Below are 56,808 nucleotides of genomic sequence, written 5' to 3'. Positions count from 1 at the left end.
AGGACCGGGTGGGTGCAGGTGGCGTGGTGCGGGATCCCCAACAGCGTGTCGACGCGGTTGTCGGTGTGGCGCGTACCGCCCGCGATCTCGGCCTCGTAACCCGCGGCGTGGTCGCCAGCCCCCTGCCCGGGCCGTCGGGAAACGTCGAGTACTTCCTCTGGTTGCGTCGGGAAGATGCGCAGCGACCCGGAGCTGCCGCAGCGGGCGACCGACCCGACACCCACCGGCCCGGCGCCGACCCGGTGGCTGGCGATAGGGTCGGAGTTCGAACAGACGTGACGCATGGTGCCGACGACGCCATCGTGTCCGGGCCCGACGCCCCAGAGCTCATCGACACCGCACTGATCGAGATGATCACCCGGGCCGTCGCGGACGGGCCGCGCTGACAGACGAAGGGACCACTGTGGCCAACGAGGAGGTCGCCGGCGGAGGGGAGCATCGGGAGTTCCTGGTGGTCGCCCACACCGGTCGCGAGGTCGTCACACAGACGATGGATGCCATCGCGCGACACTGTGCTGCCGCCGATGTGCGGTTGCGGGTCGTCGACTACGACACGCGGCACGCGGCCGATGAACCCGCTCCCACGAAACCCGGCCGCGAACGGCCGACGAGTCATCCGGTCGATCCCGAACATCTGCGTAATCTCGGAGCCGCGGTCCGGGTGACCACACCGGAACCGGCATCGGCCGAGGGGTGTGAGGTGGTGATCGTCCTCGGTGGCGACGGCACCTTCCTGCGTGCTGCCGAACTGGCTTATCCGGCACAGGTTCCGGTGCTGGGTATCAATCTGGGCCACATCGGCTTTCTGGCCGAGGCGGAGGCCAATCGTGTCGATGCCGTCATGCAGCAGCTCATCGCGGGTGACTACCGGGTGGAACCGCGGATGACCCTCGATGTGGCGGTGATAGACCCGACTCAACCCGATGCGCCGGTCGTGCGGACCTGGGCCCTCAACGAGATCGCCATCCTCAACCGAACCAACAACGGCGTGCTGGAACTCGTCACGGAGGTCGACGGGCGTCCGGTTTCCGCGTTCGGTGCCGACGGCGTGCTGGTGGCGACCCCGACCGGGTCGACGGCCTATGCGTTCTCGGCCGGTGGGCCGGTGATGTGGCCGGATCTCGAGGCCATCCTGGTGGTGCCGAGCAACGCTCACGCGCTCTTCGCCCGTCCGTTGGTGACGAGCCCGCGATCGCAGATCGCGGTCGAGATCGACAAACGTGGCCGCGCCGGTGTGGCACTGTGCGACGGGCGACGCCGGATCGACGTCTCCGCGGGCGCTCGCGTCGAGGTGGTCCGCAGCGAGCGGTCGGTGTTGTGGGTGCGCATCGACTCCGACCCGTTCACCGACAGACTGGTGACCAAATTCGATCTGCCCGTAACGGGTTGGCGAGGGAGGCAGGCCTGACGTGCTGGAAGAACTGTCGATCGAAGGCCTCGGCGTCATCGAGCGGGCGTCGGCACAATTCCACCCGGGCTTCACGGCGCTGACCGGCGAGACAGGCGCCGGCAAGACCATGATCGTGACGAGTCTGCACCTGCTTTCGGGCGCGCGGGCCGACGCGTCGCGGGTGCGATCCGGCGATGCGAAGGCCACCGTGGAAGGTCGGTTTCGCCTCGCGACGCCGGATGGTGCCGACGGAGGCGCGACGGTGGATCCGGTGGTCGACGAGATCCTGGAGGCGTCGGGAGCCGATGTGGACGAGGACGGCACGCTGATCGCCATCCGATCGGTTGGCACCGACGGCCGTTCGCGGGCACACCTGGGCGGTCGGTCGGTGCCCGTCGGTGTGATGGGCCGGATGACCAATCAGCTGCTCACCATCCACGGCCAGAACGATCAGCTCCGACTGATGAAGCCCGAACACCAGCGCGCGGCGCTCGACACCTTTGCAGGGTCGCCGGTGCGCAGTGCCGTCGACGCTTATCGAACCGCTCGCCAGGCGTGGATCGGGATTCTCGATGATCTCGACGCCCGCCGCACCGACGAACGTGAACTCGCCCAGGAGGCCGATCGGCTCCGGTTCGGTGTCGATGAGATCGCCGCGGTGGACCCGCAACCCGGTGAAGACGCGGAACTCGCCGCCACGATCCACCGGCTCACCGATCTGGAGAGCATCCGGACCACGGGTGCGCACTCGCACGCGATCGTCGCCGGCGACGACGGCTCCGTTGTCGACGCGCTCGGTCAGGTGCGCAGCCTGCTCGAAGCGGCCGGCGACGAGTCGCTGCGCGGCCTGCTTCCGCGCGTGAGCGAGGCGCTGACCGTGATCACCGATGTCGGCGAGGAGCTGTCGGCGTTCCTGTCCGACCTGCCCGCCGACGCCGAGGAACTCGACAAACTGCTGACCCGGCAGGCAGACCTGAAATCATTGGTCCGGAAGTATGCGCCGGACATCGACGGGGTCATCGCGTGGCGTGACAGTGCCGCCACTCGGCTGGCCGAGATCGACGATCCCCAGCACTCCATCACCGAGCTCGAGTCCGCCGCCGCGGCTGCCCGGGACAAGGTCACCGAGGCCGCTGCCAAACTGGGGCGCCGTCGGCGAACCGCTGCCAAGTCTATGGCCGCCAAGGTCTCCGCGGAACTCGGCGGACTCGCGATGGGTGACGCTGCGCTCGCCGTGGAGGTCGCCCCCGAGCCGGCCGCCGACAACGATCGACTGGCGATCGAGATCGACGGCGTACGAGCGCATGCCGGTGCATCGGGTGCCGACCGCGTCGAGTTCTCCTTACTCGCCCACAAGGGCGCGACGCCGTTACCCATCGCGCGATCTGCATCCGGTGGCGAGCTCTCCCGTCTCATGCTCGCCCTGGAGGTTGTACTCGCTGCCCCGACCAGTGGATCGGTGATGGTCTTCGACGAGGTCGACGCGGGCGTCGGCGGTCGTGCGGCAGTCGAGATCGGGCGTCGGCTGGCGCGCCTCGCCCGAGCGCACCAGGTGATCGTCGTGACCCACCTTCCGCAGGTGGCGGCTTTCGCCGACAATCACCTGGTCATCGGAAAGAACGCGGCCAAGGGCAAGAACCGTCCGCACAGCAGCACAGTGCGCACCCTGGATCGCGACGAGCGTGTTGCCGAACTCGCGCGCATGTTGGCCGGGCTCGGCGACTCCGACACCGGCCGCGCACACGCAGAGGAACTCCTGGCCACCGCGGAGACCGAACGCACGTCGGTCGCCGCGGAGTAGCGATCCACGGCTCCCGACGAGTCGTTGCAGATGTTGCTCGTGTGACAAAAGTTGCAATTGTTGCGGCGCGCCTCCACGATTTCAGCGTCTCGCGTGTCGATCATGAGCGTCATGAAGATGCCTGCACTGCTCGCCCGCACCACCACCGAACTGCCTGGCGTCACCGGAATCGCCAGGATCGACAAGAACACTCGGCGCCTGCTCGACCGTGTCGGTCCGGGCGACATCGCCATCCTCGACGAGATCGATCTCGACCGGGTGACCGCAGACGCGCTCGTGCAGGCGAATGTGGTGGCGGTGGTCAATGCCGCCCCGTCGATCTCGGGTCGGTATCCCAACCTCGGTCCGGAGGTTCTCGTGGCCTCGGGGATCGTATTGCTCGACAACGTCGGCGATGAGGTGTTCAAGCGGGTGAAGGACGGCGCGAAGCTGCGCGTCGACAACAACCGCCTCTATGTCGGTGAGCGCAGGCTTGCGATGGGAACCGAACTGGCCGAGCACGACATCGCCGATATGATGATCGAGGCCAAGACCGGGCTGGTCGATCATCTGGAAGCGTTCTCCGGCAACACGATCGAGTTCATTCGAAGTGAATCGCCGTTGCTGATCGACGGTGTCGGCGTCCCGGATGTGGATGTGAATCTGGCGGGACGGCACGTGGTCGTGGTGGCCGACGGCCCCGACCGCGCCACCGACCTCAAGTCGCTCAAGCCGTTCATCAAGGAGTACTCGCCGGTGCTCGTCGGGGTGGGCGCCGGCGCCGACACCCTGATGAAAGCCGGCTACAAGCCCTCTCTGATCGTCGGCGACCCCGAGGAGATGAAGACCGCGACCCTGAAATCGGGTGCCCAGCTTGTCCTGCCGGCCGACACCGACGGCCACGCCCCGGGCCTTGCCCGCATCCAGGACCTCGGTGTGGGCGCGACGACGTTCCCAGCCGCCGGGGGTGCAGCCGACCTCGCATTGCTGCTCACGGACTACCACGGCGCAGATCTGATCGTGACTGTCGGCTACGGGGGTACGCTCGACGACTTCTTCGACCGTTCACGACGGGAGAGCAATCCGTCGACCTTCCTCACCCGCCTCAAGGTGGGTCCGAAACTGGTTGACGCGAAGGCGGTCGCCACGCTGTATCGCAGCCGGGTGTCCGGTGCGGCCATCGCATGCGTGATCCTAGCCGCGCTGATCGCCGTGATCGCGGCGATCATGTTGTCCAACATGGGTCCTGAGATCATCGACTGGTCGGTAGCGCAATACCACCAGGCCGTGGACTGGGCCCAGGGAGTGTGGAACAGGTAGTCGATGATCTCACTACGCCAGCACGCGATCTCCCTCGCCGCGGTCTTTCTGGCGCTGGCGTTGGGACTGTTCCTGGGATCGGGATTCGTCGGAGACCGGGTGAACTCGTTGACCGGCGCATCCCGGGACCGCATCGGCGATCTCGAGGCCGAACGCGATCACCTGAACGAACAGCTCAACGCCGCCAACAGCTTCGACGCGGCGGTCGCGCCCCGTCTGATCAGCGGTGCGCTCGCCGATCAGTCGGTCCTCGTGGTGACCGCACCGAACGCCGCGGATACCGATGTCGATGCGGTCAAGGAAGCACTGTCGACGGCGGGTGCACGTTTCGCCGGGCAGATCGCATTGACCGACGAACTCGTCACCGATCAGAACGCGGAACAACTGCGCACCATCGTCGATCAGACCATACCCGCCGGCACGACCCTGCGAGCCGAGCTGACGGACTCAGGCGGCCGCGTCGGGGACCTACTCGGTGCACTGCTGTTACATCCCGAGGGACGAACGGCGGCCGACGCCGCCGACATCCGGCTCGGATTGCAGGCGCTACGGGAGGGTGGCTTCATCGCCGCAGCCGACCGGACGATGTCGGGAGCCGACCTTGTCGTGGTGGTGACCGGCGATGCGCTCGGCGACGACGCGGGTGCACAGGGCCAGCTGGTGGCCCGGACCGCGGCGGCCATGGCCGCCCGTGGACAAGGCGGTGTCCTGGTGGGGCGTGCAGGCTCGGCCGAGGGTGGGTCGCCGATCGCGGTCGTGCGCTCGGATCCGGCGTTGGGCAACGCGGTGTCGACCGTGGACAACGTCGACCAGCAGACCGGGCTGATCACGGCGGTGTTGGCGCTGGCCCAGGAGTCCGACGGGCAGACCGGCGCCTACGGCACCGGGGCAGGCGCCCGGGCGATCACCGTCGGGGCGGCCCCGGGCCCGGCCGCGTGAGGGCAGATCGGTGCCGAGCCGGTGTCGTGGCAGTCGAACCGTCCGCGAGGTGTTACCCTGGAGTCCCGTAGGTAATCAGGGTTTTCTGGCCTGGATCGGCCGACGGGAGACGCATTTTGCGACCACTGCGCCACATGCACGATGGCACCAAACACATCTTCGTGACCGGCGGTGTCGCGTCGTCCTTGGGTAAAGGACTGACCGCATCGAGTCTCGGACAACTGCTCACCGCACGTGGCCTGCGCGTCACGATGCAGAAGCTCGACCCGTATCTCAACGTGGATCCGGGCACCATGAATCCGTTTCAGCACGGCGAGGTCTTCGTCACCGAGGACGGAGCCGAGACCGACCTCGACGTCGGCCACTACGAACGATTCCTGGACCGCAACCTGTCACAGTCGGCCAATGTGACGACCGGGCAGGTCTATTCGACCGTCATCGCCAAGGAACGTCGCGGGGAGTATCTCGGCGAGACCGTTCAGGTGATCCCGCACATCACCGACGAGCTCAAGGCCCGGGTGCTCGCGATGCGCGAGCCCGGGGAAGACGGCGAGGCCCCCGACGTCGTCATCACCGAGATCGGCGGCACCGTCGGTGACATCGAGTCGCAGCCGTTCATCGAGGCGGCCCGACAGATCCGTCACGACGTCGGTCGTGACAACGTGTTCTTCCTGCACGTCTCGTTGGTCCCGTATCTGGCGCCGTCCGGCGAACTCAAGACCAAACCCACGCAGCATTCGGTGGCCGCGTTGCGCAATGTCGGTATCCAACCCGACGCGCTGATCCTGCGATGCGATCGGGAGGTCCCTGAGGGGCTCAAGAAGAAGATCGCATTGATGTGCGATGTCGAGATCGAAGGTGTGATCTCCACCCCCGACGCCCCGTCGATCTACGACATCCCCAAGGTGCTGCACCGGGAGCAGCTCGACGCCTATGTGGTCCGCAAACTGGGTTTGCCGTTCCGCGACGTCGACTGGACCGAATGGGGTGAGCTGCTGCGGCGGGTGCACGATCCGCGAGAGACGGTGACGGTCGCCCTGGTCGGCAAGTATGTCGACCTGCCCGACGCCTACCTGTCGGTCACCGAGGCCATCCGCGCCGGCGGTTTCGCATGGAAGGCACGTACCGAGATCAAATGGGTGCCTTCCGATGAGTGCGCGACCCTGGAAGGCGCGCAGGCCGCGCTCGGTGACGTGCACGCAGTGCTGATCCCAGGCGGTTTCGGTATCCGGGGCATCGAGGGCAAGGTCGGTGCGATCGCATATGCCCGCAAGCGCAAGATCCCGCTGCTGGGATTGTGCCTCGGCCTGCAGTGCGTGGTGATCGAGGCCGCACGCAGCGCGGGACTCGATGGTGCCAGCTCCGCCGAGTTCGACCCCGACACGCCCTATCCGGTGATCTCGACGATGGCCGATCAGACCGAGGCGGTCGCCGGCGAGGCAGATCTTGGCGGCACGATGCGGCTCGGTGCCTATCCGGCGCACCTGGAGCGGGGCAGCGTCGTGGCGCGGTCGTACGGTGCCACCGAGGTATCCGAACGTCACCGTCATCGCTACGAGGTGAACAACTCCTATCGGGACAAGATCGCGGCGGCGGGTCTGGTTTTCTCCGGCACCTCACCGGACGGACACCTGGTGGAGTTCGTCGAGTACCCGAAGTCGGTGCATCCGTTCCTCGTGGCCACTCAGGCGCACCCGGAGCTCAAGAGCCGGCCCACCCGGCCGCATCCGCTGTTCCGCTCGTTCATCGAGGCTGCCCTGAAATACAAGGCCGAGGAACGTCTGCCTGTCGATCTCGGCGACTACGACGACCAGTCGGCCGACGATGCTGCTGCGATCGACGAGATATCGGGTACCGAGCTCGCCGGCGCGGACGAAGTCGGTGACCGGGAACCCAGCGCTTGAGCGGCAGGGCTGCGGCCGACGGCCCAGACGCGCCGGGCGGCCACGAGTTCGCCGTGCGGGGCACCCGCACGGTCTACGACGGTGCGATCGTGACCCTGCGCGTCGACGACGTGCAGATGCCGGGAGGCCGTGTCGCCGAACGTGAGGTGGTGGAACACTACGGCGCGGTCGCCGTGGTGGCACGTGACGAACAGGGACGCATCGCGATGGTGCGCCAGTACCGGCATCCGATCGGTCGGCGACTGTTGGAACTTCCGGCCGGTCTGCTCGACGCAGGCCCCGACGAGACGCCCCTGGAGGCCGCGCAGCGCGAACTAGCCGAGGAGGTGGATCTGGCCGCCGACCGTTGGCAGGTGCTCGTCGATCTGGCGCTGTCCCCGGGATTCACCGATGAGGCGTTGCGGCTCTACCTCGCCGAGGGTGTGCGGGTCGTCGATACCGCAGAGCGCCACGACGAGGAGGCCGACATGGCGGTGGAATGGGTAGCGCTCGACGACGCGGTCGACCGTGTGCTCGCCGGAGAGATCGTCAACGCGACGAGTGTCGCCGGGATCCTCGCGGTCGCCGCCGCCGAGGCGCGCGGCGCCACGCTGCGTGCGGTCACCGCGCCGTGGCCGGACGAACCGACGGCGCTGCGCGAGCGCCGGCCCACGCGGTGAGTGCTGCCACCGTGCCCACCGACACCGCCGCCGAGCACGTAACCCGTTATCTGGACCATCTGACGGTGGAGCGCGGGGCGGCGCCCAACACGGTCAACTCCTACCGACGTGATCTCGCGCGCTACGAGCAGTTCCTGAACGCACGCGGGATCGACGGACTCGACGAAGTGGCCACTGATGATGTCCGCGAATTCCTCGTCGAACTGCGGCGCGGTGACCCCGACGCCGGGCTCAGTCCGCTCGCCGACAGCTCCATCGCGCGAACGCTGGTGGCGGTGCGAGGGTTCCACAAGTTCGCGACTGCCGAGGGCATCGTGACCACCGACGTCGCACACGCGGTGCGTCCGCCGCGTCCCGCGCGTCGGCTACCCAAATCACTGCCCGTCGACGACGTGCTGGCGATCCTGGAGTCCGCCGGTGCCGACGATCAGCCGCGCGGACTTCGGGATCGAGCGTTGCTCGAGTTGCTCTACAGCTGCGGCGCGCGCATCTCGGAGGCGACCTCGCTGGACGTCGACGACATCGACACCGACGCCCGGGCGGTGCGGCTGCGCGGCAAGGGGGGCAAGGAACGGGTGGTGCCCGTCGGTGGTCCCGCGGTCGAGGCCCTCGAGGCGTACCTCGTACGTGGCCGTCCCACGTTGGTCCGCCGATCGGAACCGGCACTGTTCCTGAACGTGCGCGGAGGGCGGCTGTCGCGGCAGAGTGCGTGGCAGGTGCTCGTCGACGCGGCGCAACGGGCCGGACTCGACACCGCGGTGTCGCCGCACACGCTGCGCCACAGCTTCGCCACCCATCTGCTCGACGGTGGTGCCGACGTACGTGTGGTCCAGGAGCTCCTCGGTCACGCCTCGGTGACGACCACCCAGGTGTACACATTGGTGACGGTGAACACCATGCGTGAGGTGTACGCCACGGCCCATCCGCGGGCCCGGTGAGCGCCGATCGGCAGGACGCCCTGTTTTCCATCGGCGATGCTCCGCAGGATCAGGCATCCGACCCACTAGGCTGGCAGGAACGCGTTGCGGTCGAGAAAAATGAAGGGAGCTGCGGACACGTGAGCACCCCGGGGGCACCGCGGTCAGCCGCCCACGAGCAGTACCGCATACCGGTCTCGCCGTCGCACGACTCGGACGAGGACGCCGAGCACCACAACGAGATCGGGCCCACCGGCCGCCCGTACCGGGAGATCCCGGATCCGAGACCACTCGACCGGCACGGTCCGGCCACGGTCGTCGCGGTGTGCAACCAGAAGGGCGGCGTCGGCAAGACGACGTCGACGATCAACCTCGGCGCCGCCCTCGCGGAATGCGGGCGACGGGTGCTGCTGGTGGATCTCGACCCGCAGGGCGCGTTGTCGGCCGGGCTCGGCGTGCCACATCACGAACTCGAGCAGACCGTCTACAACCTTCTCGTCCCGCCGCAGGCGGCAACCGACGATGTCCTGATGCGTACGCGTGTCGAGGGCCTGGATCTGTTGCCGAGCAACATCGACCTGTCGGCCGCCGAGATCCAGCTGGTCACCGAGGTGGGCCGCGAGCAGTCATTGGGACGTGCGCTGCATCCGGTGCTCGACCGTTACGATTTCGTCCTCATCGACTGTCAGCCGTCGCTGGGGCTGCTCACGGTCAACGCGCTGGCCTGCGCGGACACCGTCATCATCCCGATGGAATGTGAGTACTTCAGCCTGCGCGGGCTCGCCTTGCTGACCGACACTGTGGACAAGGTGCGCGACCGGCTCAACCCCCGACTGACCTTGGGCGGCATTCTCGTCACCATGTTCGACGCCCGCACGCTGCATTCGCGTGAGGTGATGTCGCGAGTCGTCGAGGTATTCGGCGATGCCGTCTACGACACGGTGATCAGTCGCACTGTGCGGTTCCCGGAGACCAGCGTGGCTGGTGAACCGATCACCTCCTGGGCGCCCAAGTCGGCGGGCGCGAACGCGTATCGTGCGCTGGCGCGCGAGGTCATCGCCCGCGACGACGAATCGGCATGACCGACGGCTCGCCCGGTGCCGACCCGGCCGCGGTCGAGACCATCGCAGCCGACGTCAGCGATCTGGCCGCCGCCGATCGGCTGCCCAGTCGACCGGAAACGGCGCCCAGTCAACCGGATACGGGGGGGCCTGAGGGGTCCGAGGAGAAGCCGACCGGCTTCCAGGTGCGCCTACCCAACTTCGAGGGTCCGTTCGACCTGTTGCTCAACCTGATCAGCCAGCATCGCCTCGACGTCACCGAGGTGGCCCTGCACGAGGTGACCGACGACTTCATCGCCTACACGCGTGACCTGGGCGCCGAGGTGGGACTCGAGCAGACCACCGAATTCCTGGTGGTCGCCGCGACCCTGCTCGACCTCAAGGCCGCTCGGCTGCTGCCGTCCGGAGAGGTCGACGACCCCGAGGATCTGGCGTTGCTCGAAGCGCGCGACCTGCTGTTCGCCCGCCTCCTCCAGTACCGCGCCTACAAGCAGGTGGCCGCTCTGTTCGGCGAGCTGGAAGCAGCAGCGCTGCAACGCTATCCGCGTTCGGTGTCGCTCGAGAAGCAGTTCGAGGAGCTGTTGCCCGAGGTCACGCTCGGGGTGGACGTCCGCGGATTCGCCGGTGTGGCCGCGTCCGCGTTCACACCCCGCCCCACACCGACGGTCGGATTGGATCATCTGCATGACAGCCATCGGGTGTCGGTTCCCGCACAAGCCCGCCGGATCGCCGATCTGCTCACCGCCCACCCCGGTGCATGGCTGACCTTTCACGACCTGACCGTCGAATGTGCCGACGGGCTGGAGGTGGTCGGAAGTTTCCTGGGCCTACTCGAGTTGTACCGCGAGCGGGCCGTCGCGTTCGAGCAACCCGAGGCCCTCGGCGACCTGCGGGTCAGTTGGACAGGGGACCGCACCGTGGAGGAATTGAGTATGGACACCGCAGAGGACTACGGATGACCGACCAGACAGACGCCGCCGCGGACCCGGCGACCGAGCAGGCACTGTTCGCCGAGAACGCCGAACCCGCGCTCACCGATGCTCGTCTGCGATCCGCCCTCGAGGCGGTTCTGCTGGTGGTCGACACCCCGGCGACCGTGGCGGAACTCGCCTCGGCGGTGGATGAGGATCCGGCCCGCGTCCGAACGATGGTGACCCGGATGTCAGAGGAGCTCACCACTGCCAACAGCGGCATGGATCTGCGTTACGCCGGTGACGGTTGGCGCTACTACACGCGAGCCGAGTACGCGCCGTATGTCGAGCGGTTGTTGCTCGACGGGGCCCGGTCGAAGCTCACCCGCGCCGCCCTGGAGACGCTGGCAGTGGTCGCCTACCGGCAGCCGGTGACCCGAGCGCGGGTGAGCGCGATCCGCGGCGTCAACGTCGACGGTGTGATCCGTACCTTGGTTGCCCGCGGCCTCATCAGCGAGGTGGGGGCCGACCCGCAGACCAGTGCGATCACATATGCGACGACCGAATTGTTCCTCGAACGCCTCGGGCTGGCATCGCTGTCCGAGCTCCCGGACCTGGCTCCGCTACTTCCCGACGTCGACGTCATCGACGACCTCGATGACGAGATCTCGTCGGATCCACGATTCGCCAAACTCGGTGCTCACCGGTCAGACTCGACAGAGAACATCTCGTCCGGATCGGACGTCGACGACCGGTCGGCGCCCGATTCGGGCACCGACGATCAGGATCGATGACATGGCATCCGCTAGCCGAGACGGCACACCGGGCCCGCGCAAGAAGTCGGCGCGCGGTCAAAACACGGGCAAGACGACCCGCAAGGCCGGCGCCAAGGGCGCAGGGGCCAAAGGTGCGGCCAAACGAAACCCGCAGGTCGCGGGTGGCTCCACGAAGAAGACCCACCGCAAGGGTTCGTCGAAACCCGACGTGACGTCGGGCAAGGTGCGGCTCAACAACGCCAAACCTGCACGACATCAAAACGTCGACGTCCAGGCCGCCGAATCCGGCGCCACCTACGTCAGCGACGGTGTGCGGTTGCAGAAGGTTCTCGCTGCGGCCGGGGTGGCCTCGCGGCGCGGGGCCGAGGAACTCATCGCCGCCGGGCGCGTGGAGGTCGACGGCGAGATCGTCACCGAACAAGGCCTGCGCATCGACCCGGACACCGCGGTGATCCGGGTGGACGGGGCCCGCGTCATCATCGACGAAGACAAGCAGTACCTGGCCCTCAACAAGCCCAAGGGCTGGCAGTCGACGATGTCCGACGATCAGGGTCGACCCTGCGTCGGCGACATCGTCGCCGAGCGGGTGATGGCCGGGCAACGGCTGTTCCACGTGGGCCGGCTCGACGCGGACACCGAGGGGTTGCTGCTGCTCACCAACGACGGCGAGCTCGCGCACCGACTGATGCATCCCTCTTATGAGATCCCGAAGACGTATCTGGCCACGCTGCGCGGCGAGGTGCCGCGTTCGCTGGGCCGCGTACTCAAGGGCGGCGTCGAACTCGAAGACGGGCCGGTGTCGGTCGACTCGTTCACGCCGGTCGAGGTCCACGAGGGGCAGTCGTTGGTGCGCATCACATTGCATGAGGGACGCAACCGCATCGTGCGTCGGATGATGGAAGAGGTCGGTTTCCCGGTGACCGCGCTGGTACGTACTCACGTCGGCGCTGTCGCGTTGGGGGAGCAGCGCCCGGGCAGTCTGCGTGTGCTCGGGAAGAACGAGGTCGGCGCGTTGTACAAGGCGGTCGGACTGTGAGCGAGGCAACGGTGCGCGGCGGCGCTCCGGGTCACGGCGACGCAGCGGGCACACGTGTGATTGCTCTCGACGGGCCGGCCGGCACCGGCAAGTCGACGGTGTCCAAGGCACTCGCCGATCGGGTGGGTGCGCGAGTCCTCGATACCGGTGCGATGTACCGGGCCGCCACCCTTGCGGTATTGAATGCCGGTGTGTCGCTGCAGGACCTGCCTTCGATCGAGGACGTGGTGCGTGGCGCCGACATCCGTCTCGACATCGCCGACCACGGCTGCGTGAGTTATCTCGACGGTGTCGACGTCTCTGCGGCCATCCGTACCGATCGGGTGACCGACGCCGTGTCTGCGGTATCTGCGGTTCCGGCGGTGCGCACCAAACTCGTCGCGGTCCAACGCCGAGAAGCCCAGGGCGCTTTCGTCGTGGTGGAGGGCCGCGACATCGGCACGGTGGTCTTCCCGGACGCCGATCTGAAGGTGTTCCTCACCGCGACGCCCGAGGCGCGAGCGGTCCGTCGGCACAAGCAGAATGTCGCGGCCGGTCGACCGAGCGATTACGACGAGGTGCTCGTCAGCGTCAATAGGCGTGATCACCTCGACTCGACGCGTGCCGTATCACCGCTGCGGCCCGCAGACGACGCGGTGATCGTGGACACCAGCGACCTGACCCTCGACCAGGTGATCGACACTCTCGGCGGCCTGGTCCGCGACCGGATCGGAGTGCAGTCGTGACCGAACACAGTGGCGTGGGGGAGGAACTCACCCTTCCCGGTGACGGAACCTGGAATGACGAGTCCGATTGGGAGCTCGGCGATCTCGGTGCCGACGGGCAGCTGATCGACGCCACACCGGTGCCGGTGGTGGCCATCGTCGGACGCCCCAACGTGGGCAAATCGACGTTGGTCAACCGTATTCTGGGGCGTCGCGAGGCAGTGGTCGAGGATATCCCCGGCGTGACCCGGGACCGCGTGTCCTATGCCGCGAGCTGGTCGGGTCGACGATTCACCGTGGTCGACACCGGCGGCTGGGAACCCGATGCCAAGGGGCTGCAGCAGGCGGTGGCCACCCAGGCCGAATACGCCATGCAGACTGCCGACGCCATTGTGTTGGTGGTCGACGGAACGGTCGGCGCCACGAGTACCGATGAAGCCGTCGCGCGGGTGCTGCGCCGGTCGAAGACGCCGGTCGTGCTGGTGGCGAATAAGATCGACAGTGAACGTGCCGAAGCCGATGTCGCCACGCTGTGGTCGCTGGGACTGGGCGAGCCGTTTCCGGTGTCGGCGGCACACGGCCGCGGCGCAGGGGATCTGCTCGACGTGATCCTCAACATGTTGCCCTCGACACCACGCGAGGCGCCCGCACTGGGCGGCCCACGCCGTGTCGCGCTGGTCGGAAAACCCAACGTCGGCAAGAGCTCGTTGCTGAACAAGCTCGCCGGCGCCGAACGCTCGGTGGTCGACAACGTCGCCGGCACGACCGTGGATCCGGTGGACGAGTTGATCGAACTCGGCGGTGAGACATGGCAGTTCGTCGATACGGCAGGCTTGCGTCGCAAGGTGCGCACCGCCAGCGGGCACGAGTACTACGCGTCGCTGCGAACACGCGCCGCCCTCGACGCGGCCGAGGTCGCAATCCTGCTCATCGACGCGTCGGAGCCGATCACCGAGCAGGACCTGCGGGTGCTGTCGATGATCATAGAGAGCGGCCGGGCGCTGGTGATCGCATTCAACAAGTGGGATCTCGTCGACGAGGACCGGCGTTACCAGTTGGACAAGGAGATCGACCGCGACTTGGCGCGGGTGCCGTGGGCGCGGCGGGTCAACATCTCGGCCAGCACGGGACGTGCCGTGCAGAAGCTGGTGCCGGCACTCGACGGGGCGTTGGAGTCATGGGACAAGCGGATTCCCACCGGCCGGTTGAACAACTGGCTCAAAGAGGTGATTGCCGCAACACCGCCACCGCTGCGTGGGGGGCGGCAGCCGCGGGTCATGTTCGCCACCCAGGCCGCGACCCGGCCGCCGACGTTCGTGTTGTTCACGACCGGATTTCTGGAGGCCGGCTACCGTCGATTCCTGGAACGTCGACTGCGCGAGGAGTTCAACTTCGACGGTTCGCCGGTGCGGATCAACGTCCGGGTGCGCGACAAGCGCGAGCAACGCCGCAAACGCTGACCGTGCACGGCTACGGCCGGTGGGCATGCGATACTGCCACTCGTGCTCATCATCGGAATCATCCTGTTCGGAATGCTGATCGGCGCGGGTGCGCAACTCATCCTCGGGAAGGGCGCCAAGGGGATCGACTGGGGTCTGGCCATCGTTGCCGGACTCGTTGGCTCCTTTGTCGGTGGCCTGCTCATCAGCCTGCTGTCCGGTGACGGTCTGAACTTCCGGGCCAGCGGAATCATCGGCTCCATCGTCGGCGCCATCCTGATCACGGCCGGCTGGATGTACGCCAAAGGCCGCTCCGCGGCAAACTGATCTGTCCATCCGGTCAGCATCGTTCCGCAGCGCTCTGACCAGGCGATTGGATAGAAACGGTGCTTGTCGGCTAATGTCGTCAAGGCCCCGCTCGCGGGGTAACGGGCTGTGGCGCAGTTTGGTAGCGCACTTGACTGGGGGTCAAGTGGTCGCAGGTTCAAATCCTGTCAGCCCGACCATCAGGAACCCCTTCGACCAGCGTCGGAGGGGTTCCTTTGTATTTGTGTGGCCTTGTCTCTCGGGCCCCTTGTCTCTCGGGCCCCTTGTCTCTCGGGCCACAGCGCGCTGCGGTCAGCCCCGCCAGCCCGGCGTCACACCTGCCGACCCGCAGCCCAGACGGTCGAAGGCCGCGGCCGACTGGTAGTACCGGCCGACGGGGAGGTAGTGCCCCATCGTCGCCTTCTCCTGTCCGGGGGTCGCGCGCTGCACCGAAGCCGGGAAGCTCGGGTCGGGCAACATGTTGCGGAGCAACACCATCGTCTGCTGACGGCCACCGGCCGGTAGCCAGGTGACCCCGCATTCGGTGGTGGCGGTCGACGGGCGGGCGTCGACGGCAGAGATCACGATCGTGTAGTAGCCGAACTCGTCGACGGGGATCTCCTCGTCGTGGGCGCAGCCCAGGTACCCGGTGGTGGGGAGATCCTCGGTGCAGATCGACCAGTATCGGACCTGGCCGGTCCCCATGGTCGGTGTGCCGTCGGCGGTGCGCGGCGCGGTCGGCGCCCGGCCACGCAACACCAGTATCGGACCGAATCCGGCGTCCGCGTTGGAGACGACGTACTTGTTGTCGGGGTTGTCGAAGAAGCCGCCATCCCCGAAGCGGTCGGCGAGGGGGCCGATGACCTGGCCGCCGACGGTGCGTCGGGCCACGCCGTCCGCGACCGCCTGCGCGAGCCCGGTGAACTTTCCCCAGCCCGGCGGATCGTCGCCGTAGGTCCCGGCCGGGTCGGTCACCGCGGCAGTAGGCGCCCGGCCGAGGTCGGAGATGCCGGTGTCCACTGCGGTGGGTGCGGCGCCGGGACACGGTTCGAGGGTGCGGCGCGCGCCGCCGGCCTCCACCGCGACGAGATTCGGGAGCGGGACACCGCCGGCCTGGTCGGCACCGTCGTCCGGCACGTAGACGCGCCAGACCACGATCGCCAATCCCGGCGGTGAGGTACGTAGTCCGTCGGCGCTTGTGGTGTAGAGGGTGTTGTCCGGGCGCCCGGCCCGTGGCGCGGCGCCGTCCACGAGCCGCACGGTGAAGTCGCGGTGCGCCGAGGTACGGTCGGCGCCCGGCAGATACGGGTTGACCCCACCGTCATCGGGGCCGATAGCGGTGTCATACAGCCCGTCCACCGACTGGGTCGTGGCCGAATAGGTGGTGACCGAGAAGTACCGGGCATGCGGATACCGGCCGCTGATCTCCACGTGGCCACCGGTGGGGATGCGGACCACACTGGCCCAGTACGACGCCGCCGAATCCGGGAAGGCGATGTTGTTGGCGTCGGTGGCGAACTTCGTCGGCCACGCACAGCCGACGAGCCGCGGCAGATCCGCCTGGGCGGTGGTCGGCGGCGCGAGGATCGTCGCCACGCCGGCAACCGCGAGTGTGCACAGCCACCGGAGCAGGCCATGGGTCGGTCGGCGGCGGTGGGTGCAACTCACCTTGGTCATCGTAGGGCCCAGCGACTGGCTGCGAGGATCTTCGTCGTGCCGGCCGCCGCAGTGCGGTCGAGGCGTTCGAGCAGCTCGGCGGTGAGGCGATCCGATGACGTCGTGACGGTCGCCATCGGATCGCTTGCTAGGGTCGTCCCTGGTCGGCAGGCGTTCTGCTCGGCCGGTCCAGCCCCAGCCCGGCACTGAGGGCACCTCGTTGCCGCTGCATTCTTCGATGAGGCCATGAAACGCATAGAGCGCCCCGATACCCGGTTCATCTCCGACGACGATCTCGACGTCGCCCCCTGGCGACTGAGGCTGGAGCGGTGGATCGAATCCCCGCGCGTGCAGTGGTTTGTGGTCGGGGTGATCGCGTTCAACGCCGTGGTACTCGGTGCGCTGACGACTTCGTGGGGCCGGGGGAGTGGGCATTGGGTCCTCAGCCTGCTGGACAACGCCTGTCTGGCGATCTTCGTCTGCGAGATCTCCTGCAAGCTGATCGCGGTGGGGCCCAGGTTCTTCCGGTCGGGATGGAACATCTTCGACTTCGTGGTGGTCGCAGTCTCACTGGTCCCCGCCTCCGGTGCGAGCAGTGCGCTGCGCGCCATTCGGGCATTACGGATTCTGCGACTGGTGTCGGCGTTCCCGCAGATGCGTCGGGTGGTGGCCGCGGTGTTCGCCGCAGTACCCGGGATGATCTCGATCATCGCGTTACTGGGTCTGGTCTTCTACATCGCCGCGGTGATGGCCACCAGCATGTTCGGCGAGAAGTTCCCCGAGTGGTTCGGCGATCTGGGTGCCTCGGCGTACACGCTGTTCCAGATCATGACCCTGGAGAGCTGGTCGATGGGTATCGTCCGGCCGGTCATGGAGGTCTACCCGTGGGCGTGGGCGTTCTTCGTCCCGTTCATCGTGCTCAGTGCGTTCACCGTGCTCAATCTCTTCCTGGCCGTCATCGTCGACTCGATGCAGGCCATCCAGCGCAGGGACGATCCCGACGCCGAGTCGAGCGAGGCCGCCGGTACCGCGGCCTCGGCCGCACCGGCCCTATCCGGCGAGGAGACGGCCGAACTACGGCAGGAGATCGCCGACCTCCGGACGACGATCACCCTGCTACACGCCGAACTGCGGGCCGGTGAAGACGACCGCCTCGCAGATCCGCGCTGAGCAGGCGGTGCCGGTGTGGCACGCCCTTGACGAGCGCAGCTGACCCTCGTCCGGCCGGCCAGCCCGGATAGAACGTGAGGCCGGCGGGATTTGCCAGAATGGGCGGGTGCTCACCCCGGACGACATCCGCAACGTCGCATTCGCCAAGCCACCCATAGGCCGACGTGGCTACAACGAAGACCAGGTCGACTCATTCCTCGACGACGTCGAGACCACCATGCGCGAACTCTACGCACGGTTGGCACGCTACGAGGGGGAGCGGCCGACGTGACGTCGACACCCGGGAACTCCCGACCGACCACGTGGCGCGAGATCGTCGCCGCAGATCCCGGCCACTCCCACCGCTATCGCGAGCGATTTCGTGAGCTCGCGGCACGTGGCCAGGACATCGACGGTGAAGCACGTCTGATCGACGCCATGGTACGGCGCGGCGCGCATGTTCTGGACGCCGGGTGCGGCGCCGGACGGCTCGGTGGATACCTCCACGCCGCAGGGCATTCCGTGGTGGGTGTCGACGTGGATCCGGTGCTCATCAACGCTGCCCGCACCGACTACCCGGGCCCGACCTGGCTAGTCGGTGACCTCGCCGAACTCGGTCTGCCCGCAGCCGGGATCGACACCGCGTTCGACATGATCGTCAGTGCGGGAAACGTCGTCACCTTCCTCGCCCCCGACGACCGACGCACGGTCCTCGCCCGGTTCGCCGAGCATCTCGCGCCCGACGGGCGCGTCGTGGTCGGTTTCGGAGCGGGCCGAGGTTACGCGTTCGACGAGTTCCTCGCCGACGCCGCCGCCGGAGGTCTGGTGAGTGAGGTGTTGCTGTCGGCATGGGATGTCCGGCCGTTCACAGCGCAATCCGATTTCCTGGTTGCGGTGCTGCGGCGTTCCGCACCGTGATCGCGCCCAAACTTTCGCAACTTGTTTTACTTGTTTTGCCCTTGTAGGTCCATACAATGGAGGGCATGCCTGCCACGACCACGCCCGGTGACGACCGCACCACGAGCCGGCGGGCGTCTCGGGCCGAGAATGCGTCAGTTGGGCACCGCGGTCGAGCAACGTCGACCGCTTTCACGGAGGCTCTGAGTGACACACTGAGCAGTGTTCCCAAACCCGCCCGCGACAGTTTCCTGCGCAGCGTCACCGGCGACGACCAACTCGACAGTTCCCTGTGGGGACGGGGTCCGTCGGCGACGCAACGCAAGCAGGCGGCGCTGGAGAATCTGCGCCGGCAGTTCGCCGCCCGGTCGGCGGTGCTCGAGTACTCGCTGACCCGTGCCGAGGCAGCTGACCTGCTCGAGGTGTCCGAGCAGGCGGTACTCGACCGCATCAAGGCCGGCGACCTGCTCGGGTTGAAGAAGGGCCGGGAGTGGCGGCTTCCGCTGTGGCAGTTCAACGCCGGCTGCGCCCGCGGCTTCGTCCCCGGGCTGGCACGGCTACGGGACTCGTTTCCCGGCGGTGTGGTGTCGCTGACCGAGTGGGCAGCCACCCCCAACGTCGACCTCGACGGCGCGACGCCCACCCAGGCGTTGGCCGCCAACCGGATCGACGACGTGATCGCGGTCGCGGCCACCAGCACCTCGGCGGCGTGGTAGCCGCCCTTGCGGCACCCGTTCGCCCGGTCAGCGGGGGACGGGCCTGGACTTGGCGATGGCGTGACCCGACCCCGGCCCACCCGTGGTATTGGTGTCGGATCTACCACGTGTCCGGACACACGTCGGACGGTGCCGCGCACAGGACGTTCAGTCCGCTTTACCGACTCGATCACCACATCCCGACCACGTCGGGTGCCGCGCGCAACTGCCCGGACGATCGATCGATCCTCTACGTGGCCGGCACTCTGGCCACGGCATTCGGCGAGGTCTTCGGTGATCTGCGGGCTGCGGCCGTCTGCCCGAATCACCGGGTGGCGCTGGTGAAGCCGACGTCGTCGATCACAGTGCTCGATCTTCGAGGCGAGGGGGCGGCCATGCGGATCGGCGCTCTTCCGTCGCTGGCGACCGGTGACTATCCGCGCGTACGGACACAGGAATGGGCTCGAGCGATCTTCGAGGACCAGCCCGTGGCGCGTCGGGAGGTGCGTGGTGTCTACTACCACGCCGCCCACTCCAACGGTCGCGCTCTGGCGTTGTGGAACACCGACGATCACGTCGAGGTCGTCTCGGCCGCTGACGGTCGGGCTCAGGACTTCGCCCTGAACTCCGCGAGTATGTGGCCGCGGGTCGTCGAGGCCGCTGTGTCGCTCGGGATGCAGGTCGACCTCGTCGAGCGGTGTCCGCGCTGTCGGTGATGCTCGGCCGACACCGGTCAGACCGCCACACCTCGCCTCCCGGCGCGCAGCTGATAGAACACAGCCATGACGGTCACCAAGTCGATCCTGCTCTTCGTCCTCGCCGCTCTGCTCGAGATCGGTGGCGCGTGGCTCGTCTGGCAGGCGGTGCGCGAGCACCGCGGCCTGTTGTGGGCCGGGCTGGGCGTCATTGCCCTGGGCGCCTACGGCTTTGTCGCCACCCTGCAACCCGACGCGAACTTCGGGCGGATCCTGGCCGCCTACGGTGGGGTCTTCGTCGCCGGCTCCCTTGCCTGGGGAATGGCGCTCGACGGCTATCGCCCCGACCGCTGGGACATCGCCGGGGCGGCCATCTGCCTCGTGGGCGTCGCAGTGATCATGTACGCGCCCCGGGCGTCCTGACGTGCTGCGGCACCCGGTGGAATGACGAAGGCGACGCCGACGTTGTCGATTGGCATGAGCGATCAACCAGAACTCAGCCCCGAGGGGTGGGTACGCGACCAGACCGAGAAGATCCTGGAACAGGGCACCACGGACGGCGTCCAGGTGATGGACCGCCCGATCGTCTTGTTCACCACCACCGGGGCGAAATCGGGCAAGAAGCGTTACGTCCCGTTGATGCGGGTCGAGGAAGACGGCAAGTACGCGATGATCGCGTCCAAGGGCGGGGCGCCCGGGCACCCGTCCTGGTACTTCAACGTCAAGGCCCATCCGCAGATCACGGTGCAGGACGGGACAACGGTGCGCGAACTCACCGCGCGTGAGGTCGATGGCGCCGAGCGCGAGCACTGGTGGGATCTGGCGGTTGCCGCCTATCCGCCGTACGCGGATTACCAGACCAAGACCGAGCGCCGGATCCCGGTGTTCGTGCTGGAGTGAGCTGACACCCCGGAGTCGACTTGCTGCTCCCAACGCCTTTGACCCCGCGAAAGGCGTTGGGAGCAGTTGCTTGTCAGCCGAGCTTCGCCAGCCGCGTCCAGGTGTCGACCACGGTGTCCGGATTCAGCGACATCGACTCGATACCTTGCTCCAGTAACCATTCAGCGAGGTCGACGTGATCGCTCGGACCCTGCCCGCAGATACCCACGTACTTGCCGCGCGCCTTGCATGCCGAGATCGCCGCGGCGAGCATGTGTTTCACGGCCGGGTCACGTTCGTCGAACGAGTCGGCGACGAGCGCGGAATCACGGTCCAGGCCGAGCGTCAGCTGCGTCATGTCGTTGGAGCCGATGGAGAACCCGTCGAAATGGTCGAGGAAGGCGTCGGCGATCACCGCGTTGGACGGCACCTCGCACATCATGATCACTTCGAGTCCGTTCTCGCCGCGGCGCAGGCCGTGCGAGGCGAGCAGCGAGATCACCCCTTCGGCTTCGGCGAGCGTGCGGACGAACGGGATCATGATCTTGACGTTGGTCAGGCCCATCTCGTCGCGGACGTACTTCAGGGCCGCACACTCCATGGCGAAACAGTCCGCGAAGTCCTTCGACAGGTACCGCGACGCGCCGCGGTAGCCGATCATCGGGTTCTCCTCGTCGGGCTCGTAGAGTTCGCCGCCGACCAGCTTCGCGTACTCGTTGGACTTGAAGTCCGACATGCGCACGATCACCGGGTGCGGCGCGAACGCGGCGGCGATCGTCGCCACCCCTTCGGCCACTCGGTCGACGAAGTACGCCCGGGGGCTCTGATAGGCCGCGATCGCCTCGCCGATCTGCTCTTTGAGTGGTCCCTCGAGGGTCTCGAAATCGAGCAGGGCCTTGGGATGGATTCCGATCTGGCGGTTGATCACGAACTCCAGGCGGGCCAGCCCGACACCGTTGTTCGGGAGGCGGGAGAACGCGAACGCCTGCTCCGGTGTGCCGACGTTCATCATGATCTTCGTGCTGATCTCGGGCATCGCCTCGATGGACGACTCGGTGACGTCGAAGTCGAGCAATCCGTCGTAGACGTATCCGGTGTCGCCCTCGGCACACGAGACGGTCACCTCGCGGCCGGCCTCGAGTGACCGCGTGGCCCCGCCGGATCCGACGACTGCCGGGATACCGAGCTCACGGGCGATGATCGCGGCGTGACAGGTCCGTCCGCCGCGGTTGGTCACAATGGCGCTGGCGCGCTTCATGATCGGCTCCCAGTCGGGGTCGGTCATGTCCGCGACCAGCACCTCGCCGGCCTGGAACTCGTGCATCTGTTCCACCGACTCCAGCACCCGGACGGCTCCCGCGCCGATGCGTGCGCCGATCGCCCGACCTTCGACGAGGACATCGCCGGTCTCGTTCAGCCGGAACCGTTGCTGGCCGGTCACCGCCGCCCGCGACTGCACCGTCTCCGGGCGCGCCTGCAGGATGTAGAGCTCGCCATCCACGCCGTCCTTGCCCCACTCGATGTCCATCGGGCGCCCGTAGTGCTCCTCGATCAGCAACGCCTGGCGGGCGAGCGCCTCGACCTCCGCGTCGGTGAGGCTGAGGACGCGGCGATCGGCGGCGTCCACATCGACGAACTCGGTCGTCCGGCCCACCGAACGATCGTCGGTGTAGATCATCTTGGTGGCCTTCGACCCGATACCGCGCTTGAGTACGGCCGGACGGCCGGCGCGCAACGCCGGCTTGTAGACATAGAACTCGTCGGGGTTCACCGCGCCCTGGACGACCGCTTCACCCAGGCCGTAGGAGGACGTCACGAACACGGCGTCGGCGAAACCCGACTCGGTGTCGATGGTGAACATGACTCCCGACGTGCCGATGTCGGAGCGCACCATCTGCTGCACGCCCGCCGACAGGGCGACCGCGTCGTGCTCGAACTCGTGGTGCACCCGGTAGGCGATGGCGCGGTCGTTGTACAGCGATGCGAACACTTCGCGCATCGCCTGCAGGATCGCGTCGATCCCGCGCACGTTGAGGAACGTTTCCTGCTGTCCGGCGAACGATGCGTCCGGCAGGTCCTCGGCGGTCGCGCTCGATCGCACTGCGAACGACGCCTCGTCCGATCCACCCGACAACTCGGCGAACGCGGTCCGGATGTCGTCCTCGAGGTCGGCGGGGAACGGCTGATCCATCACCGCCGCCCGGATCTCCTTGCCGGTCGCGGCAAGTGCCTGCACGTCGTCGGTGTCGAGGCCGGCCAGACGCGCGCTGATGCGGTCCGCCAGGCTGGTGCCCGCGGCATCGGGTTGATTCACGAACCGGCGATATGCGTCGGCGGTGGTCGCGAACCCGTTGGGGACCCGGACCCCGACGTCGGTCAGGTTGCGGACCATCTCGCCGAGAGACGCGTTCTTCCCGCCGACCTGCTCGAGGTCGGCGAGGCCGAGGTCGGCGAACCACCGGACATTGCTGTTCATGAACTGACTCCTCAGTTGTCAGGGTGGGGCCTGCGGGCGAGCACCTGCAGGATGAGGGTGGACATCTCCTCAACGGATTTCGCCGAGGAGTCGATGACGGGTAGGTCGTGCGTGCGGTAGAGCTCCTCCGCGCGTTTGAGTTCGTACGTACACTGCCGCAGCGACGCGTATGTCGAATCCGGGCGACGCTCCGTCCGGACCGCGCTGAGGCGGGCCGCGGTCGTGATGATCCCGAAGCACCGGTCCTGCAGGTGCCGGATCGGACGTGGTAGGTCGGTGCTGACGAGATCCTCGTCGACGAGCGGATAGTTCGCGACGCGCAGGCCGTGCTGCAGCGCGAGGTACATGGTCGTCGGGGTCTTGCCGCACCGGGATGGCGCCACCAAGATGACGTCCGCCTTGTCCAGCGTGCGCACACTCTGGCCGTCGTCGTGCTCGATGGCGTACTCGACCGCCTGCATGCGAGCGTTGTAGCGCTTGACGTCCCCGACACCATGCAGACGGGCAGGTGTCCGGGCGCCCCGGGTTCCCAGGATCGCCTCAACTTGCTGCATGTGCATGTCGAAGAAATCGATCAGGGGTGCCCGGGTCTGTTGCAGTTCGACGCGGACGTCGTCGAGTGCAGCCGTGACGAAAACGAGTGGTGTCATCCCGCGGTCCACGGCCGCATCGATCCTTCGCACGACCTCGCGGGCGTCGTCGGCGGTGGTGATGAACGGGATCAGCGTCCGGTCGAAGCGATGATCGGGAAAGTGCAACAGCAGAGCATTGCCCATGGTCTCTGCGCTGATCCCGGTGCTGTCCGAGAGGAAGAAAACCGGGATCAGGTCACCGGTATACGTCTCACTCACTCGGTCATTTCCCATCGGCCGACGTCACGTTGTGCCCTCTATCGTGGCGCAGGCGTTTCGTCGGCTGTCGGGCAGGTCGCTTTACCAGCTGTTGGTGTGCCCGTTCACGGCTGTTCGGACCCGGCGACTGCTCTCACATATCGCTGCGAGATCAGCTGGAGACGGGGGATGAGTTCGGCGGGGGACTCCACCGTGAAATCCATCATCAGCATGCCGATATACGCGGCAACGGTGTCGAGGCTGTCGGCTCCGGTGACCAGAACACAACGGTGCTCGTCGATGGGTTCGACGGCTCCGACGGCCGGGTTGATCCGCGCCAGAACGTCCTCGGCGGGGGCGTCGACACGAAGACGCGCATGCACGTTCCAGCCGCTCTCGGCGATCGTGCGCATCGCGAAAGCCGTGTAGTCCCCGCCGGGCAGCGGCTGAGGGTCGAAGCGGCGTCGCGTTGGCATCCGCAGGCCCATCCGGTCGATTCGATACGTCGTCCAGGTGTCCGTGCGGGGATCCCGGGCGATCAGATACCACCGGCGTTGCCAGCACAGCAGGCGGTACGGCTCCACCAGCCGGGGTTGATCGTCGTAGTCGAAACGCAGCCATTCGACGTCGCGGATGGCCGCGGCGATGGCCTGCAGGACCGACGTCTGGACGTGCGGGTCGGGGGCATCGGTGCCGGTGTTCTCCGGTCCGTGCTCCACGCTTGTACGGATCGCGTCGATGGTGGGCCGCAGCCGCGCGGGGAGAACCTGCTCCAGCTTCGCCAGAGCGCGGGTCCCGGCCTCTTCGACACCTGCGATCCCCACGGCTGCGCGCAGTCCGACAGTGACCGCGACGGCCTCCTCGTCGTCGAGCAGCAGCGGTGGCAACCTGCCTCCGGAACCGAGCCGATACCCGCCGGCGGCGCCCCGGGTCGCGTCGACGGGATACCCCAGCTCACGCAGCCGATCGATGTCATGCCGGATGGTGCGGGTCGAGACGCCGAGACGGTCGGCGAGTTCGGTACCCGAACATTCCCGGTGCGTTTGGAGCAGGGAGAGGAGTCCGAGCAGGCGCGCGGTGGGATCGGCCATCAGAAATCCTCGTGACTCGGGTCGCTATTAGGAACATATCCTACCTAATTGAGGAATACCGTCGTGACATGACCACAACAACGCTCACCGTCCAACCGTTCACCGTCTCCGTCTCGGATGCCGAAATCGCCGACCTCGACGATCGCCTTGCCCGTACCCGCCTGCCCCAACCGTCGCCGACCGACGACTGGGACGCGGGAACCCCGAATGACTAGCTGCGCGAGGCCGTCGATGCATGGCGCAGCTTCGACTGGGCCGCAGCAGAATCCCGGATCAACGCGGTCCCGCACTTCACCACCGAGATCGACGGACAGATCATTCATTTCATCCATGTCCGTTCCGCCGAGCCGGACGCCACCCCACTCGTGCTGGCGCACACCTATCCCGGCTCGAGCGTCGACTATCTCGACATGATCGACCTTCTCGTCGACCCGGTCGCCCATGGCGGTCGTCCCGAGGATGCGTTCGACATCGTGATTCCCGACGCCCCGGGATTCGGGTACTCGCAGCCGGTCGCCGCCGGGTGGACCACAGCCCGGGTGGCCGCCGCGTACGACACCCTGATGCGTGGCCTGGGCTATGAGAACTACGGAATCCACGGCTCCGACAACGGCGCGCTCATCGCGCGAGAACTCGGGCTTCTCAACCCCGAAGGCTTTCTGGGACTACATGTTCTGCAACTGTTCTCGTTTCCCTCGGGCGATCCGGAAGAATTTGAGAAGCTCGAGCCGGCCGACTACGCCGGCCTCGAACACATGCAGTGGTTCCAGTCCGTCGGAGGCTACAACACGATGAACGCCTCCCGGCCCCAGACCGTCGCGGTGGGTCTCAGCGACTCGCCGGTCGGGTTGCTCGCCTACAGCGAGCTGTTCAACTCGTTCGGCAACGGAACCTCACTGGTCCCGCTGCAGACGATCCTGCTCGAAGTCAGCGTCAACTGGTTCGCCAATGCAGCGTCCGGGATGAGCCGCAGCTACCTCGAGAACGCGCGGGCGTCGGCCGAGCCGCGGGTGAACGCCGCACCCACCGGTGTTGCGGTGTTCGCCAGCGACTTCCAGACGATCCGCGTCTTCGCCGAACGCGACAACTCGAACATCGTGCACTGGAGTCGGTTCGACGAAGGTGGGCACTTCGCCTCACTCGAGCGGCCGGACCTGGTCGCCGGTGACATCCGGGAGTTCTTCGCGCGTCTGCGATGAGTGACGGTGCCGTTGAGCGACCGTGAGCTCTCGCGCGATCTCCTTGTTGGAGTATCGATCGGACACCTCAGTCGACCGCGTGCCGCAGGTACCCGTACAGGGCCGCGCGATATCCGCGCGTATAGCTCGGTTCCTCGTCGTCAGGATCCGGTTCGACCGCCATCGTCGAGGACGCATGGTGCCGCGCCCACGGCGGCGGAAAACCGCAGAGCCGCTCGTTGGCGTCCTCGAAGCCCTTCTGAAAGAGGTCCGGGTCGAGGTGCCCGTCGAGTTCGTGGTCGACGATCGGGAACGACGTGGGCAGGCGGGTGACGACGCCGTGGGGGGTGACGATGTCCAGGTCGAGCGAATCCTCGTCGCCGCGGGTCATCAGGCCGACCGCCGTTCGGCCAGTGTGCGGTACAGCGTGGCACGACTGACGCCGAGCGCCGCCGCGATCGTCGGCATGGGCTGCCCTTCGGCGCGCATCCGCTCCGCGACTGCGATCTGGTCGTCACCGAGGGCCCGGGGTCGTCCGACGGACGGGCCACGGTTGCGTCGGGACGAAACGGTTGGCGCGCGGTCCGGCCGGAGTTCCTCGTCGAGTTCAGCGAGCGAGGCGAGCACTCCGACGATCATCGCGCCGGCCGGGTCGTCGGTGTCGAGACCCTCACGCAGCGACCGCAGACCGATCTGTCGCTCGGTGAGATCGCGCGCGGTCGCCATCACCTCGGGTGCGGATCGGCCGAGTCGATCGATACCGGCGACCACGGTGATATCGCCGGGGCGTGCGTAATCGAGCAACGCCGTGAAGCCGGGTCGCCGCTGCATGCGGGTGATCGCAGCGAACACGTCGCTGTAGATCCGCGCCGGTTCGACTCCCGCGTCGGTCAGCGCGTCGATCTGCGATTCCAGTGTGTGGGCTGCGGTGCCCGCACGCGCGTACCCGAGCAGCATGCCTGGGTATCCGCTCACCTCGTCCGGCTTCATGGCCCGAACTCTATCTCAAAATATCTCAAAACCGTCTCGCGACGCGCCGCGGCGTTTTTGAGATGTCTGTTGTTCTTCGCTGGAATCGCTAGTAGGACATCACACCATGCCGTTCGCGAGTCTCAGAACGTCGAATGAACGGTGGGTCATTATGAGACTGATATGAGACGAGCGCATCGCGATCGAAGGTTTCGGCCGCGGTCCGCGGGCGGGCCGGGTGCCGGACATACGAGTTCGGCATTCTCCCGAGATCGGGCATCTGTCGGCGTAACGTCGAGGGCACGCTGCAGCCAGGGCGAATCGAACGAAAGGCGCGGTGCTATGGGTGAGGAGCAGGCGGCAGACGACCCGCTGTTCGATTTCATCGATGAGATCCTGCGGGGGCATTTCGGACCCGAGTACAGCTCCGACACGACGACGGACCGCCGCCATGTGGAACAGCTGCTCACCGACGACACCAGGCGTCGGGTGGAGGAGTCCCGGGCGGCCGCCGTCGAATGGGGACGAGCCGAGGTCGCCGGCGAGGTGGTGATCGCGTCGGACCGGCTGGTGATCACCTCGCACGGACTGGTGTATGCAGCGGGTATGAGTTCTTCGGGCGGGCACCAACCGCTCTATTACCTGGCCACCCCGGTCGAACTGTTCGAGTCCATGGTCGAGCGCGTCGACGCCACATCGCTGCAGCGTGGCTCCATGGCGGCCGTCGACGACCGGTTCGGCCATGAACTGTCGTTTCCGTGGCCACTGGACACGGGTCTCCGGCATATGCTCGATGCCCACCACGCACTGCACCTGGACCTGGCCGAGCACGAGGGCGCAGTCCCGTCGGCTGACGCGTAGTCGTGATGTCCGGCTCGAACGGCAGCGGGAACGGGAGGGGTGTGCGCGGAAGGCGGAGATGGATTCTCGCGCGCGTGATGCTCGCACTTGTCGCCGCGGCGACGGCTCTGGCCGGTTGTGGCGCGTCGGGTGGCGGCGCCGGATCGGGCACTTCGTCATCGACGATGCCGGACGACGCGGTGGTCATCGACGTGCGTACCCCGGCGGAGTTCGAGTCCGGTCATCTGCGCGGCGCCCGCAACATCAATCTCGCATCCGGCGACTTCGTCGAGGTGATCGCGGCACTGCCGGTCGACGTGCCCTACGTGGTCTATTGCCGTACGGGAAATCGATCGGCCCAGGCCGTGGAGATCATGAGATCGACTGGCTTCGCCGACGTCACCGACGCCGGCGGTCTCGACGACGCGCAGGTGAGTACCGGTCTACCCATCGAATCCAGCTCGCCTACCCCGCCCGGTTGATCGTCGACGCGAGCGGGTGGCGGTCAACCGATGGTCAGCGGAACGCGCAGCCGCTGGTGACCCCGAACCGCTTGAGGATCATCGCCGCCGGGCAGAAACCCGTGACGCTCGACTGCAGCAGATTCAGCCCGACGAAGCCGACGAGCAGCAGCCACCACGGCGAGAACGCGGCGCTCAAGATCGCGCCGAGCAGGGTCATCGTGCCCGCGATGGCGAAGACGCCACGGTCGATGTTCACGGTCCAAACCTCCATGTGTATGCATCAGGGTCGCCCTCAATAATACCCAGGGGGGTATATAAAAGCCCGTGACAGCGACGGATATCACACAATGGCGGAGATGTTCAGATGTGCGCGGGCGGCACTCGGACAGCGGCCATTCAGGCCTCGCTCTCCCTGGAGCGGGCGATGATCACCGGAATCCGAGCTGCGTTGACCACCGCGGCGCTCACCGATCCGAGGAGCATTCCGGAGAAGCCACCGTGGCCGTGGCTGCCCACGACCACCAGTTGCGCCGACCGGGCGTGATCGAGGAGGCCCACGGCGGGTGACTTGGCGACGATGGGTATGGAGACCGGGCGTACGGTGACCTCCGGGTACTTCCGTCTCCAGACGGCCAGATGCTCTTCGAGGACTTCGGCCGCCTTGTCGGACAGATTTCGCCACTCGATCGGCGCCCAGTTCAGGGTCGGGATGTTGAGCCGGCTCATGTCGCTCCAGGTGTGTACGGCCACCAACTCGACCCCGCGGCAGGCCGCCTCTTCGAACGCGAGGCCGGTCGCCAGCTCGGAAGTCGGTGATCCGTCGACTCCCACCACGACCGGGGACTGATCCGAGACCCCTTCGGGCGGTTCCTCGTCGTGGATCACGGCGACCGGGCAACGCGCGTGGTGGGCGAGTCCTGAACTCACCGAGCCCAGCACGGCACCGGCCACCCGTGATTGGCCGCGACATCCGACGACCACCAGCGCCGCGTTCTCGGACAACTCGGTCAGCATCGGCACGGCCGGACCGTGCATCACTTCAGTGGTGATCTGCAGCTCACCTGGCGCGGCAGCCTTGTGGGCGATCTCGCGCGCATCGTCGATCACCTTGCGGGCGTTGTCCTCTTGCCAGCGCACGACGTCGAGATTCGCGAAACCCTCCGGCCAGGGTTCGGCCGGCATCACGATCGGGGCAATGACGTGGACCAATGCCAAGGGCCGGCCACGCATCTGGGCATCGCGCGCCGCCCACTCGACGGCCGCGATCGATGACGGCGACCCGTCGAGTCCGACGACGACGGGGCTTGTTCGGGCATCTGGCATGACGACCTTCTCTCCGTGCGCGGGCAAAGAGTCGCGGTCGCAGATGCAGCCACGACAAGTATCAGATTAGGAGATCGGCATGTCCGACACCGGAGGCTTCGGGCCCGGGCCGGAGGGCACTTGTGCCCGGGTGGCGGCGCGGCGACCGTTGCCCTGTCGGGTGGCTTCGGTATGGTCCTCCGGGTGAATGCGAGCCCAGCTGTGAAGTCCGTGAACGCACGCCTCGCCGAGGAACTGGCCGTCGCCGAAGGCCAGGTGGCCGCCGCGGTGCGGCTACTCGACGAGGGCTCCACCGTGCCGTTCATCGCGCGCTACCGCAAAGAGGTCACCGGCAGCCTCGACGACGCGCAACTGCGCACGCTGGACGAGCGGCTCCGCTATCTGCGCGAGCTCGACGAGCGGCGTGATGCCGTGCTCGCGTCGATCGACGAACAGGGCAAGCTGACCGACGAACTGCGCGCCGCGCTGCTCGGCGCGGAGACCAAGGCGCGCGTCGAGGACATCTACCTGCCCTACAAGCCGAAGCGTCGCACGAAGGCGCAGATCGCCCGAGAGGCAGGCCTCGAGCCGCTGGCCGATCGCCTGCTCGCCGATCCGGGGCTGGTTCCCGAAGAGGTGGCCGCCGAGTTCGGCAACGACCAGGTCGCCGACGCCGCCGCCGCCCTCGACGGCGCCCGGCACATCCTCATCGAACGCGCTGCCGAGGACGCCGAACTCGTTGGGGCCATCCGCGAGAAGTTCTGGGCCGACGGCGCGATGCGGACCGCGGCACGTTCGGAGAGCGCGGCGTCGTCGCCGGCCGCCCAGAAGTTCCGCGATTACTTCGACTTCACGGAGCCATTGGACTCGATGCCGTCCCACCGGGTGCTTGCGGTACTGCGCGGAGAGAAGGAAGAAGCGCTGTCGTTGACCCTCGACGGCGGCGAGGACGACGCGTACGAGGCGATGGTGGCCGCGACCCTGGGGATCGATGCCGCCCACCCGGGCGCGGCGACGCCCTGGCTGGTGACGACGGCGCGCTGGGCGTGGCGGACGAAGCTGATGATGTCGGCTTCGATCGAAGCGCGGGTGGCCCTGCGTCAACGCGCCGAAGCCGACGCGGTCACCGTCTTCGCGACCAACCTGAAGGATCTGCTGTTGGCGGCACCGGCGGGAACACGACCGACGTTGGGCCTGGATCCCGGCTTCCGGACCGGCGTCAAGGTGGCCGTGGTCGACGGGACCGGCAAGGTGCTCGACACGTGCGCTGTTTATCCTCATCAGCCGCAGAAGCAGTGGGACCAGGCCAAGGCGACGCTGGCCGCGCTCATCAGCCGCCATGACGTCGATCTGGTGGCCATCGGCAACGGCACCGCATCGCGCGAAACCGATGCGCTGGCAGCGGAATTGATTGCCGAGATCCGCTCATCGGGTACTCGTGCACCGGCGAAGGCGGTGGTGAGCGAGGCGGGCGCCTCGGTGTACTCGGCATCGGAGTACGCCTCTCGAGAGCTGCCCGACCTGGATGTCTCGTTGCGCGGCGCGGTCTCGATCGCGCGTCGGCTCCAGGATCCGCTGGCCGAGCTGGTCAAGATCGACCCCAAATCGATCGGCGTCGGTCAGTACCAGCACGACGTGGCACCGGGCACGCTGGCGCGGAGTCTCGATGCGGTGGTCGAGGACGCCGTCAACGCGGTCGGCGTTGACCTCAACACCGCGTCGGTGCCGCTGCTGTCCCGGGTGTCGGGGGTCACCCCGGCGCTCGCCGCCGCCATCGTGGCGCATCGTGACAACACCGGGCCGTTCCACAGCCGCCAGGGACTACTCGATGTGCCTCGCCTGGGCCCGAAGGCGTTCGAGCAGTGTGCGGGGTTCCTCCGCATCCGGGACGGTGAGGACCCGTTGGATTCCTCCGGCGTGCACCCCGAGGCGTACCCGGTGGTGCGTCGTATCCTCGATCGCGCCGGGGTGGGCATCACCGAGCTGATCGGGAATGCTCGGACGCTGCGCGGCCTGCGCCCGACCGACTTCGCCGACGAACGCTTCGGCATCCCGACCGTGACCGACATCCTCGCCGAACTCGAGAAGCCGGGTCGCGACCCGCGACCGGCGTTCGAGACGGCGACGTTCGCCGCCGGCGTGGAGAAGGTGGCCGACCTCACGCCGGGCATGATCCTCGAGGGCGTGGTCACCAACGTCGCCGCCTTCGGCGCCTTCGTCGATGTCGGCGTTCATCAGGATGGGCTTGTGCACGTGTCGGCGATGTCGGACAGATTCGTCTCCGATCCGCACGAGGTGGTGCGGTCCGGACAGGTGGTGAGGGTCAAGGTCCTCGACGTCGATGTGGACCGCAAACGAATCGGTCTCACCTTGCGGCTCGATGACGAGGTCGGCGCCGGATCGGGGAAAACAGCCCCGAAGAAGGCCGGTGGACGACGGCCTGAGCGGGGCCAGGGCAACGAATCCCAGCGCAACGGGTCCCAGCGCAACGGGTCCCAGCGCGATCGGTCCGGTAAGCGCGGTCGGGACTCGGGCCGCGGCAGCCGTGCCCAGCCCAACGGCTCGATGGCGCAGGCGTTGCGCGACGCCGGTTTCGGGCGCTGAGTCGTAAATCGTGTCCACTATCCGGGCACGCGGCGCAAGTCGGTGCGCAGCAGCATCACGTTGTAGTCACTCCAGCGTGACGCGTTGAAGTACAGCTCCGGGGAATCGCCCTGGAGCGCAGGGGAGTCGGGCAACATCATCGGGCCGTAGACGACGATGGTGTTCGGGGCGACCAGGTAGCGCGGTGCGCTCCACGGTCCCTGCGGGTGTTCGGCCGTGCGCATCCGGATGCCGTTGTCGCCGTCGAGCATCACGTACCTGTCGAGATATGGGCTCCACGCCACCGACAATTCGGTCACCGGCTGCGGCACAACCTGCGACTGCACGTCGGGCATGTCGGCGAGTGCAACCCAACCGGCTGCCTCGCCACCCCAGTACTCGTAGCGGTCGAGATCGAGGATGTCGGCCGGCTTGAACCGGGCGAGGAAGGCGGCACCGAAACGGCCGTTGGGAGTTCCGAACTGGTAGATGTAGTCCTTCTCGCCGGCCACGTCCGGCCGACCGCGTACATACGCGTTCTGCTGGAACTTGCCGTTGTTGTACTCCACGGTCGGCAGTGCGGCCGGTAGCGCCAGCGAGATCGGCGAGTTGATCCGGATGGTGTCCTGGTCGGTGTGCCAGGTCTGACCGTTGTCGTCGGAATGTGCGATCGCGGAGAAGTTGGTCACCCAGTTTCCGGCCGATCCCCACGAACGAACTGACATGTAATTGATGAACTGTCGATGTCCCGAACCCCAGGGCAGCGAGATCGCCGCGGTCGGGATCGTGGTCACCTCGATTGCGGAGATGCCCAGGGACGGAATGAGTTCCTGGGCGTAATTCGGTTCGCCGGCGGCGATGACCGTGCCCGACGTCGGGTCACCGGCCACTCCGTCGGGCACTCGGATCCCGTCAGACAGACGGTGGTCATCCGACCGCAGCAGCACATTGTGGCGCCACTGCTGACCCAGCGCATTGCAGTTGCCGAAGGTGTCGCCGAAGGCCATCAGGGTCTGCCCGGTGCCGTTGTCCCAACTGACACCGAGATCGGTGCCACTGATCGCGAATCGGCTGAAAGTGCGGTTGGGGCTCAGGGGGCCGGTGACCCAGGCGATCGATCTGGTGCTGACGCCGAAGTACGGCGGCAGGGGCCCTTGCGGGCCGATGTTCGGAATATCCGAGCTGCCCAGGGAACCGCTGGAACCGAGGGAACCGCTCGATCCCAGTGACCCGGTATCGGGGACGCTCGAGCCGAATCCGCCGTTGCCGCAGGGCGCGGCGCCGGCGACGCCGGCCCCATGGCCGGTGGCCAGTACGCATGCGGAGACGGCGAGGGCCCCGACCATCGCGAGCCGCGCAGTGCGCGTGAGTCGACGCCGCACGAGACCTCCCCGTCCATGGGTCTGTTACTGATGTGATCAGTGTTACTGGTGGGGTAATTGTGACCCAGGGGATGACGAAATCGAAGACGTCCCACGGTCACGATCTGGTCTCGCAACAACTACACCGAGAACTGGCAACCACACAGGCCATTTGCCATGTGATTGACAGTTCCCCGGGTGAATACCGTCAGCTGCGAAGGGCGACCGCGTCGCGCAGCGCGATGAGGTCACGCAGAACGGCCGCGCAATCGGTCTCGAACTCGGCGTCGGAGAGGTCACGTCGACGAACCGTGAACACTACCTCGGCGCCTTCGGGGTGGGGAAGAACGCGCAACGGGTTGTGCACGACGGCGCCGTCCGGCAGTGTCACCTCGTGGTCGAGGACGCCGAATGAGTTGATCGGCGTGAAGTCGACGCGTACCTCGCCCATTGGCGATCGGACCACCAGGGTGTCGCCGTCGCGGCGGACGTCGGAGGCGAGGCCACCGGCCCACTGCGGAAGATTCGCCGGGTCGGCGGCATAGGCGTAGACCTCGTCGGGAGAGCTCGAGACGACGACCGAGATGTGTCGACTGCCGGTGTCGTTCATCACTCCGAGGCTACCCCGACGCGTGGGGACGACACGTTAGGGTGACGATATGCCGATCCTGAACAAGGACATGACGCTGTGCATCTCGCTGGCCGGACGTCCGTCGAACATCGGAACCAGATTCCACAACTTCCTCTACGACGAACTCGGCCTCAACTTCATCTACAAGGCGTTCACCACCGACGACATCGACGGTGCGATCTGTGGGGTCCGGGCCCTCGGGATCCGCGGATGCTCGGTGTCGATGCCGTTCAAGGAGGCAGTCATCCCGCTCGTCGACGAGATGGAGGAGTCGGCGTCGGCCATCGAGTCGGTCAACACGATCGTCAATGATTCGGGACGCCTCGTCGCGTCCAACACCGATTACGAGGCCGTCGCCGCACTGATCGACCGTCATGCACTGCCGACGTCGGCCTCGGTGGCGATCCGCGGGTCGGGCGGCATGGCCAAGGCAGTGGTGGCGGCCTTTCGCGGTGCCGGGTTCGACAACGTCACGGTGATCGCACGCAATCCGGACACCGGTGCCGCACTGGCTGACCGGTACGGCTATCGATTCGCGTCCGAGGACACCGGATCAGGCGCGGCGATCCTGGTCAACGTGACCCCGCTCGGCATGCGCGGCAGCGACGAGGACACCCTGTCTTTTGCTTCCGCCCAGATCGACGCAGCCGACGTCGTGTTCGACGTGGTCGCGTTCCCCGCCGAGACCCCGCTGATCCGCGCCGGACGCGCTGCGGGCAAGAGGGTGATCACCGGAGCCGAGGTGATCGCGCTGCAGGCGGCACGCCAATTCGAGAGATACACGGGAGTCGAGATCACCGCGGACCAGGTGCGACAAGCTTCCGAATTCTCGCGCGCCGCAACCTGATTCGGACGCCGCCTCAGTCGCTGATCACCTCGCGTACACGCGCCTCGAGGCGATCCACCGTGTCCACGTCGATACCGAAGTCGTGTGCGAGGACGTCGAGTATCTCGCGTTCCGACGCCAACTCTCGTTTGGTGCTCGTCCCGTCCGCCCGGTGAATCGACAGCAGACGGTTGCGCAGGTTCCAGCGAGCATCGTCGACGACGAGACAGGCCGACACCGTGGCGCGGAAATGGGAGTCGGGATGGGTCGAGGCAAACCAGCTGCCGACCACACCGTCGACCGCGGCGCGCGGGCGTTCGTCGAACAGGTACAGCGGCTGCCACCGGCCCGCCACTCGCGACTCCAGCACGTGCAGGTCAGCCTCGGGCCACACTCCCACGCGGAAGGGCTCGAGATCGGTGGGCTGCTCGTCGCCGATGGTGAAACGCAGTGGCGTGGTGGGGGTCTGCCCGCCGAAACCCACGTCGACGAGGTGGCGGCTACCGTCATCAGGAACCGTCACGGCCAGCAGCTGATGCGTCTCCGCGGGCAGCGGTCCCGGTCCCTTCATCCACACCACCCGGCCCGCGAGCTGATCGACGCGGAAACCGAGCGCGCACAGCACAGCACGGAACAGCCCGTTGTGCTCATAGCAGAACCCGCCGCGTCGCCGCCGAACGAGCTTGTCCTGCAGGCTCTCCGGGTCGAGATTGGCCACCGGGATCCCGGTGAGCGGATCGAGGTTCTCGAACGGGATGTGCCGAACGTGCGCGGCGACCAAGCTCGCCAGAACGTCGGCCGTGGGCCCGGGCACGCAAGGGTGACCGATTCGATCGAGGTAACCGTCGACATCGACCGTGCTGGTGTCCATGGCATCCATGGTCGCATCCCGCCCAGCGGATTCCGCATCCGTGCCCCGTGGCCGGGTATCCTCGCGTAGGCAGGCGGATGCCGCGCCTCACGGTGACCGACAGGACGGTGGCGAGATGGGCAAGATCCGGGTGACCGGGAAGGTGCGGGTGACCGGCAAGGTCCGGGTCACCGGCCTCGACGAGCTGCGCCGACGATTCACCAGACCAGCCCAGCGGCCGACACCGCCCGAACGCTGACCGCCCCGAACGCTGACCGGCCCCGGACACCCAGCCGCGCGCGGAGGATGTCTCGTCCGGAGCTGTGTGCGCTGATCAGGCCTGATCGTGCGCATGCAGGACGCTCGGCCCGGCCACGTTCGCGCCGAGTGTTCCCACCCGGCGGCGGAGTTCGCGGTCGGCCGTCACCACGAGTATCGGCCGATTCACCGCAGTGGCGACCAGGTCGACGATCCGATCGTCGCCGGGACCGGACGCTGCGACGGTGGCCACCGTGGGCACCGACGTGACGGTTCGGGCCTTACCCTCCACCACCATCAGCACCTCGACCGGTCCGGGCATCCCCGCCACACCGGTGTCGGCGAGGCCGACGAGTCGATCACGCAACCGCTCGGTCGCCCCGTGTCGGTCGCGCCACCAACCGTCGGGTCGCGAACCGACGACATTGGCGGCATCGACGACGATCAGCGGCAGCTGTTGGTCGGTCATGCCAGTAAATCTAGTGTCGCGGGACATCAGTGTCCGAAAGCGACCCCGTGGCAGAACCGGTTCTCCGGGTCGAGAGCGGACTTGATTGCGTTCAGTCGGCGGAGGTTGGTCTGGCTGAATGCACTCGCCGACCGTGCGGCCTTCTCGTCCCCTTCGAGGAAGTTCAGGTAGGCGGCACCGGTCACATACGGAGCCAGTGCCTGGCGGGTCAGGCGCTGGGCGGACTCCACCGCGAGACCCACGTGCGGGTCGGGGACCACCGACCCCAGCTCGAGCAGGAAGGTGCCCTCGCGGCCGCGGTCATTGGGCGCCGCGGATGCGCCGCGGGCAACCGCCGCGCCGGCATGGCGTATCTCGGCGAACAGGATCAGCGGCAGGGTGCCCGGAGCGGGGAGTACCCGATCCACCAGGATGTCGATGGCTGCATCAGGCAAGTCGTTCATCCACTCGGTGGTGACCATGGCCGGCATGGGATCGGTCGGATCCATGCTGATGGCGTCGGCCGCGGTGAACGGCATCTCCGCCCACATGTCGATCTCGGGGGTCTTCCACCGACGCCACTCGTCGATGATCTCGGCTCCGACGGTCAGATCACCGGACCAACAGCCGCGAACGAGGGTGAAGCTCTTGCCGCGCAGGGGTTCGGGCACGATGTCGAGCGGCGGGAAGTTCATCAGGCTGATAGCCGAGGTCAGGTCGTCCGGTTGATGTGGTGCCCACTCGGCAAAACGCCGCATGATCTCCGCGGCGTCCTCGGCCGGATAGAACAGGTTGCCCGCATAGACGGTGCTCACCGGGAACAGGTCGATGACGATGTCGGTGACGACGCCGAGGTTGCCGATGCCGCCGCCGCGTAGCGCCCAGAAGATGTCCGGATGACTCGTTGCACTGACCCGCAGCGGGTTGCCATCCGGGGTGACCAGGTCAAACGAGCGCACCGCGTCAGAGCACAATCCGTATTTGCGGCCGAGCCATCCGAATCCACCGCCGAGGGTGTAGCCCACCACACCGACGTCGGTGGTGGAACCGAGCAGCGGCGCCAGCCCGTGCTGCTGCGCGAGTTCGAGAACAGGGGCCCACTTGGCGCCGGCGCTAACCGTCGCCGTACGCGCCACCGGATCGACGGTTACGTCGGTCATCGTCGAGGTGTTGATCAGCAGTGCGTCGTGGGCCGGTGTGCCCGGCCCATGGCCGGTTGCCTGGATCGCCACCCGCAATCCCTCGTCCGCGGCGAACCGGACGGCCTCGACGACGTCGTGCCGGTTGGTGGGTACCGCGATCACCGCCGGCCGGTGATCGGTCAGCAGATTGAAACCGGCGCGCGCCTCGTCATAGCCGGGCTCGCCGGGAAAGTACACGTCGCCGGCGATGCGGTCGGCAAGCTCGGTCGGCCCGTCGGTTCGGGGTCGGACGGCGCGGTTGGTCGGTCGGGTGGACTGAATCGTCATCGGGGTTCCTCACTGTGTGCCGGATGTGCGGCGAACTGGTTATTCCGGATGACCACAACTCTCGCCGTCGCCCCTTGAGGGACACTTGGAGCCGGCTTGGGGTGACGACCGCAAGTCACGCGGGTCAGTTTGCGGGAGCGTGGTGGACGACAGCCGATCAACCCACGGGGTCGCCCGGGTACGGCGAGTAGCCGAGGTCCATGGCGAACGCGTCGATCCGCTCGCACAACGCGGTGCTCTGCTGGCGAGTCGCCACCCGGCGGGCCTCGGCCAACGTGTCGCGAACCATCGCGGACGGCTGGTCCGTGGCGTGCTGGAACTCGGCGCAGACCAACAGCCGGTGGGCATCCGGATATCGCTGGCCGGTGCGTTCGGCAAAGGTCTGTGCGTGCTCGAGCAGCACCGGCACATCCTCGAATCGGCCGACCGAGACCAGTGCCTCTGCATACAGTGCCCACCACAGGCCGGCGCCGGTGCGCTGTTCGGCTCGCGGATCGTGCAACCGCACGATGTGTTCGAGCGCGCCCTCGTCGGCGTCGCTGACCGCGCGCGACCACCAGTAGATCCGCTCTGCGGGCATTCGCAGGTATTCCAGCGCACTGTGGCCGGAGGAGCCCACGAGCCGTTCGCCCACCTCGCCGACCCAGTCGGCATCGCCGACGAGCGCACCGGCGGTGACGGCGAAGATCGCGGTACCCAGGTACGACATCGGGTCCTCGGGGCCGTTGTCGATCTGCTCGAACAGTGCACGGCCGTGACGGGGTCCCACATGCATGGTCGCGGTGAGCCCTGCGAAACCGCTGCCGATCATCAGTTGATCGGCCTGTATCCCGTCCACCGCGCGGTCGAATGTGATCTGGCTTTCCAGCAGTCGGTGGGCGTCGCCGATGTGCCCGCGGTCGAACAGGTCGATGGCGGCAGCTTGGGAGGCGAGATGGTGCACCACGGGCCGCTCACTGTGTCGCGCTCGTTCTGCCAAGGCATCGGCGTAGCGGCGGGCCGGCCGGATCTCGGCGAGTTGGGAATGCGCGGCGAACCGCGCATAGTTCAGGCGGGCGAGCAGCGCGTCGTCGTGGGCGCGCTCACCGAGTTCGCGGGCGCGGCGTAGGAGTTCGCGATCGGCTGCGAAGTAGCCGTGTCGGGCGACATCGCCGGCGAGCATCGTGCTGATTGCTTCGAGTTCCATCGGTTCGTCGCCGATCGACCGGGCCAATTGTGCGGCGTCGGTGAGCCTCCGGTCCGCCGCATCGAAGTTGTAGCTGCGCAGGGCGATGTGCCCGGCTTCCAGGAGCGCACGGGCGGTTCGGGTCCGGTCGGCCAGGGGGCCGGCCGCCCAGAGGTGGATGGCGCGCTGGGTGGCCGTGGTCGCGCCGGTGGCGTGCTCGAGCTGATCGGCGATGGCGAGATGAATACGGTATGTCCGCCCAGTTGACAGCCCGCCGGCGATGGCCTCCCGGATGAGATCGTGGTCGAACCGAAAAGTGAAGGGATCGTCGGCCGTCGCGCCGATCAACCCGGCGGCATAGGCGGGTTCGAGAGATTCGAGCATCCGGTCGGGCGTTGTCTCCGCAGCCCCTGCCAGCAACGACAGGTCCACCTGACGTCCGATCAACGCGGCGACCTCGAGTACGCGTATTGTCTCCGCCGGGAGCGGGCCGAGCCGTTCGCGGACCACGTCGCGCACGCCGGCCGGCACCGCGCCGTCGGCCATCGAGCCTCTGTCGGCCAGGATTCGAGCCAACTCACGGACGAAGAATGCGTTTCCGCGCGTCCGTCGCGCAATCGTGGCCACGGTGCCCGCCGTTGGCCGTTCCTGGGTTTCCCGCTGTACCAACGCCGCGATGTCGTCGTCGGATAAGGGGCCCACCTCGATGCGCCGGTGCTCGGGCAACCGTGACACCGCCGCGAGCGCATCGACGACCGCGCTGCGATGGACCCGCGTCCGCACCGACGCGAAAAAGGTGACCCCGGGAGTGCCGCGGGCGGCCATGTGCGCGAACAGCTCCAGCGACGCGCTGTCGGCCCAGTGCAGATCGTCGAGGACGATGATCAGAAGGTGATCGAGCGCGACTCGCGTGAGCATGTCCGCAGCCTGGTCGTAGAACCGGAATCGAGCCGCGGCATCGGGCATCTCGCGTGGCGGTGGGATGACCGTGGTGCCGTGGGTGACCATCCGGCCGAGATCGTTGTCGAGCAGCGCCGAGCGGTCATCGTCGGTCATCTCGGGTAGGACGGCCCCGAGGATCTGCACCCACGGCCACATCGACGGTGCTGCGGCATCTTCGGTGCACCGCCCCCACAACACCGTGACGTCGGCGGCACCGGCGGCGCGCCGGGTCGCCTCGGCGATCAGCGCGCTCTTGCCGGCTCCGGCATCACCTTCCACAACGACGATGCCACCGGGCCCCTGCAGGGAGGAGAGCACGGTGCGATGGGCAGCCGCGAGTTCGTCGGCGCGGCCGATCAATGCCGCGGGCGCCGATGCCGGTGTTGCTGGTGTGGTGGTGATCGTGCGGCCATGCGGAGCGCGCACACCCGAGTTGCGGGCGGTGCTGCGGATGCCGGGGGTGGCGGTCGAGCGCCGAGATGGGGCGGACTCGAGGTGTGGTGCGTGGTCGAGAATGTCGCGTTCGAGCTCGCGCAATCGTGGGCCCGGGTCCACGCCGATTTCGTCGGCGAGATGGCGCCGGGCATCGGCGATGGCGGCCAGCGCTTCGGACTGACGCCCGAGGCGGTACCGCGCGGTGGCCAGCAATACCCACAGGCCCTCGTCGAGCGGTGCACGGCGCACGGCCTGCTCCAGTTCGGGCACAAGTGCCCGGTGCTCGCCGAGCGTCAACCGCAACTCATAGGAGAACTCACGGGCCTCACCGACGGTGCGCTCGAGGTGCGCCGCGGCCTCATCGCGGAAGGTCAGACCTTCGAACTCCGGGAGCAGCGGGCGATACCCGGCCAGGGCAGCCCTCAGATCGCTTGCCGCGCTCTCGAGGTCGCCTCGGCGCTGCTGCTCGTGTGCTGCCGCGATCGCAGCGTTGAGCGCGCGGACGTCGACGTCCGCGTCGCCGGCGATGAGGACGTAACCCGTGCCACGGGTGACGAGCACCGTCGACGGTGAGCGCGGCCGTCGGCCGGGTTCGAGGGCCTTGCGCAGACCAGAGACATAAGCCTGGACGGACACCTCGGCCCGATCCGGTGGCGTCGCACCCCAGATCCCGTCGATCAGTCGATCGACGCTCACCGCATTGCCCTCGGCAAGCAGTAGCTGGGCGAGGATGGCGCGTTGTTTGCGCGTGCCGAGTTCGGCGGGCTCGGAATCGATCTGCGCGCCGAGGCCGCCCAGGACCGTGTACGCGAGCCGAGCCATCAGCGCGAGTGTAGACGGGAATGTGTGGCCACGCCTTGTATCGGTGAACTGCCCGACTACGCTGGCGCCGTGTCCGTTTCCGCTTCTCAGTTCGTGCGCTGTTCGGTCGGCGAGACGAGGCCCTGATGGGTTTCACCACCGAAGAGCTGATGCGCTGTCGCGACAAGGAGGTCGCCGACCTGGTGGGGCCGGACTGTCGCCTCCTGTTCGTCGGGATCAACCCGGGATTGTGGACAGCGGCCGTGGGCGCACATTTCGCGCGTCCGGGCAACCGGTTCTATCCCGCGCTGTACCGCGCCGGGATCGTCGACCGGTTGATCGACGCGTCGGCCGGCATGTCCACCGACGATCGTGATCTCCTGTGCCGCCGCGGTGTCGGGATCACGAATGTGGTGGCTCGCGCCACGGCGACGGCGGCCGAATTGTCGGCCGACGAACTGACATCCGGTGGGCGTCGGCTGCGGGAGCGGGTCGCAGAGATCCAGCCGGTCGTCGTCGCTGTGGCGGGTATCACCGCATACCGTTCGGCTTTCGGCGTGCCGCGGGCGGTGGTGGGCCGGCAAGAGGAGCGCTGGGATGGGGCACAACTGTGGGTGGTGCCCAACCCGAGTGGACTCAACGCGCACGAGACCGTCGATTCGTTGGCGGCAGCCTACGCCGCGCCTGCACGCGCTGCGGGGCTGGTCGGCTGAAACCCCAGACGCCGACTCGGCCGACCGGAGCTCAGATGTCCGATGCGGAGATGAGTCGCTGACGGACCGAGAGCAGTTCCATCTCGGGACGGCCACCCGCGAACCGCTCGACGTTGTCGAGCACCTCGATGACATGAGCGCGGTCGGCGGCGACCATGCCCACACCGATCAGCGTCCGACGGTGGGCGTCGAGATGGCCGACCTCGGCGGCGGAGACACTGAACCGGCGACGAAGCTCTGCGACTACGGGGCGCACCAACGACCGCTTGTGTTTGAGCGAGTGCACATCTCCCAGGAGATAGTCGAACTCGGCGAAACCGATCCACATGGTGGGGCCAGTGTAGTTCCGGGTCAGAAGCCACGCCGCCGCGGGTACAGGCGTTCGGCAAGGGCGTGTTTCTCGGACACGCGTCGAGCACGTGCATCCTGGGCGAACCCTCCGGCGATCGGACGATCCGGGATGACCTCCGGATCGGCGACGACGGTCCACCGTGAGCCGGCCGCGGTGAGCGACCCGTGCTTGGCGGCGTAATAGTCGGGCCGAGGTATCACGGCGACCCCGGAGTCACCGGCCGCGGCCGCGACCAGGTGGGGGTGGAAGCGGGTGCTGATCCACGTGTTGCCCAGGCCGGCCGGCATACCCCGATGCCAAACATCCAGGAAGGGGACGGTGCGGGCGCCGTGCAGGCGATCGCCGAGGCGCACCACGATGTCCCGGTCGCGGCCCGGAATTCCTTCGACCACGGTGACCGCGTCGCCGGGGACGTCCCAGGCGTCGAGCGTGGCGTGCACGAACTCCGCGAGCGCAGGCGCACCACGGTGACCGTGCCAGGCGAAGTCGTCGGTCAGATCACCCTGGATGCACAGCGTCACACCGCCGTCGGGCGTCATGGACTCCGGTTTCTGCAGCGTGCCGGCATCATCGATCGTGAGCCAGGCATCGTCGCCGGTCTGTCGCAGCGCGGGCGTCGGCGCAAGTGCGTCGGCAGACGCGGCATCCCGGACATCGAAGACGTCGAACTCAGCCACCGCCTTCTCGAGCACAGACCACGCCGGTTCGGGCGCCCGCGGCAGCAGTCCCTGCCCGCTGGCGTAGGCCGCGACGCCAGCGGTCCGCGCCAATTCGGCGATCGCTGCCACCAGCGAGACATGATGGGGCCATACGGCATTGACGTATCCACCGCCGAGGAGGTGGACCGATGAGGCTCGGCGGAAAACGTCGACGCCCTCGGCGAGGCGGGGCGCCGGTCCGAACCGGGTCGCGGCGTCGGCTACCCAGACCCATGGCGTGTCGGGATCCGGCCCATCGGTGCGCGTGCGATTCGACGCATACTGCGTGAGCTGCCATAGGGTGTCGACGAAGACGGCCCGAGGATGGATGTCGCGCAGCAACAGTCCGGCCTGACCGGGGCTGTGACAATCCAGTACCACCCTCGCCCGAGGGCGGGTGCGGGCCAAGTGGCGCAGCCAGCCTCGGGCGATCAGTTCGTCGCCGTAGTTCGGCCAGCCGGCCGGAGAGACGAGATAGATGATCTCGTCGTGTCCGCGGCGGACACCGAGGCGATCGCGGATGGCAGCAGGCACACCGGGCACAGGCACCCACGGGATGTTACCCACCCGCTCCGATCACCGGGGCAGGTCGTCAGTCATCGCTGCCGAGCATGTCGGCCACATGGTCGGGGACGTACTTCGACAGCGATCGTGGCGGACGCCGGTAGTTGCCGGTGTCGACCGGCTTCTTGGGCAGCTCCACCTTCGGCCGGGGCACGTCCTCGTAGTCGATGGTCGAGAGCAGATGGGAGATCATGTTGAGGCGGGCATGCTTCTTCACATCGGATTCGACGACGAACCACGGGCTCGTCGCGGTGTCGGTGTGGACCATCATCTCGTCCTTGGCCCGGGAGTAGTCCTCCCATCGGTAGACCGCCTCGAGGTCCATCGGGCTGAGCTTCCATTGCCGGACCGGATCGTCGAGTCGGGACTTGAACCGCTTGAGCTGCTCATCGTCGGACACCGAGAACCAGTACTTGCGCAACAGGATTCCGTCGTCGATGAGCATCTGTTCGAAGATCGGTGTCTGACGGAGGAAGCGCGTGTGCTCCTCCGGTGTGCAGAAGCCCATCACTTTCTCCACACCGGCCCGGTTGTACCAGGATCGGTCGAACAACACGATCTCGCCGGGCGCGGGCAGATGGGCAACGTAGCGCTGGTAATACCACTGACCGCGTTCGCGATCCGTCGGCGCGGGCAGAGCGGCAACTCGCGTGACACGGGGGCTCAGGTATTCGCTGATGCGTTTGATGGTGCCGCCCTTGCCGGCGGCGTCGCGTCCCTCGAAGATCACCACGACGCGGCTACCGGTTGCCCGTACCCACTCCTGCAGTTTCACCAATTCGGTCTGCAGCCGGAACAGTTCGGCCTCGTACGCCTTGGTGGAGAGCTTCGGCCTTTTCGCGGCCTTGTCGTCCTTCGCCTTCTTCGCCATTCACAGAGGATGCCACGGACACCGGTCGCGGGCGATGACACCGCGCCAGCGCCGCAGGTGCGGTGTCGGTCAGGCCGGCAACAGATCTCCCACCGCTGAGATCTCGGCGGTGAGTTCGGCCACCGATGCGTCGATGCGGGCTCGTGAGAATTCGTTGATCTCGAGCCCCGAGACGATTTCCCATCGCCCGCCGACCGGGCGAACCGGGAATGAGCACACCACACCTTCCGGAACTCCATACATTCCTGGGGAGGGGAGTGCAGCCGAGGTCCAGTCGTCGCCCTCGATGCCCAGCACCCAGTCGTGGATGTGGTCGATGGTCGCACTGGCTGCCGACGCCGCCGACGATGCCCCGCGCGCCTCGATGATGGCCGTGCCACGGGTGGCCACGGTGGGGATGAAATCGTCGATAAGCCACGCGCGGTCGGCCGCGAAATCAGCTCCGCTGCGCCCGGCGACCCGGGCATGGAAGATGTCGGGATACTGGGTGGGGGAGTGATTGCCCCACACCGAGACCCGGCTGATGTCGCGCGCCGCGCAGCCGGCACGGCGCGCCAACTGCGCGATCGCGCGATTGTGGTCGAGGCGGGTGAGTGCGGTGAACCGCTCCGGTGGGATGTCGGGGGCGTGCGCCGCGGCGATGGCGGCGTTGGTGTTGGCCGGGTTGCCGACCACGATGACGCGGAGATCTGGCGCGGCAACGTCGTTGAGCACCCGGCCCTGTTCGGCGAAGATGGCGGCGTTGGCCTGCAGCAGGTCGGCCCGCTCCATCCCCTTGGTCCGGGGCTTGGCACCGATCAGGAGCGCGAACTCGGCGCCATCGAAGGCGGCCCGCGGGTCGTCATAGATGTCCACCGAGACGAGTTGCTCGAAAGCGCCGTCGTCGAGTTCCATCGCGGTGCCCTCCGCGGCCGAGACCGCATGCGGCAACTCCAGCAACCGCAGTCGAACCGGACGATCATGGCCCAACATCGCGCCGGCGGCGATCCGGAACAGGGCGGCGTATCCGATCTGCCCTGCGGCACCGGTCACGGTTACTACGGCGGGGGTGGTCGATGACATCGTGTCCTCTCGTCAGAGTTCTCACAAAGGAAGGTTGCTCAAAATCAGGGCAGTGGCTGATGAGGGACAAGCGGGGTGCCATTCGTCGATGGCCGACGCAACGGCGGGTGGCCCGACGCTACTTACCGATCCTCGAGCAGGATCACCGTGTGCACCGGGCTCGACAGCGTGAGGATCGGGCCGATTACGCGCCAGACCAGTGGGACCGACGTGAAACGGGCCAGCCACTCGTCGGCGTCGGCACGGGGTGGGGGACAGGCCATCATCGTGGATGCGAGCCGGCCGATCCGGAGTCGGTCACCGGTGACGGCCACGCTGCCGGCGTGCGAGTTGCATCCGGCGTCCATACCGACACGGTGCGCGTTGTCGAAACCGATGACCACGGGGCCACCACCCGGGATGGTGCCGCCGATCACGGTGACAGATGTATATGTGCGGCCGGCGAGCAGGGCATACGGGTCGTCGAGCGGCAACGGCGGCACCGGCGCCGGTCGGATGGGCGCAGGAGGCACCGGCGCGGGTGCCGCTGCGACCGGCCCGGCGACGAGTGGCTGCGCCAGGATCGCGCTACACAGGAGGAGCATCGGCGCAGATCGGCGCCGATGCCGACCCCGGGGCTCGCGGTGCGGTTCGGTGCACTCGACCGCGTCCGAACCGATGGGGCCGCGCGTCGCCGATGGTGCCTTCACCCCGATGAGTGGCATGGTTCCACGGTACCCAACCGCGACGCCGTTCGCGGGTGGTGACGGCCGGTGATGTCGGCGAGACGACCGGTGGGTGTCGGGCACTGCAAGGCCCCGGTGTCGAGCACCGAAGCGGCGAACGCGGCGCGTACCGTGGACGGCGACCTCGGGGCCGCCCCGCGGTGGATTCGCGCGTCCGCGGGCGTGCCGCCATCGAGACCCGGCGCTCCGACCGCTACCCATGCCCGACAGGCACGAGTCAGGAGAAGTGTTCGGTGGGAAAGCTGACCAACAGCATGTGGCGCCTTCTGGGCTCCCAGTCATCGCGAAATCAGTCGAAGTCCGTCGCACTGATCAAGGACGCGGACACCCACACCTCCTGGGCCGCCGATCTCGCCGACGATGAGTTCGCGGCGCAGGCCCAACAGCTCGACATCGGCTCGAAGCCCGCCGACCGTGCGAGGTTTCTCGCGCTCGTCCGGGAGGCCGCAGATCGCTCGCTGGACATGCGACCGTTCGACGTTCAGTTACAGGGCGCGCTGCGGTTGCTCGAGGGCGACGTGGTCGAGATGGCCACCGGTGAAGGCAAGACACTGGCCGGTGCGATCGCTGCCATCGGGCATGTCCTGCAGGGCCATCGAGTGCATGTGATCTCGGTCAACGACTACCTCGCGACCCGTGACGCGGAGTGGATGGCGCCCTTGTTCGCGGCGTTCGGTCTGGTGGCCCGGGCGGTCTCGGAGAACTCCGATCACGAGGAACGCAAGGCCGCCTACGCCGCCGACATCACCTACGGTTCGGTCAACGAGATCGGATTCGACGTGCTCCGCGACCAACTCGCACTGTCGCCGGATGACCTGGTGTCGCCGAAACCCGACGTGGCGATCATCGACGAGGCGGACTCGGTGCTGGTCGACGAGGCGCTCATCCCGCTGGTGCTGGCCGGGTCCACCGAAACCGAGGTACCCGATCAGGCCATCCACGATGTGGTCGCACGCATGAAGAACAAGCACTACGAGGTCGACACCGAGGGGCGAAACGTGACCCTCACCGAGGAGGGCGCGTCCTTCGTCGAGGAAGAGCTCGGTGGTATCAACCTCTACGACGAGGACCACGTCGGCACCACCCTGGTGCACATCAACATCGCCATGCACGCCCACTATCTGCTCGAGCGGGACGTTCATTACATCGTCCGCGACGGTGGCGTACACCTGATCAACGCCTCGCGTGGCCGTGTCGCGCAGCTGCAACGCTGGCCCGACGGCGTTCAGGCCGCGGTGGAGATCAAAGAGGGGCTCAGCCAGACCGATTCCGGCGAGGTCATCGACACGATCACGGTGCAGGCCCTGATCGGACGGTACCCCTCGGTGTGCGGCATGACCGGCACCGCATTGGCCGCGGGCGAGCAGTTCCGGCAGTTCTACGACCTGCTCGTGTCGCAGATCCCGCCGAACACCTCGAACATCCGGGTCGATGAACCCGACCGCGTGTACGACACCAAGGCGAACAAGGTCGAGGCGATCGTCGGCTACGTCAAAGAGGTGCACGAGACCGGACAGCCGATCCTGATCGGCACGCACGACGTCGCCGAGTCCGAAGAGCTGGCGTACTTCCTCGACAAGGCAGGTGTGTCGACGGTGGTGCTCAACGCGAAGAACGACGCCGAGGAGGCGAAGATCATCGCCGAGGCGGGCGCGCGGAACGCGGTGACCGTCTCCACTCAGATGGCCGGCCGTGGCACCGACATCCGGCTCGGCGGTTCCGCAGACGACGCTGCCGCGCGAGAGGAAGTGGTGGAGTTGGGTGGGCTCTGTGTCATCGGGACCGGACGGCATGACACTCAGCGTCTGGACAACCAACTGCGGGGACGCGCCGGCCGTCAGGGTGATCCGGGCCGCTCGGTGTTCTTCTCCAGTCTCGAGGATCCGGTCGTGACAAGGAATCTGGCTTTCAAACGAGACCCCGTCTCCCAGTCCGAGGACGGCTCGATGGGAGCCAAGGGAATAGACCTCATCGAACAGGCGCAACGGGTCGCTGAAGGTGTGATGCTCGAGTTGCACGCCAACACCTGGCGCTACAACAAACTCGTCAATCAGCAGCGCGACATCGTTGTTGCGCGGCGGATGGAGATCCTGACCACCGACACCGCGCTGGACGAACTCAGCGCACGTGAACCGGACAGGTATGCGCAACTGACGGGTGCAAAGACCGCCGAGCGGAGCGCTCAAGAGTCGAGTTCCGAGGGGTCGAGCCCTCAAGAGTCGAGCCCTCAAGAGTCGAGCGCTGAGGGGTCGAGCGCTGAAGGGTCGAACCCCGATCGCTCGGCGACCGCGGAGGGGACGACAGCCGAGGCGGCCCCGATGCCGCCGGTCGAGCCGGTGGACCGCGAGGTCCTCGTGCAGGCGGCACGCGAGATCATGCTGTATCACCTCGACCGGGCATGGGCCGATCATCTGGCGTTCGTGTCCGACGTCCGGGCGAGTATTCACCTGCGTTCGCTCGGCAAGGAGAGCCCGCTCGACGAGTTCCACAAACTGATCCTCGACGAGTTCGCCGGTCTGCCCACCGAGGCCGTGGACAAGGCGTGCGTCACCTTCACCTCCGCGACGATCACCAACGACGGTGTCGATCTGGGGACCGCCGATCTGCATCGCTCCACCACCACGTGGACGTACATGGTGCACGACAACCTCTTCGCGTCGGGCGGCGCGAAGACCCTGCAGGGCATCATCGGCATCTTCCGGTGACCGGAGACACGGACGGCCGCGGTGATCCCCGAGCGCAGGCCGAGGCCACCACCGTCGCCGACGATCGATGGTTGACCGTTCCGAACGCACTGAGCGTCTTACGGCTCGCGCTGATACCGGTGTTCATCTGGCTGTTGCTGGTCGAAGAAGCCGATGGCTGGGCGTTCGCGATCCTGTTGTTCTCCGGTTTCTCCGACTGGGCGGATGGCAAGATCGCGCGTTGGCTCGACCAGTCCTCACGGATCGGCGCATTGCTCGATCCCGCCGCCGACCGTCTCTACATCGTCATCATCCCCATCGCGTTCGGAATCCGAGAGTTCGTGCCGTGGTGGCTGATCGCGGTGATCATCGCGCGCGATCTCGCATTGTTCGCCACGGCACCGCTGTTGCGTTCACGTGGCCTGGTGGCATTGCCGGTGCTCTACATCGGCAAGGCGGCCACTTTCGCCTTGATGAGCGCGTTTCCGTGGCTGCTTGCCGGACAATTGGATTCGATCATCGGCACCATCTGCTATCCCATCGGGTGGGCGTTCATGATCTGGGGCGTCGGGCTGTATCTGTGGTCGTTTGTGCTGTACGGGTATCAGACAGTGCTCGTGCTCCGACGGATGCCTCCGCAGAACGCCGCCGCAACGTAACCTGAATTTCCGAAGAGTCGCCGCCGCGTTGGTGCGACAGACCAGAAAGGTGCACCGTGACCGAAACCAATGTGCCCGCCGGCCTGCGTTATACGGCCGAACACGAATGGGTGGAGAGGACCGGGCCGACCAGTGTTCGGGTGGGCATCACCGATTTCGCACAGGACGCGCTCGGTGACGTGGTGTTCGTGCAGCTGCCGGCCGTCGACGACGCCGTGGAGTCCGGCGAGTCCTTCGCCGAGGTCGAGTCGACCAAGAGTGTCTCGGACATCTACGGGCCTCTGGAGGGTACGGTGTCCGAGGTCAACGGCGAGCTCGAGACGGCTCCCGAATTGGTCAACTCGGACCCGTATGGTTCGGGATGGCTGGTCGTCATCAGCGTCGCCGATGAGTCCGCTCTGGACGCGGCGCTGGCCGACACTCTCGACGCCGACGGCTATCGCGCGGTCATCGAGGGCTGATTCGCCGCACATGTGGTGGTGAATCACAAGCCGGTGACGCGGCCGGTGTCGGCGGTCGGTCGGCTCGACGCATACGACTATGATCGTCGGTGTCGTGATCGACTCGATCGCCCGTGTGGAGGCCGCGACACGGTACGGTTACTCACAGCAGATCCGGCCCGCCGACCCGAACGTCGTCGGCCGGACCGGAGCCCGAGGTGGACGATGACGGACCGGCATCGTCGGCGTGCGGGACATGCGACTCGCGTGTCGCCGCGAGCCGTGACATGCCGGTGACGCCGAGATCCGCGGGCACCGAAACAGACGAAGGAGAAGTGGTGAGCGAAAACGACAAGGACCTCGAGGCGCCGGTGGAGACCACATCGGTTTTCCGGGAGGAGTTCATCTCCGAACTCGACGCCGGGGCGACCACCTCGAGTGAACCTGCCGATACCGGGGTCGAGAGGCTCTCTCCCGGCACGGCGCTGCTTGTCGTCAAGCGCGGCCCCAACGCCGGCTCGCGATTTCTGCTCGATCAGCCGACGACGTCGGCGGGTCGGCATCCTGACAGCGACATCTTTCTCGACGATGTGACGGTGAGCCGTCGCCACGCCGAATTCCGCCTCGGTGACAACGAGTTCCAGGTAGTCGACGTGGGCAGCCTCAACGGCACCTATGTCAACCGTGAGCCGGTGGACACCGCGCAGCTGAGCAATGGCGACGAGGTCCAGATCGGCAAGTTCCGTCTCGTGTTCCTGAGCGGTCCGCGCGACGGCCACGCCGGCGCCTGACGCCGTGACGGCGTCGTCGGCAGGTCAGCGCGGCGAAGGATCGATGTCGATCGGCTCGGTCCTCGCCTTGTTGCGTGAGGATTTCCCGGACGTGACGATCTCCAAGATCCGCTTCCTGGAATCCGAGGGTCTGATCACTCCCGAGCGGGCGCCGTCGGGTTATCGCCGGTTCAGTTCGGCAGATGTCGAGCGATTGCGATTCGTGCTGACCGCACAACGGGATCGGTACCTGCCGCTGAAGGTCATCAAGGAGCAACTCGACGCGATCGACAGCGGCGACGGCGGTCCGGGTGGCGCCACCCGGCTGATCTCCTCGGCTCGCGGAGCGGTGGCGCCGGCCACCGACTTCGGTTCCCGGGGCGATCGGGTGTCACGCGAGGCCCTCATCGAGCGCACTGGTGTGGATGCGGCATTCGTGACCGAGCTACAACGCAACGGCCTGCTGTCGGCCGGTCCGGCCGGATTCTTCGACGAAGACGCCGTGCGACTGGTCGAGGCTGCGGCGGCGCTGGCCAATTACGGTCTGGAGACGCGGCATCTGCGGGCGTTCAAGGTCTCCGCGGACCGCGAGGCCGGCTTGGTGGCGCAGATCGCGAACCCGATCGCCAAGGGCAAGGGAACCGGGGCGCGGGATCGCGCCGAGGAGTTGGTCCGTGAGATCGCTGCTCTGTCGGTGACGTTGCACACCCAGCTGGTCAAGGCCGCGGTCCGCGACGTCCTGGACTGATCTGTCGATCCCGGACCGATCTGGGCTCGGGTGGCCGCCACGGTCGGGTCATGCGGTGTAGCGTCGTGTTCAGTGATCGGCAGGCGCGAGGGACTGCCTTCGAGGAGCCACCGACCGATCATCCGGCGATCATGAGGAAGCGGGTGCGAGATGGGCGAAATGCGAGTCGTGGGCATTCGGGTCGAGCCGCCGCAGAGCCAGCCGGTGCTGCTCCTGCGTGAGGTGGAGGGTGAACGGTATCTGCCGATCTGGATCGGACAGAGCGAGGCCGCATCGATCGCCTTGCAGCAGAAGGGTATCGAGCCGCCACGTCCGCTCACCCATGATCTGATCGTCAACTTGATCAACGACTTCGGCAAGACGCTGCGCGAGGTCCGCATCGTCGACATGCAAGAGGGCACCTTCTACGCGGAGATGGTCTTTGCCGACGAATTGCGGGTCTCCGCGCGCCCGTCGGATTCGATCGCGGTCGCCATGAGGGCGGGAGTGCCGATCGTCGCCGACGAAGACGTACTGACCGAGGCGGGACTGCTCATCCCCGACGAGAACGGCGACGAGGACGCTCCCGCGGAGGCCAAAGAGGACGAGGTCGAGAAGTTCAAGGAATTCCTCGACAACGTCTCGCCGGACGACTTCAAGGCGAGCGGCGGGGCGTAGCGCGTTGATGGCGCCCAACGCTGGATCGGTTGCCGAGAACAGGGGCGAACGACCCAGATCACGGAACGGACACCGCCGGGTCACTGTTTGCTCGATCTCAAGTAGAGGTTGAGGTTACAGGGCGAGTCGCGTTGATTCCGCCCTCGCGGGCCGCATACCGTCGACACGTCGCCCGAATTGAGCGGGGACGAAGGATGATCGTCTGTCAGGCGCGTACTGTTGTAGCAGTCTCGAGGGAAACCTCGAGCTGACGTGTCTGTCGAGTCGATCCTGGCGTTGCGAGGGAGTCTGCAGTGGGCGATCAGCCGTTCGACGACGAAATGCCGTCACCGACCGAGGTGACCGCGGCCGACGGCGAGGTCGACAGCGACCGCACCGGGGCGTCGAACTCGGGTGCCGCCACGCAGGGCAGTCTCGATGACATCGCGCCCGGCATCTTTCCCAACGACACCGTGCCGGACGAGCTGGTGGGCTATCGCGTGCCCAGTGCGTGCCAGATCGCCGGAATCACCTATCGGCAGCTCGACTACTGGGCCCGCACGTCGCTGGTGGTGCCGTCCATTCGCGGCGCGGCAGGGTCGGGCAGCCAGCGTCTGTACTCGTTCAAGGACATCTTGGTCCTCAAGATCGTGAAGCGATTGCTCGACACCGGGATCTCGCTCCAGAACATCCGGGTCGCGGTCGACCACCTACGTCAGCGTGGGGTGGAGGATCTGGCCCGCATCACCCTGTTCTCCGACGGCACCACGGTCTATGAGTGCACCTCGGCGGAAGAGGTCGTCGACTTACTGCAAGGTGGCCAGGGCGTCTTCGGGATCGCTGTCAGCGGTGCCATGCGTGAACTGACCGGAACCATCGCCGACTTCCCCGGCGAGCGGGCCGATGGCGGTGTCACCGAGACCGCGCCAGAAGACGAACTGGCCGCGCGGCGCAAGAATCGGACCCGTCGGACCGGCTAGAGCCCTCGGGCCGGTCAGGGTGCCGAGGCATCAGCGGCCCATGCACTCCTGCCGGACCGATCGGCGCAGTGTGGCGCAGCGTCAATCCATCGGCGAAACCCGGATGAGGTTGCCGTCCGGATCGGCGGCCACGAATGTTCGGCCGAAGACGTCGTCATAAGGCTCCTGCACCACTCGGACACCTGCCGCCGCCCACCGCGCATGGATCGCGTCGATCGCGGACGCCGCGCCGGGAATCATCAGCCCGACCTCGCACGTGCGCGGGGTGGCAGGAACCGCGTGGTCACTACGACCGGTCCACAGGGCGAACAGAACCCCGGGTGCGACCTCGAAGGCGACATAGCGAGGACTCACGAATTTCGGCTGTACATCGAACAATTCGCAGTAGAACGTGGTTGCGGCCTCAGCGTCGCGGACGTAGATCAGAAACAGGTTCGGTGCGGGCATCAGGGCGCTCCTCGGGTCGTGGGTGATGACGCCACGCCAGTAGATCAGCGAATCACGACATCGACTGTCAGGTTTTGTCGGGCCGGATCGCGTCGTCGCCGGAGACGGGCGACCTGCGCCGTGGTCATGCCCACGTATACTGAGGTCGCGCCGCTGCGTCTCGGGAGAGAGTCACCGCCACATGGGCGGAGGCCGCCGAAGGAGCAACACCTCCTCGTCAAACTCTCAGGCACCCAGGACCGTGATGTTGACGGCGTCTCTGGAAAGTGAGTCGGGGCAACCCGGCTCCGCCCACGGTGAAAGGTCGACTACCGGCCGAATCTCTCAGGCGCCCAGCTGTCCGTTCGCGGATCGACAGGCATGACAGAGGGGGAGGGCCGCAGACCGCCGAGAGGTTGACCTGTCATGCCCGCCACGCCCGTCTCTGCCGCCTTCGTCGATCGCCACGTCGGCCCGAATGCCACCGAGACCGAACGTATCCTCGCCGCGATCGGCATCTCGTCTCTCGATGAACTCGCCGCCCGGGTGGTCCCGGCGGTCATCGCCGATGAGCCGGACTCCAACGGTCTGCAGTCGTTGCCGCCCGCGGTCAGCGAGCACGACGTGCACGAACAACTCGCCCACCTCGCGGACCGCAACACCGTCGCCCGCTCCATGATCGGGCTGGGCTACCACGACACCCATACCCCGCCGGTGATCCTGCGCAACGTGCTGGAGAACCCTGCGTGGTACACCGCCTATACGCCCTATCAGCCCGAGATCAGCCAGGGTCGGCTCGAAGCGTTGCTCAACTTCCAGACCATGGTCGCGGATCTGACCGGGATGGAGGTCGCCAACGCATCGATGCTCGACGAGGCGACCGCTGCGGCCGAGGCGATGACGTTGCTGAGACGTGCAGGCAAGTCCCGATCACCACGGTTGGTGGTCGATGCCGACCTCTTCCCACAGACGCGCGCCGTGATCGACACCCGCGCTCAACCGCTCGGGATCGAGGTCGTCGAGGCCTCGCTGCATCCCGCGATGCCGGACTGCGGTCTGCCCGAGGGAGACTTCTTCGGTGTGATCATGCAGGCACCCGGGGCGTCGGGCCGCATCCTGGATGTCGGCCCCGTCATCGACGCCGCGCATGCGCGCGGGGCTCTGGTCGCGGTGGGGGCCGACTTGCTGGCAGCGACCCTGATCACGCCACCGGGTGAGTTGGGCGCGGATGTCTGCTTCGGCACCACCCAGCGCTTCGGCGTGCCGATGGGATTCGGTGGACCGCACGCCGGCTACCTGTGTGTGCGTTCGACGCATGCGCGTCAACTGCCCGGCCGTCTGGTGGGTGTTTCGAAGGATGCCGACGGCAATCTCGCTTACCGCCTGTCGTTGCAGACCCGGGAACAACACATCCGGCGTGAGAAGGCGACCAGCAACATCTGCACCGCGCAGGTGCTCCTGGCGGTGGTGGCCGCGATGTACGCGTCCTATCACGGGGCCGACGGATTGCGGGCGATCGCTCGTCGCGTCCACGAACATGCGGTGTTCCTGGCCGACAGTCTCACCGTTGCGGGGTTTTCCATCGCCCACTCGTCGTTCTTCGACACGATCGTGGTTCGCGCACCCGGGCAGGCCGACAGCGTGATCGCACATGCCAAGCGCGAGAACGTGAACCTGCGGCGGATCGACGGCGACACCGTGGGTATCGCGTGCGACGAGACCACCACCGCAGCCGATCTCGCTGTGGTGCTGCGTGCGTTCAGCGCCGAAGGAGTTCGCCGACATGCATTTTCGCAGCCGATCGAGACCCGTGACACCGAATTCCTGACGCATCCGGCGTTCAACAGGTACCGCACCGAAACGGCGATGCTGCGCTATCTGCGTGCGCTCTCCGACAAGGACATCGCGCTCGATCGCAGCATGATCCCACTGGGTTCGTGCACCATGAAGCTCAATGCCACCGCGGAGATGGAACCGATCACCTGGCCCGGCTTCGCGCGCCTGCACCCGTTTGCCCCGGCGGCCGACACGGTCGGCATCCGCGAGGTGATCTCCACCCTGGAGGACTGGCTGGTCGCCGTCACCGGCTATGACCGGGTGAGCGTGCAGCCCAACGCGGGCTCGCAGGGCGAGTTCGCCGGGTTGCTGGCGATCCGCCGATACCATCTCGGGCGCGGTGACACCGGCCGCGACGTGTGCCTGATCCCATCGAGCGCGCACGGCACCAACGCCGCATCGGCGGTCATGGCCGGGCTGCGCGTGGTGGTGGTCGGTTGCCGAGAGAACGGCGACGTCGACGTCGACGATCTGCGCGCCAAAATCGACAAACACCGGGATGCGCTGGCCGCCATCATGATCACCTACCCATCGACCCATGGCGTCTTCGAGCACGACATCGAGGAGATCTGTGCGGCCGTGCACGATGCGGGCGGCCAGGTGTATGTGGAC

At 67.1% G+C, this 56,808-nt stretch carries 56 protein-coding genes, 1 tRNA gene, 2 pseudogenes and 1 riboswitch (2 of these 60 running past the window's edge); of the genes and pseudogenes, 38 read left to right on the top strand and 21 right to left on the bottom strand.

Features of this window, described 5'->3' with window-relative positions:
* The 16 genes from OSB52_RS09710 to OSB52_RS09635 form a co-directional block, all read left to right on the top strand.
* Positions 1-386 carry the final stretch of a TlyA family RNA methyltransferase gene (locus OSB52_RS09710; protein WP_235724279.1) on the top strand. The gene continues 574 nt to the left of window position 1, outside the view, so only the last 386 of its 960 coding nucleotides appear in the window; its start codon lies off the left edge, out of view; it ends in the stop codon at positions 384-386.
* Positions 387-403: 17 nt separating this feature from the next.
* Entirely contained in the window at positions 404-1,408 is a 1,005-nt protein-coding gene (locus tag OSB52_RS09705) for an NAD kinase (RefSeq protein WP_266061492.1), read from the top strand.
* Between the two features lies 1 nt (position 1,409).
* Positions 1,410-3,191, top strand: coding sequence for a DNA repair protein RecN (gene recN / locus OSB52_RS09700; protein WP_266061491.1), 1,782 nt, complete (start codon positions 1,410-1,412; stop codon positions 3,189-3,191).
* Between the two features lie 111 nt (positions 3,192-3,302).
* Positions 3,303-4,490 (top strand): putative cytokinetic ring protein SteA, encoded by a 1,188-nt coding sequence (steA, locus tag OSB52_RS09695; RefSeq protein ID WP_235724276.1) that lies wholly within the window; start codon positions 3,303-3,305, stop codon positions 4,488-4,490.
* 3 nt (positions 4,491-4,493) lie between these two features.
* Positions 4,494-5,429, top strand: coding sequence for a copper transporter (locus OSB52_RS09690; protein WP_266061489.1), 936 nt, complete (start codon positions 4,494-4,496; stop codon positions 5,427-5,429).
* A 134-nt stretch (positions 5,430-5,563) separates the two neighbouring features.
* Positions 5,564-7,333, top strand: a complete 1,770-nt coding sequence (pyrG, locus tag OSB52_RS09685) for a CTP synthase (protein ID WP_235724274.1) — start codon at positions 5,564-5,566, stop codon at positions 7,331-7,333.
* Complete coding sequence (locus OSB52_RS09680; protein WP_266061488.1) at positions 7,330-7,992, top strand: NUDIX domain-containing protein; 663 nt, start codon at positions 7,330-7,332, stop codon at positions 7,990-7,992. Before pyrG ends, OSB52_RS09680 begins: the two co-directional genes overlap by 4 nt.
* 11 nt (positions 7,993-8,003) lie before the next feature.
* Positions 8,004-8,930 carry a site-specific tyrosine recombinase XerD gene (gene xerD / locus OSB52_RS09675; RefSeq protein ID WP_235724288.1) on the top strand — a complete coding sequence of 309 codons (927 nt, stop codon included), beginning with the start codon at positions 8,004-8,006 and terminating at the stop codon, positions 8,928-8,930.
* A gap of 119 nt (positions 8,931-9,049) precedes the next feature.
* Entirely contained in the window at positions 9,050-9,991 is a 942-nt protein-coding gene (locus tag OSB52_RS09670) for a ParA family protein (RefSeq protein ID WP_235724272.1), read from the top strand.
* Positions 9,988-10,929, top strand: a complete 942-nt coding sequence (locus OSB52_RS09665; protein WP_266061487.1) for a segregation and condensation protein A — start codon at positions 9,988-9,990, stop codon at positions 10,927-10,929. Before OSB52_RS09670 ends, OSB52_RS09665 begins: the two co-directional genes overlap by 4 nt.
* Positions 10,926-11,675 carry an SMC-Scp complex subunit ScpB gene (scpB, locus tag OSB52_RS09660; RefSeq protein ID WP_266061486.1) on the top strand — a complete coding sequence of 250 codons (750 nt, stop codon included), beginning with the start codon at positions 10,926-10,928 and terminating at the stop codon, positions 11,673-11,675. Before OSB52_RS09665 ends, scpB begins: the two co-directional genes overlap by 4 nt.
* A gap of 1 nt (position 11,676) precedes the next feature.
* On the top strand, positions 11,677-12,693 hold the full coding sequence (locus tag OSB52_RS09655) for a pseudouridine synthase (RefSeq protein WP_235724269.1): 1,017 nt from the start codon (positions 11,677-11,679) through the stop codon (positions 12,691-12,693).
* Positions 12,690-13,418: a (d)CMP kinase gene (cmk, locus tag OSB52_RS09650; RefSeq protein WP_266061485.1), complete on the top strand. Its 729-nt coding sequence runs from the start codon at positions 12,690-12,692 to the stop codon at positions 13,416-13,418. Before OSB52_RS09655 ends, cmk begins: the two co-directional genes overlap by 4 nt.
* Positions 13,415-14,857: a ribosome biogenesis GTPase Der gene (gene der, locus OSB52_RS09645; RefSeq protein ID WP_266061483.1), complete on the top strand. Its 1,443-nt coding sequence runs from the start codon at positions 13,415-13,417 to the stop codon at positions 14,855-14,857. Before cmk ends, der begins: the two co-directional genes overlap by 4 nt.
* A gap of 42 nt (positions 14,858-14,899) precedes the next feature.
* Positions 14,900-15,163 carry a GlsB/YeaQ/YmgE family stress response membrane protein gene (locus OSB52_RS09640; protein WP_235724266.1) on the top strand — a complete coding sequence of 88 codons (264 nt, stop codon included), beginning with the start codon at positions 14,900-14,902 and terminating at the stop codon, positions 15,161-15,163.
* A 102-nt stretch (positions 15,164-15,265) separates the two neighbouring features.
* Positions 15,266-15,342: transfer RNA gene (locus tag OSB52_RS09635), tRNA-Pro, on the top strand.
* A gap of 112 nt (positions 15,343-15,454) precedes the next feature.
* Here the strand turns inward: OSB52_RS09635 and OSB52_RS09630 are convergent.
* Positions 15,455-16,810 carry a hypothetical protein gene (locus OSB52_RS09630; RefSeq protein WP_266061482.1) on the bottom strand — a complete coding sequence of 452 codons (1,356 nt, stop codon included), beginning with the start codon at positions 16,808-16,810 and terminating at the stop codon, positions 15,455-15,457.
* A gap of 234 nt (positions 16,811-17,044) precedes the next feature.
* On the opposite strand from OSB52_RS09630, the gene OSB52_RS09625 reads away from it, so the two are divergent.
* The 7 genes and pseudogenes from OSB52_RS09625 to OSB52_RS09595 all read left to right on the top strand — a co-directional run bounded on the left by OSB52_RS09625 (position 17,045) and on the right by OSB52_RS09595 (position 21,134).
* Positions 17,045-17,968 carry an ion transporter gene (locus OSB52_RS09625; protein WP_266061481.1) on the top strand — a complete coding sequence of 308 codons (924 nt, stop codon included), beginning with the start codon at positions 17,045-17,047 and terminating at the stop codon, positions 17,966-17,968.
* A gap of 106 nt (positions 17,969-18,074) precedes the next feature.
* Positions 18,075-18,197: pseudogene (locus tag OSB52_RS09620) on the top strand (DivIVA domain-containing protein); the annotation flags it as partial.
* Between the two features lie 38 nt (positions 18,198-18,235).
* Positions 18,236-18,865 (top strand): class I SAM-dependent methyltransferase, encoded by a 630-nt coding sequence (locus tag OSB52_RS09615; RefSeq protein WP_266061479.1) that lies wholly within the window; start codon positions 18,236-18,238, stop codon positions 18,863-18,865.
* 65 nt (positions 18,866-18,930) lie between these two features.
* Complete coding sequence (locus OSB52_RS09610; protein ID WP_266061478.1) at positions 18,931-19,560, top strand: helix-turn-helix domain-containing protein; 630 nt, start codon at positions 18,931-18,933, stop codon at positions 19,558-19,560.
* Positions 19,561-19,667: 107 nt separating this feature from the next.
* On the top strand, positions 19,668-20,255 hold the full coding sequence (locus OSB52_RS09605) for an RES domain-containing protein (RefSeq protein WP_266061477.1): 588 nt from the start codon (positions 19,668-19,670) through the stop codon (positions 20,253-20,255).
* Positions 20,256-20,321: 66 nt separating this feature from the next.
* A complete protein-coding gene (locus tag OSB52_RS09600; RefSeq protein WP_235724260.1) occupies positions 20,322-20,657 on the top strand; it encodes a YnfA family protein in 336 nt (111 codons plus the stop codon).
* A gap of 54 nt (positions 20,658-20,711) precedes the next feature.
* The gene (locus tag OSB52_RS09595) at positions 20,712-21,134 is read left to right on the top strand and encodes a nitroreductase family deazaflavin-dependent oxidoreductase (RefSeq protein WP_266061476.1); all 423 of its coding nucleotides are present in this window, start codon (positions 20,712-20,714) and stop codon (positions 21,132-21,134) included.
* 73 nt (positions 21,135-21,207) lie between these two features.
* Here the strand turns inward: OSB52_RS09595 and ppsA are convergent, their stop codons facing one another.
* From ppsA to OSB52_RS09580, 3 genes are all read right to left on the bottom strand, one after another.
* Positions 21,208-23,589: a phosphoenolpyruvate synthase gene (gene ppsA, locus OSB52_RS09590; RefSeq protein ID WP_266061475.1), complete on the bottom strand. Its 2,382-nt coding sequence runs from the start codon at positions 23,587-23,589 to the stop codon at positions 21,208-21,210.
* Positions 23,590-23,600: 11 nt separating this feature from the next.
* Positions 23,601-24,440 carry a pyruvate, water dikinase regulatory protein gene (locus tag OSB52_RS09585; RefSeq protein WP_235724257.1) on the bottom strand — a complete coding sequence of 280 codons (840 nt, stop codon included), beginning with the start codon at positions 24,438-24,440 and terminating at the stop codon, positions 23,601-23,603.
* Positions 24,441-24,544: 104 nt separating this feature from the next.
* On the bottom strand, positions 24,545-25,510 hold the full coding sequence (locus OSB52_RS09580) for a helix-turn-helix transcriptional regulator (protein ID WP_235724256.1): 966 nt from the start codon (positions 25,508-25,510) through the stop codon (positions 24,545-24,547).
* A 68-nt stretch (positions 25,511-25,578) separates the two neighbouring features.
* On the opposite strand from OSB52_RS09580, the pseudogene OSB52_RS09570 reads away from it, so the two are divergent.
* Positions 25,579-26,709, top strand: a pseudogene (locus OSB52_RS09570) (epoxide hydrolase family protein).
* Between the two features lie 67 nt (positions 26,710-26,776).
* On the opposite strand, the gene OSB52_RS09565 reads toward OSB52_RS09570, so the two are convergent.
* Entirely contained in the window at positions 26,777-27,079 is a 303-nt protein-coding gene (locus OSB52_RS09565; RefSeq protein ID WP_266061472.1) for a hypothetical protein, read from the bottom strand.
* Complete coding sequence (locus OSB52_RS09560) at positions 27,079-27,645, bottom strand: recombinase family protein (RefSeq protein ID WP_266061502.1); 567 nt, start codon at positions 27,643-27,645, stop codon at positions 27,079-27,081. Before OSB52_RS09560 ends, OSB52_RS09565 begins: the two co-directional genes overlap by 1 nt.
* 354 nt (positions 27,646-27,999) lie before the next feature.
* Here OSB52_RS09560 and OSB52_RS09555 point away from each other — a divergent pair, with 354 nt between their 5' ends.
* Positions 28,000-28,518, top strand: a complete 519-nt coding sequence (locus OSB52_RS09555) for a glucose-6-phosphate dehydrogenase (protein ID WP_235724253.1) — start codon at positions 28,000-28,002, stop codon at positions 28,516-28,518.
* Positions 28,519-28,595: 77 nt separating this feature from the next.
* The gene (locus OSB52_RS09550) at positions 28,596-28,979 is read left to right on the top strand and encodes a rhodanese-like domain-containing protein (RefSeq protein ID WP_235724286.1); all 384 of its coding nucleotides are present in this window, start codon (positions 28,596-28,598) and stop codon (positions 28,977-28,979) included.
* A 34-nt stretch (positions 28,980-29,013) separates the two neighbouring features.
* Here the strand turns inward: OSB52_RS09550 and OSB52_RS09545 are convergent, their stop codons facing one another.
* On the bottom strand, positions 29,014-29,217 hold the full coding sequence (locus OSB52_RS09545; RefSeq protein WP_235724252.1) for a YgaP family membrane protein: 204 nt from the start codon (positions 29,215-29,217) through the stop codon (positions 29,014-29,016).
* 140 nt (positions 29,218-29,357) lie between these two features.
* Positions 29,358-30,284 carry a universal stress protein gene (locus OSB52_RS09540; protein ID WP_235724251.1) on the bottom strand — a complete coding sequence of 309 codons (927 nt, stop codon included), beginning with the start codon at positions 30,282-30,284 and terminating at the stop codon, positions 29,358-29,360.
* 171 nt (positions 30,285-30,455) lie between these two features.
* On the opposite strand from OSB52_RS09540, the gene OSB52_RS09535 reads away from it, so the two are divergent.
* Positions 30,456-32,867 (top strand): Tex family protein, encoded by a 2,412-nt coding sequence (locus OSB52_RS09535; protein WP_266061471.1) that lies wholly within the window; start codon positions 30,456-30,458, stop codon positions 32,865-32,867.
* Positions 32,868-32,884: 17 nt separating this feature from the next.
* On the opposite strand, the gene OSB52_RS09530 is transcribed toward OSB52_RS09535, so the two are convergent.
* Positions 32,885-34,228 carry a glycoside hydrolase family 183 protein gene (locus OSB52_RS09530; protein ID WP_235724249.1) on the bottom strand — a complete coding sequence of 448 codons (1,344 nt, stop codon included), beginning with the start codon at positions 34,226-34,228 and terminating at the stop codon, positions 32,885-32,887.
* Between the two features lie 187 nt (positions 34,229-34,415).
* Positions 34,416-34,817, bottom strand: coding sequence for an SRPBCC family protein (locus OSB52_RS09525; RefSeq protein WP_235724248.1), 402 nt, complete (start codon positions 34,815-34,817; stop codon positions 34,416-34,418).
* A 49-nt stretch (positions 34,818-34,866) separates the two neighbouring features.
* Between OSB52_RS09525 and OSB52_RS09520 the strand changes: the two genes are divergently transcribed.
* Positions 34,867-35,685 carry a shikimate 5-dehydrogenase gene (locus OSB52_RS09520; RefSeq protein ID WP_266061469.1) on the top strand — a complete coding sequence of 273 codons (819 nt, stop codon included), beginning with the start codon at positions 34,867-34,869 and terminating at the stop codon, positions 35,683-35,685.
* A 13-nt stretch (positions 35,686-35,698) separates the two neighbouring features.
* Here the strand turns inward: OSB52_RS09520 and OSB52_RS09515 are convergent, their stop codons facing one another.
* A complete protein-coding gene (locus OSB52_RS09515; RefSeq protein WP_372512389.1) occupies positions 35,699-36,544 on the bottom strand; it encodes an arylamine N-acetyltransferase family protein in 846 nt (281 codons plus the stop codon).
* A gap of 106 nt (positions 36,545-36,650) precedes the next feature.
* On the opposite strand from OSB52_RS09515, the gene OSB52_RS09510 reads away from it, so the two are divergent.
* Positions 36,651-36,773, top strand: a complete 123-nt coding sequence (locus tag OSB52_RS09510; RefSeq protein WP_266061466.1) for a hypothetical protein — start codon at positions 36,651-36,653, stop codon at positions 36,771-36,773.
* A 75-nt stretch (positions 36,774-36,848) separates the two neighbouring features.
* On the opposite strand, the gene OSB52_RS09505 is transcribed toward OSB52_RS09510, so the two are convergent.
* The 3 genes from OSB52_RS09505 to OSB52_RS09495 all read right to left on the bottom strand — a co-directional run bounded on the left by OSB52_RS09505 (position 36,849) and on the right by OSB52_RS09495 (position 42,053).
* Entirely contained in the window at positions 36,849-37,241 is a 393-nt protein-coding gene (locus tag OSB52_RS09505) for a PIN domain-containing protein (protein WP_235724245.1), read from the bottom strand.
* 26 nt (positions 37,242-37,267) lie between these two features.
* A complete protein-coding gene (locus OSB52_RS09500) occupies positions 37,268-38,689 on the bottom strand; it encodes an FAD-binding oxidoreductase (protein WP_235724244.1) in 1,422 nt (473 codons plus the stop codon).
* A gap of 157 nt (positions 38,690-38,846) precedes the next feature.
* Positions 38,847-42,053 (bottom strand): ATP-binding protein, encoded by a 3,207-nt coding sequence (locus OSB52_RS09495; RefSeq protein WP_266061463.1) that lies wholly within the window; start codon positions 42,051-42,053, stop codon positions 38,847-38,849.
* A gap of 125 nt (positions 42,054-42,178) precedes the next feature.
* Here OSB52_RS09495 and OSB52_RS09490 point away from each other — a divergent pair, with 125 nt between their 5' ends.
* A complete protein-coding gene (locus OSB52_RS09490) occupies positions 42,179-42,745 on the top strand; it encodes a mismatch-specific DNA-glycosylase (protein WP_266061461.1) in 567 nt (188 codons plus the stop codon).
* A gap of 31 nt (positions 42,746-42,776) precedes the next feature.
* Here OSB52_RS09490 and OSB52_RS09485 read toward each other — a convergent pair whose 3' ends face one another.
* The 5 genes from OSB52_RS09485 to OSB52_RS09465 all read right to left on the bottom strand — a co-directional run bounded on the left by OSB52_RS09485 (position 42,777) and on the right by OSB52_RS09465 (position 46,996).
* Positions 42,777-43,073, bottom strand: a complete 297-nt coding sequence (locus OSB52_RS09485) for a DUF503 domain-containing protein (protein ID WP_235724240.1) — start codon at positions 43,071-43,073, stop codon at positions 42,777-42,779.
* A 23-nt stretch (positions 43,074-43,096) separates the two neighbouring features.
* Positions 43,097-44,344 (bottom strand): polysaccharide pyruvyl transferase family protein, encoded by a 1,248-nt coding sequence (locus OSB52_RS09480; protein ID WP_266061459.1) that lies wholly within the window; start codon positions 44,342-44,344, stop codon positions 43,097-43,099.
* Positions 44,345-44,387: 43 nt separating this feature from the next.
* Positions 44,388-45,230, bottom strand: coding sequence for a polyphosphate kinase 2 (ppk2, locus tag OSB52_RS09475; protein WP_266061458.1), 843 nt, complete (start codon positions 45,228-45,230; stop codon positions 44,388-44,390).
* A 69-nt stretch (positions 45,231-45,299) separates the two neighbouring features.
* The gene (locus OSB52_RS09470) at positions 45,300-46,292 is read right to left on the bottom strand and encodes a malate dehydrogenase (RefSeq protein ID WP_266061457.1); all 993 of its coding nucleotides are present in this window, start codon (positions 46,290-46,292) and stop codon (positions 45,300-45,302) included.
* A gap of 122 nt (positions 46,293-46,414) precedes the next feature.
* Positions 46,415-46,996, bottom strand: a complete 582-nt coding sequence (locus OSB52_RS09465; RefSeq protein ID WP_235724236.1) for an META domain-containing protein — start codon at positions 46,994-46,996, stop codon at positions 46,415-46,417.
* Between the two features lie 254 nt (positions 46,997-47,250).
* Here OSB52_RS09465 and secA2 point away from each other — a divergent pair, with 254 nt between their 5' ends.
* The 3 genes from secA2 (at position 47,251) to gcvH (ending at position 50,821) form a co-directional block, all read left to right on the top strand.
* Positions 47,251-49,722, top strand: coding sequence for an accessory Sec system translocase SecA2 (gene secA2 / locus OSB52_RS09460; protein WP_266061456.1), 2,472 nt, complete (start codon positions 47,251-47,253; stop codon positions 49,720-49,722).
* Between the two features lie 71 nt (positions 49,723-49,793).
* Positions 49,794-50,360 (top strand): CDP-alcohol phosphatidyltransferase family protein, encoded by a 567-nt coding sequence (locus tag OSB52_RS09455; protein ID WP_235724285.1) that lies wholly within the window; start codon positions 49,794-49,796, stop codon positions 50,358-50,360.
* 56 nt (positions 50,361-50,416) lie between these two features.
* On the top strand, positions 50,417-50,821 hold the full coding sequence (gene gcvH, locus OSB52_RS09450; protein WP_235724234.1) for a glycine cleavage system protein GcvH: 405 nt from the start codon (positions 50,417-50,419) through the stop codon (positions 50,819-50,821).
* Between the two features lie 142 nt (positions 50,822-50,963).
* Here gcvH and OSB52_RS09445 read toward each other — a convergent pair whose 3' ends face one another.
* Positions 50,964-51,116 (bottom strand): hypothetical protein, encoded by a 153-nt coding sequence (locus OSB52_RS09445; protein ID WP_235724233.1) that lies wholly within the window; start codon positions 51,114-51,116, stop codon positions 50,964-50,966.
* Positions 51,117-51,135: 19 nt separating this feature from the next.
* On the opposite strand from OSB52_RS09445, the gene garA reads away from it, so the two are divergent.
* The 4 genes from garA (at position 51,136) to OSB52_RS09425 (ending at position 53,934) form a co-directional block, all read left to right on the top strand.
* Entirely contained in the window at positions 51,136-51,591 is a 456-nt protein-coding gene (gene garA, locus OSB52_RS09440; protein WP_160904252.1) for a glycogen accumulation regulator GarA, read from the top strand.
* Positions 51,592-51,595: 4 nt separating this feature from the next.
* Positions 51,596-52,318 carry a transcriptional regulator FtsR gene (gene ftsR, locus OSB52_RS09435; protein ID WP_435948554.1) on the top strand — a complete coding sequence of 241 codons (723 nt, stop codon included), beginning with the start codon at positions 51,596-51,598 and terminating at the stop codon, positions 52,316-52,318.
* A 150-nt stretch (positions 52,319-52,468) separates the two neighbouring features.
* Entirely contained in the window at positions 52,469-52,975 is a 507-nt protein-coding gene (locus tag OSB52_RS09430; RefSeq protein ID WP_266061454.1) for a bifunctional nuclease family protein, read from the top strand.
* Positions 52,976-53,268: 293 nt separating this feature from the next.
* Positions 53,269-53,934 (top strand): MerR family transcriptional regulator, encoded by a 666-nt coding sequence (locus tag OSB52_RS09425; protein WP_235724229.1) that lies wholly within the window; start codon positions 53,269-53,271, stop codon positions 53,932-53,934.
* An 81-nt stretch (positions 53,935-54,015) separates the two neighbouring features.
* Here the strand turns inward: OSB52_RS09425 and OSB52_RS09420 are convergent, their stop codons facing one another.
* Positions 54,016-54,381 (bottom strand): VOC family protein, encoded by a 366-nt coding sequence (locus tag OSB52_RS09420; protein WP_235724228.1) that lies wholly within the window; start codon positions 54,379-54,381, stop codon positions 54,016-54,018.
* A 151-nt stretch (positions 54,382-54,532) separates the two neighbouring features.
* Positions 54,533-54,633: riboswitch (glycine riboswitch) on the top strand.
* Between the two features lie 153 nt (positions 54,634-54,786).
* Here OSB52_RS09420 and gcvP point away from each other — a divergent pair.
* On the top strand, positions 54,787-56,808 hold the 5' portion of the coding sequence (gcvP, locus tag OSB52_RS09415; RefSeq protein ID WP_266061452.1) for an aminomethyl-transferring glycine dehydrogenase. Its footprint extends 840 nt past the window's final position; 2,022 of the gene's 2,862 nt are visible here — the first part of the coding sequence; it begins with the start codon at positions 54,787-54,789; the stop codon falls past the right edge of the window.

The organism is Gordonia aquimaris, assembly GCF_026262595.1.
GTDB lineage: Bacteria > Actinomycetota > Actinomycetes > Mycobacteriales > Mycobacteriaceae > Gordonia > Gordonia tangerina.
This window is presented reverse-complemented; position numbering and strand designations above follow the sequence as displayed.

Excerpts from the sequence above, each read along its gene's own strand:
- steA (WP_235724276.1), top strand. The coding sequence starts at position 3,303 with ATGAAGATGCCTGCACTGCTCGCCCGCACCACCACCGAACTGCCTGGC.
- OSB52_RS09690 (WP_266061489.1), top strand. The coding sequence starts at position 4,494 with ATGATCTCACTACGCCAGCACGCGATCTCCCTCGCCGCGGTCTTTCTG.
- pyrG (WP_235724274.1), top strand. The coding sequence starts at position 5,564 with ATGCACGATGGCACCAAACACATCTTCGTGACCGGCGGTGTCGCGTCG.
- OSB52_RS09665 (WP_266061487.1), top strand. The coding sequence starts at position 9,988 with ATGACCGACGGCTCGCCCGGTGCCGACCCGGCCGCGGTCGAGACCATC.
- scpB (WP_266061486.1), top strand. The coding sequence starts at position 10,926 with ATGACCGACCAGACAGACGCCGCCGCGGACCCGGCGACCGAGCAGGCA.
- OSB52_RS09655 (WP_235724269.1), top strand. The coding sequence starts at position 11,677 with ATGGCATCCGCTAGCCGAGACGGCACACCGGGCCCGCGCAAGAAGTCG.
- OSB52_RS09625 (WP_266061481.1), top strand. The coding sequence starts at position 17,045 with ATGAAACGCATAGAGCGCCCCGATACCCGGTTCATCTCCGACGACGAT.
- OSB52_RS09610 (WP_266061478.1), top strand. The coding sequence starts at position 18,931 with ATGCCTGCCACGACCACGCCCGGTGACGACCGCACCACGAGCCGGCGG.
- OSB52_RS09600 (WP_235724260.1), top strand. The coding sequence starts at position 20,322 with ATGACGGTCACCAAGTCGATCCTGCTCTTCGTCCTCGCCGCTCTGCTC.
- OSB52_RS09595 (WP_266061476.1), top strand. The coding sequence starts at position 20,712 with ATGAGCGATCAACCAGAACTCAGCCCCGAGGGGTGGGTACGCGACCAG.
- ppsA (WP_266061475.1), bottom strand. The coding sequence starts at position 23,589 with ATGAACAGCAATGTCCGGTGGTTCGCCGACCTCGGCCTCGCCGACCTC.
- OSB52_RS09580 (WP_235724256.1), bottom strand. The coding sequence starts at position 25,510 with ATGGCCGATCCCACCGCGCGCCTGCTCGGACTCCTCTCCCTGCTCCAA.
- OSB52_RS09565 (WP_266061472.1), bottom strand. The coding sequence starts at position 27,079 with ATGACCCGCGGCGACGAGGATTCGCTCGACCTGGACATCGTCACCCCC.
- OSB52_RS09560 (WP_266061502.1), bottom strand. The coding sequence starts at position 27,645 with ATGCTGCTCGGGTACGCGCGTGCGGGCACCGCAGCCCACACACTGGAA.
- OSB52_RS09555 (WP_235724253.1), top strand. The coding sequence starts at position 28,000 with ATGGGTGAGGAGCAGGCGGCAGACGACCCGCTGTTCGATTTCATCGAT.
- OSB52_RS09550 (WP_235724286.1), top strand. The coding sequence starts at position 28,596 with ATGCTCGCACTTGTCGCCGCGGCGACGGCTCTGGCCGGTTGTGGCGCG.
- OSB52_RS09540 (WP_235724251.1), bottom strand. The coding sequence starts at position 30,284 with ATGCCAGATGCCCGAACAAGCCCCGTCGTCGTCGGACTCGACGGGTCG.
- OSB52_RS09535 (WP_266061471.1), top strand. The coding sequence starts at position 30,456 with ATGGTCCTCCGGGTGAATGCGAGCCCAGCTGTGAAGTCCGTGAACGCA.
- OSB52_RS09525 (WP_235724248.1), bottom strand. The coding sequence starts at position 34,817 with ATGAACGACACCGGCAGTCGACACATCTCGGTCGTCGTCTCGAGCTCT.
- OSB52_RS09520 (WP_266061469.1), top strand. The coding sequence starts at position 34,867 with ATGCCGATCCTGAACAAGGACATGACGCTGTGCATCTCGCTGGCCGGA.
- OSB52_RS09515 (WP_372512389.1), bottom strand. The coding sequence starts at position 36,544 with ATGGATGCCATGGACACCAGCACGGTCGATGTCGACGGTTACCTCGAT.
- OSB52_RS09510 (WP_266061466.1), top strand. The coding sequence starts at position 36,651 with ATGGGCAAGATCCGGGTGACCGGGAAGGTGCGGGTGACCGGCAAGGTC.
- OSB52_RS09505 (WP_235724245.1), bottom strand. The coding sequence starts at position 37,241 with ATGACCGACCAACAGCTGCCGCTGATCGTCGTCGATGCCGCCAATGTC.
- OSB52_RS09500 (WP_235724244.1), bottom strand. The coding sequence starts at position 38,689 with ATGACGATTCAGTCCACCCGACCGACCAACCGCGCCGTCCGACCCCGA.
- OSB52_RS09495 (WP_266061463.1), bottom strand. The coding sequence starts at position 42,053 with ATGGCTCGGCTCGCGTACACGGTCCTGGGCGGCCTCGGCGCGCAGATC.
- OSB52_RS09490 (WP_266061461.1), top strand. The coding sequence starts at position 42,179 with ATGGGTTTCACCACCGAAGAGCTGATGCGCTGTCGCGACAAGGAGGTC.
- OSB52_RS09485 (WP_235724240.1), bottom strand. The coding sequence starts at position 43,073 with ATGTGGATCGGTTTCGCCGAGTTCGACTATCTCCTGGGAGATGTGCAC.
- ppk2 (WP_266061458.1), bottom strand. The coding sequence starts at position 45,230 with ATGGCGAAGAAGGCGAAGGACGACAAGGCCGCGAAAAGGCCGAAGCTC.
- OSB52_RS09470 (WP_266061457.1), bottom strand. The coding sequence starts at position 46,292 with ATGTCATCGACCACCCCCGCCGTAGTAACCGTGACCGGTGCCGCAGGG.
- OSB52_RS09465 (WP_235724236.1), bottom strand. The coding sequence starts at position 46,996 with ATGCCACTCATCGGGGTGAAGGCACCATCGGCGACGCGCGGCCCCATC.
- OSB52_RS09430 (WP_266061454.1), top strand. The coding sequence starts at position 52,469 with ATGGGCGAAATGCGAGTCGTGGGCATTCGGGTCGAGCCGCCGCAGAGC.
- OSB52_RS09420 (WP_235724228.1), bottom strand. The coding sequence starts at position 54,381 with ATGCCCGCACCGAACCTGTTTCTGATCTACGTCCGCGACGCTGAGGCC.